45 protein-coding genes (2 of these 45 only partly in view) are annotated in these 57,671 nt (G+C 72.5%); 22 read left to right on the top strand and 23 right to left on the bottom strand.

Annotated elements, in window-relative coordinates; translation table 11 throughout:
• Window positions 1-833, bottom strand: the 5' portion of a protein-coding gene (locus ACWEPL_RS00500) for a cytochrome P450 (RefSeq protein WP_363965428.1). Its footprint begins 370 nt before the window's first position; 833 of the gene's 1,203 nt are visible here — the first part of the coding sequence; it begins with the start codon at window positions 831-833; the stop codon falls past the left edge of the window.
• Between the two features lie 86 nt (window positions 834-919).
• Here ACWEPL_RS00500 and ACWEPL_RS00505 point away from each other — a divergent pair, with 86 nt between their 5' ends.
• Window positions 920-1,477: a TetR/AcrR family transcriptional regulator gene (locus tag ACWEPL_RS00505; RefSeq protein ID WP_452434465.1), complete on the top strand. Its 558-nt coding sequence runs from the start codon at window positions 920-922 to the stop codon at window positions 1,475-1,477.
• Window positions 1,478-1,506: 29 nt separating this feature from the next.
• On the opposite strand, the gene ACWEPL_RS00510 is transcribed toward ACWEPL_RS00505, so the two are convergent.
• Window positions 1,507-3,015 carry a phytoene desaturase family protein gene (locus ACWEPL_RS00510; RefSeq protein ID WP_452434467.1) on the bottom strand — a complete coding sequence of 503 codons (1,509 nt, stop codon included), beginning with the start codon at window positions 3,013-3,015 and terminating at the stop codon, window positions 1,507-1,509.
• A 221-nt stretch (window positions 3,016-3,236) separates the two neighbouring features.
• Between ACWEPL_RS00510 and ACWEPL_RS00515 the strand changes: the two genes are divergently transcribed.
• From ACWEPL_RS00515 to ACWEPL_RS00525, 3 genes are all read left to right on the top strand, one after another.
• A complete protein-coding gene (locus tag ACWEPL_RS00515; protein ID WP_452434469.1) occupies window positions 3,237-4,163 on the top strand; it encodes a pseudouridine-5'-phosphate glycosidase in 927 nt (308 codons plus the stop codon).
• Window positions 4,148-5,137, top strand: a complete 990-nt coding sequence (locus ACWEPL_RS00520; RefSeq protein WP_452434471.1) for a carbohydrate kinase family protein — start codon at window positions 4,148-4,150, stop codon at window positions 5,135-5,137. Before ACWEPL_RS00515 ends, ACWEPL_RS00520 begins: the two co-directional genes overlap by 16 nt.
• An 83-nt stretch (window positions 5,138-5,220) precedes the next feature.
• A complete protein-coding gene (locus tag ACWEPL_RS00525; protein WP_452434473.1) occupies window positions 5,221-7,545 on the top strand; it encodes a hypothetical protein in 2,325 nt (774 codons plus the stop codon).
• 16 nt (window positions 7,546-7,561) lie between these two features.
• On the opposite strand, the gene ACWEPL_RS00530 is transcribed toward ACWEPL_RS00525, so the two are convergent.
• The 6 genes from ACWEPL_RS00530 to ACWEPL_RS00555 all read right to left on the bottom strand — a co-directional run bounded on the left by ACWEPL_RS00530 (window position 7,562) and on the right by ACWEPL_RS00555 (window position 16,654).
• Complete coding sequence (locus tag ACWEPL_RS00530) at window positions 7,562-10,507, bottom strand: helix-turn-helix transcriptional regulator (protein ID WP_452434475.1); 2,946 nt, start codon at window positions 10,505-10,507, stop codon at window positions 7,562-7,564.
• Between the two features lie 47 nt (window positions 10,508-10,554).
• Window positions 10,555-10,989: a GNAT family N-acetyltransferase gene (locus tag ACWEPL_RS00535; protein ID WP_452434476.1), complete on the bottom strand. Its 435-nt coding sequence runs from the start codon at window positions 10,987-10,989 to the stop codon at window positions 10,555-10,557.
• An 81-nt stretch (window positions 10,990-11,070) separates the two neighbouring features.
• Complete coding sequence (locus ACWEPL_RS00540) at window positions 11,071-12,207, bottom strand: acyl-CoA dehydrogenase family protein (protein WP_355194881.1); 1,137 nt, start codon at window positions 12,205-12,207, stop codon at window positions 11,071-11,073.
• Window positions 12,208-12,209: 2 nt separating this feature from the next.
• Entirely contained in the window at window positions 12,210-13,115 is a 906-nt protein-coding gene (locus ACWEPL_RS00545) for a hydroxymethylglutaryl-CoA lyase (RefSeq protein WP_357731565.1), read from the bottom strand.
• On the bottom strand, window positions 13,115-15,073 hold the full coding sequence (locus ACWEPL_RS00550; protein WP_452434479.1) for an acetyl/propionyl/methylcrotonyl-CoA carboxylase subunit alpha: 1,959 nt from the start codon (window positions 15,071-15,073) through the stop codon (window positions 13,115-13,117). Before ACWEPL_RS00550 ends, ACWEPL_RS00545 begins: the two co-directional genes overlap by 1 nt.
• A 3-nt stretch (window positions 15,074-15,076) precedes the next feature.
• Window positions 15,077-16,654: a carboxyl transferase domain-containing protein gene (locus tag ACWEPL_RS00555; protein WP_452434481.1), complete on the bottom strand. Its 1,578-nt coding sequence runs from the start codon at window positions 16,652-16,654 to the stop codon at window positions 15,077-15,079.
• Window positions 16,655-16,716: 62 nt separating this feature from the next.
• Here ACWEPL_RS00555 and ACWEPL_RS00560 point away from each other — a divergent pair, with 62 nt between their 5' ends.
• The 4 genes from ACWEPL_RS00560 to ACWEPL_RS00575 all read left to right on the top strand — a co-directional run bounded on the left by ACWEPL_RS00560 (window position 16,717) and on the right by ACWEPL_RS00575 (window position 19,868).
• Window positions 16,717-17,310, top strand: coding sequence for an SACE_7040 family transcriptional regulator (locus tag ACWEPL_RS00560; protein ID WP_452434482.1), 594 nt, complete (start codon window positions 16,717-16,719; stop codon window positions 17,308-17,310).
• A gap of 83 nt (window positions 17,311-17,393) precedes the next feature.
• Window positions 17,394-18,032 (top strand): PadR family transcriptional regulator, encoded by a 639-nt coding sequence (locus ACWEPL_RS00565; protein WP_452434483.1) that lies wholly within the window; start codon window positions 17,394-17,396, stop codon window positions 18,030-18,032.
• Between the two features lies 1 nt (window position 18,033).
• A complete protein-coding gene (locus ACWEPL_RS00570; RefSeq protein ID WP_363965454.1) occupies window positions 18,034-19,011 on the top strand; it encodes an ATP-binding cassette domain-containing protein in 978 nt (325 codons plus the stop codon).
• Between the two features lie 2 nt (window positions 19,012-19,013).
• Entirely contained in the window at window positions 19,014-19,868 is an 855-nt protein-coding gene (locus ACWEPL_RS00575; RefSeq protein ID WP_350722296.1) for an ABC transporter permease, read from the top strand.
• A gap of 98 nt (window positions 19,869-19,966) precedes the next feature.
• Here the strand turns inward: ACWEPL_RS00575 and ACWEPL_RS00580 are convergent, their stop codons facing one another.
• On the bottom strand, window positions 19,967-21,316 hold the full coding sequence (locus ACWEPL_RS00580) for a hypothetical protein (protein ID WP_363965456.1): 1,350 nt from the start codon (window positions 21,314-21,316) through the stop codon (window positions 19,967-19,969).
• 195 nt (window positions 21,317-21,511) lie between these two features.
• Between ACWEPL_RS00580 and ACWEPL_RS00585 the strand changes: the two genes are divergently transcribed.
• Window positions 21,512-23,734 (top strand): thiamine pyrophosphate-dependent enzyme, encoded by a 2,223-nt coding sequence (locus tag ACWEPL_RS00585; RefSeq protein WP_452434486.1) that lies wholly within the window; start codon window positions 21,512-21,514, stop codon window positions 23,732-23,734.
• A 10-nt stretch (window positions 23,735-23,744) separates the two neighbouring features.
• Here the strand turns inward: ACWEPL_RS00585 and ACWEPL_RS00590 are convergent, their stop codons facing one another.
• Together ACWEPL_RS00590 and ACWEPL_RS00595 are read right to left on the bottom strand one after the other, a co-directional pair.
• On the bottom strand, window positions 23,745-25,526 hold the full coding sequence (locus tag ACWEPL_RS00590) for a protein kinase domain-containing protein (RefSeq protein ID WP_452434488.1): 1,782 nt from the start codon (window positions 25,524-25,526) through the stop codon (window positions 23,745-23,747).
• 45 nt (window positions 25,527-25,571) lie between these two features.
• On the bottom strand, window positions 25,572-26,270 hold the full coding sequence (locus ACWEPL_RS00595; RefSeq protein WP_452434490.1) for a M50 family metallopeptidase: 699 nt from the start codon (window positions 26,268-26,270) through the stop codon (window positions 25,572-25,574).
• 34 nt (window positions 26,271-26,304) lie between these two features.
• On the opposite strand from ACWEPL_RS00595, the gene ACWEPL_RS00600 reads away from it, so the two are divergent.
• From ACWEPL_RS00600 to corA, 3 genes are read left to right on the top strand one after another with little or no spacing between them, the layout of a single operon-like run.
• Complete coding sequence (locus tag ACWEPL_RS00600; RefSeq protein ID WP_363965464.1) at window positions 26,305-27,189, top strand: amidohydrolase family protein; 885 nt, start codon at window positions 26,305-26,307, stop codon at window positions 27,187-27,189.
• Between the two features lie 7 nt (window positions 27,190-27,196).
• The gene (locus ACWEPL_RS00605; protein WP_350722306.1) at window positions 27,197-27,664 is read left to right on the top strand and encodes a nuclear transport factor 2 family protein; all 468 of its coding nucleotides are present in this window, start codon (window positions 27,197-27,199) and stop codon (window positions 27,662-27,664) included.
• 14 nt (window positions 27,665-27,678) lie between these two features.
• Window positions 27,679-28,797, top strand: coding sequence for a magnesium/cobalt transporter CorA (corA, locus tag ACWEPL_RS00610; RefSeq protein WP_363965466.1), 1,119 nt, complete (start codon window positions 27,679-27,681; stop codon window positions 28,795-28,797).
• Between the two features lie 85 nt (window positions 28,798-28,882).
• On the opposite strand, the gene ACWEPL_RS00615 is transcribed toward corA, so the two are convergent.
• Window positions 28,883-29,650, bottom strand: a complete 768-nt coding sequence (locus ACWEPL_RS00615) for a Clp protease N-terminal domain-containing protein (protein ID WP_449959355.1) — start codon at window positions 29,648-29,650, stop codon at window positions 28,883-28,885.
• A 33-nt stretch (window positions 29,651-29,683) separates the two neighbouring features.
• A complete protein-coding gene (locus ACWEPL_RS00620) occupies window positions 29,684-30,439 on the bottom strand; it encodes an IclR family transcriptional regulator (RefSeq protein WP_452434492.1) in 756 nt (251 codons plus the stop codon).
• A gap of 48 nt (window positions 30,440-30,487) precedes the next feature.
• Between ACWEPL_RS00620 and ACWEPL_RS00625 the strand changes: the two genes are divergently transcribed.
• From ACWEPL_RS00625 to ACWEPL_RS00640, 4 genes are all read left to right on the top strand, one after another.
• The gene (locus ACWEPL_RS00625) at window positions 30,488-31,528 is read left to right on the top strand and encodes a cupin domain-containing protein (RefSeq protein WP_452434493.1); all 1,041 of its coding nucleotides are present in this window, start codon (window positions 30,488-30,490) and stop codon (window positions 31,526-31,528) included.
• Window positions 31,525-32,349 (top strand): fumarylacetoacetate hydrolase family protein, encoded by an 825-nt coding sequence (locus ACWEPL_RS00630; RefSeq protein ID WP_452434494.1) that lies wholly within the window; start codon window positions 31,525-31,527, stop codon window positions 32,347-32,349. The genes ACWEPL_RS00625 and ACWEPL_RS00630 overlap by 4 nt, the downstream gene beginning before the upstream one ends.
• Window positions 32,342-33,013, top strand: coding sequence for a maleylpyruvate isomerase family mycothiol-dependent enzyme (locus ACWEPL_RS00635; RefSeq protein WP_452434496.1), 672 nt, complete (start codon window positions 32,342-32,344; stop codon window positions 33,011-33,013). The genes ACWEPL_RS00630 and ACWEPL_RS00635 overlap by 8 nt, the downstream gene beginning before the upstream one ends.
• Window positions 33,014-33,131: 118 nt before the next feature.
• Window positions 33,132-34,250 (top strand): FAD-dependent monooxygenase, encoded by a 1,119-nt coding sequence (locus ACWEPL_RS00640; RefSeq protein ID WP_452434497.1) that lies wholly within the window; start codon window positions 33,132-33,134, stop codon window positions 34,248-34,250.
• A 12-nt stretch (window positions 34,251-34,262) separates the two neighbouring features.
• Here ACWEPL_RS00640 and ACWEPL_RS00645 read toward each other — a convergent pair whose 3' ends face one another.
• From ACWEPL_RS00645 to ACWEPL_RS00680, 8 genes are all read right to left on the bottom strand, one after another.
• A complete protein-coding gene (locus ACWEPL_RS00645; RefSeq protein ID WP_452434498.1) occupies window positions 34,263-35,801 on the bottom strand; it encodes a heparinase II/III domain-containing protein in 1,539 nt (512 codons plus the stop codon).
• Between the two features lie 54 nt (window positions 35,802-35,855).
• Complete coding sequence (locus tag ACWEPL_RS00650) at window positions 35,856-36,605, bottom strand: hypothetical protein (protein WP_363965480.1); 750 nt, start codon at window positions 36,603-36,605, stop codon at window positions 35,856-35,858.
• A complete protein-coding gene (locus ACWEPL_RS00655) occupies window positions 36,598-37,209 on the bottom strand; it encodes an RNA polymerase sigma factor (protein WP_363965482.1) in 612 nt (203 codons plus the stop codon). Before ACWEPL_RS00655 ends, ACWEPL_RS00650 begins: the two co-directional genes overlap by 8 nt.
• A gap of 66 nt (window positions 37,210-37,275) precedes the next feature.
• Window positions 37,276-38,217, bottom strand: a complete 942-nt coding sequence (locus ACWEPL_RS00660) for a winged helix DNA-binding domain-containing protein (protein ID WP_350722324.1) — start codon at window positions 38,215-38,217, stop codon at window positions 37,276-37,278.
• A gap of 17 nt (window positions 38,218-38,234) precedes the next feature.
• Window positions 38,235-40,391, bottom strand: a complete 2,157-nt coding sequence (locus tag ACWEPL_RS00665; RefSeq protein ID WP_452434499.1) for a DUF3488 and transglutaminase-like domain-containing protein — start codon at window positions 40,389-40,391, stop codon at window positions 38,235-38,237.
• Window positions 40,388-41,506, bottom strand: a complete 1,119-nt coding sequence (locus tag ACWEPL_RS00670; protein ID WP_350722328.1) for a DUF58 domain-containing protein — start codon at window positions 41,504-41,506, stop codon at window positions 40,388-40,390. The genes ACWEPL_RS00665 and ACWEPL_RS00670 overlap by 4 nt, the downstream gene beginning before the upstream one ends.
• Window positions 41,507-42,556, bottom strand: a complete 1,050-nt coding sequence (locus ACWEPL_RS00675; RefSeq protein ID WP_350722330.1) for an AAA family ATPase — start codon at window positions 42,554-42,556, stop codon at window positions 41,507-41,509.
• Window positions 42,557-42,570: 14 nt separating this feature from the next.
• Window positions 42,571-44,712 carry a hypothetical protein gene (locus ACWEPL_RS00680; protein WP_452434501.1) on the bottom strand — a complete coding sequence of 714 codons (2,142 nt, stop codon included), beginning with the start codon at window positions 44,710-44,712 and terminating at the stop codon, window positions 42,571-42,573.
• Window positions 44,713-44,875: 163 nt separating this feature from the next.
• Between ACWEPL_RS00680 and ACWEPL_RS00685 the strand changes: the two genes are divergently transcribed.
• From ACWEPL_RS00685 to ACWEPL_RS00695, 3 genes are read left to right on the top strand one after another with little or no spacing between them, the layout of a single operon-like run.
• Window positions 44,876-46,072: a hypothetical protein gene (locus ACWEPL_RS00685; protein ID WP_452434502.1), complete on the top strand. Its 1,197-nt coding sequence runs from the start codon at window positions 44,876-44,878 to the stop codon at window positions 46,070-46,072.
• A complete protein-coding gene (locus ACWEPL_RS00690) occupies window positions 46,072-47,982 on the top strand; it encodes a hypothetical protein (protein ID WP_452434503.1) in 1,911 nt (636 codons plus the stop codon). The genes ACWEPL_RS00685 and ACWEPL_RS00690 overlap by 1 nt, the downstream gene beginning before the upstream one ends.
• 57 nt (window positions 47,983-48,039) lie before the next feature.
• On the top strand, window positions 48,040-51,465 hold the full coding sequence (locus ACWEPL_RS00695; RefSeq protein WP_452434505.1) for a chromosome partitioning protein ParA: 3,426 nt from the start codon (window positions 48,040-48,042) through the stop codon (window positions 51,463-51,465).
• A 126-nt stretch (window positions 51,466-51,591) separates the two neighbouring features.
• On the opposite strand, the gene ACWEPL_RS00700 is transcribed toward ACWEPL_RS00695, so the two are convergent.
• Complete coding sequence (locus ACWEPL_RS00700; protein WP_452434506.1) at window positions 51,592-53,031, bottom strand: citrate synthase; 1,440 nt, start codon at window positions 53,029-53,031, stop codon at window positions 51,592-51,594.
• Between the two features lie 79 nt (window positions 53,032-53,110).
• Here ACWEPL_RS00700 and ACWEPL_RS00705 point away from each other — a divergent pair, with 79 nt between their 5' ends.
• Together ACWEPL_RS00705 and ACWEPL_RS00710 are read left to right on the top strand one after the other, a co-directional pair.
• The gene (locus ACWEPL_RS00705; protein ID WP_452434507.1) at window positions 53,111-54,331 is read left to right on the top strand and encodes a LeuA family protein; all 1,221 of its coding nucleotides are present in this window, start codon (window positions 53,111-53,113) and stop codon (window positions 54,329-54,331) included.
• Between the two features lie 162 nt (window positions 54,332-54,493).
• Window positions 54,494-55,780 carry a sialidase family protein gene (locus ACWEPL_RS00710; RefSeq protein ID WP_452434508.1) on the top strand — a complete coding sequence of 429 codons (1,287 nt, stop codon included), beginning with the start codon at window positions 54,494-54,496 and terminating at the stop codon, window positions 55,778-55,780.
• A 53-nt stretch (window positions 55,781-55,833) separates the two neighbouring features.
• Here the strand turns inward: ACWEPL_RS00710 and ACWEPL_RS00715 are convergent, their stop codons facing one another.
• Window positions 55,834-57,123: an MFS transporter gene (locus ACWEPL_RS00715; protein ID WP_452434509.1), complete on the bottom strand. Its 1,290-nt coding sequence runs from the start codon at window positions 57,121-57,123 to the stop codon at window positions 55,834-55,836.
• A gap of 87 nt (window positions 57,124-57,210) precedes the next feature.
• Between ACWEPL_RS00715 and ACWEPL_RS00720 the strand changes: the two genes are divergently transcribed.
• Window positions 57,211-57,671 carry the 5' portion of an HAD family hydrolase gene (locus ACWEPL_RS00720; protein ID WP_350722345.1) on the top strand. The gene runs 175 nt beyond the window's last position, so the window shows 461 of its 636 coding nt (coding positions 1-461); the start codon lies at window positions 57,211-57,213; its stop codon lies off the right edge, out of view.

Below are 57,671 nucleotides of genomic sequence, written 5' to 3' on the forward strand. Positions count from 1 at the left end.
AGCAGTTCGTCCACCGCCATGGGCCACTTGTCCGGGTTCTCGCGCAGCGCGGCGAGCTGGGCGGGGTGGCGCAGGAGGGTGAGGGCGGAGAGCGGGATCATGTTCGCGGTGGTCTCGTGGCCCGCGACGAGCAGCAGGAAGGTCACGCCCACGAGCTCGGCATGGGTGAGCTGACCGCTCTCGATCAGCCGCCCGAGCAGGTCGTCCTTGGGCTGCCGCTCCGCCTTGGCGACCAGGGTGTCGAGGTAGTCCCTGAGCGCCATGATCGCGGCGAAGCTCGCGTCGGGGCCGTCGGCGCTGGAGAGCATCTCGCGGGTGCGCGACTGGAAGAACTCGCGGTCGTCGACGGGGACGCCGAGCAGCTGGCAGATGACCAGCGACGGCAGCGCCAGCCCGAACGCCTCCACCAGCTCCGCCTCGTCGCCCTTGGCCAGCATGTCGTCGATGAGCTCGTCCACGGTGCGCTGGATGCCGGGCCGCAGCTCCTTGACACGCCTGACGGTGAACTCGGGGATGAGCAGCCGCCGGAACCGGCCGTGCTCGGGCGGGTCGAGGTCGATGAAGTGTCCGATCGCGAACTCCTTCGCCGCGGCCCGCTCCTCGGGGGTGGGCGGCTCCGGTCTGAACGCCCAGTTGGGGTGACCGGGGGTCGCCGGGTTGGTGCTGATGCCCGTGCCCGACAGGACCTGTTTGGCCGCGGCGTGCCGGGTGACGAGCCAGACGTCCCCGCCGGGGAGCGAGGCCCGTACGAGGGGGGCCTGCTCGCGCATCCGCTCGTACTCGGGCGGGGGCGCGAACGGGCAGGTGCGCTGGACAGGGAAGGTTTCGGCCATAGTCTGCTCCCGTACAAGCCGGATCGCATTGCTTACTTACGCGAAAGTAAGCAATCGCGGGCCGGTCGTCAAGTGATGGGAGCGGGATGGCAGGGCGGCGGACGGACACCAGGGACCGGATCCGGCAGGTGGCGCTGGAGCTGTTCGCCGAGCAGGGGTACGAGCAGACCACGCTGCAGGAGGTGGCCGAGCGGCTGCAGATCACCCGGCCGGCGCTCTACTACCACTTCAGCACCAAAGAGGCGATCCTGGAGAGCGTCGGAGAGCGGCTGGCCGAGTCGATCGACGAGCTGGTGGAGTGGGGGCACGCGCAGCCCAGGACCCCCGAATCGAGGCGGGAGATCCTGCGGCGGATCGGCGAGCTGCTGGAGGGGCAGTGGCGTCCTCTGTTCAAGTTCGCGCAGGTCAACCAGGGTGTGATGCAGGGCCTGCCGGCCGGTGAGCGGATGCAGACCGGGATCGTCAAGATGGTGTCCCTGCTGGAGGATCCGGAGTCCGGCCCGGTGCGGAAGTTCGAGGCCCGGCTGGCGGTGTTCGCGGTGATCCTGGGCAGCGTGCCGTTCCTCTTCGACCTGGACGTGCCGGAGGCGGAGCGGTCGGCCGTGGCCATGGAGGTGGCCACGAGGCTGATCTCGGAGGATTAGCCCAGGAGGCCGGCCCAAGCGGCAGGGGGTCAGCGCTTCAGTACCGACATGGCCGCGTTGTGGCCGGCGATGCCGCTCACGCCGCCGCCCCTGCGGGCGCCGGCGCCGCACATCAGGATGCGCTCGTGCTCGGTCTCCACGCCCCACCGCTCGCCTTCTTCCGCGTACGGCCAGCTCAGGTCGGTGTGGAAGATGTGGCCGCCGGGCAGCCCGGCCTCGTTCTCGAGGTCGACCGGGGTCTTGGCCTCGGCACACAGGGTGCCGTCGGGGGCCCTGAGCAGGCATTCCTCGATGGGCTCGGCGAGGACGGAGTTGATGGAGGCGAAGGTGGCGTCCAGGGCGGCCTTTCTCGCTTTATCCGGATTTTTCCGGAAAAGGCGGGCGGGCATGTGGAGGCCGAACAGCGTCATCGTCTCGGCCCTGCCCCTCAGCCCCGGCCCGAGGATGGACGGGTCGGTCAGCGAATGGCAGTAGACCTCGGCCGGCGGCAGCTCCGGGATCTCCCCGCGCGCCGCCTGCCCGTAGGCCGCGGCGAGCTGGTCGCGGCTCTCGTTGATGTGGAACGTGCCGCTGAAGGCCGCCCGCGGATCCACGGACGCGTCCTTCAGCCGGGGCAGCCTCGTCAGCACCATGTTGACCTTCAGCTGCGCGCCCTCCGGCACCTCCCCGGGCCTGCCCAGCACCCGGTCGAGGACGGCCGGCGGGAGGTTGACCAGCACGTGGCCGCCGTTCACCGTGTGCTCGCCACCCTCGTCCGCGAACGTGACCTCGCCGGACGGCGAGATCCCGACGATCTCGGCCCCGGTCCTGATCTCGGCGCCCGCCCGCCTGGCGGCCGCCTCGAGCGCCCCCGAGACGGCGCCCATGCCGCCGACGGGGACGTTCCACTCGCCGGTGCCGTCGCCGATCACGTGGTAGAGGAAGCACCGGTTGGCGAGCAGGTCGGTGGCGGGGTCGGCGAACGTGCCGATGAGCGCGTCGGTCAGCACCACGCCGCGCACGGTGTCGTCCTCGAACCGCTCCTCCACGGTCCGCCCGATCGGCCGCCGGAACAGGTCCCGCCACGCCTCGGGGCCGACGAGCCGTTCGACCTCGGCGGCGGACGGGAGGGGTTCGAGCAGCGTGGGCGCCAGCGCCTGCGCCACGCGCGCGGTCATGGCGTAGAAGTCCCGCCACGCCTCGTGGTCGGCCTCGCCACCGGTGACGCCCCTGAACGACGCCGCCGTGGCCGCCGCGTCCTCGTTGTCGACGAGCAGGCCGGTGTCGCCCTTGGGCGTGTACGAGGCGTAGCGGCGGCGGCGCAGCTCCAGGTCCAGCCCCAGGTCACGGACGATCGCGGAGGGCAGGAGGCTGACGAGGTAGGAGTAGCGCGACAGCCGTACGTCGACGCCGGGGAAGGCCCGCGTGGAGATCGCCAGGCCGCCCACGTGGTCGTGGCGTTCCAGGACGAGCACGCTGCGTCCCGCTCCGGCCAGGTAGGCGGCCGCCACCAGCCCGTTGTGCCCGCCTCCGGCCACGATCACGTCATACGACCCCATCACCGCACCATACGACCCCACCCACACCATCCGTCAACGCTCACTCTCGGACATTTCTCCCGATCCGCGGGGTCACTGGCGGGCGCCGCACCCCCTGTGTGATCCTCAGGTGGACCGCCACCTGATCAGCCCTGCAAGCTGCTGAGCTCCACGCAAAATCCCGTAAAATACGCTTTTCGCCCTAGTAGGCCAGGACCCACCCAAGGAGCACGAAACTCACCATGCGCAGCACCCCCGACTCCGTTCTGCAGCCGTCCGACGAGGTCGCCGAGGCCCTGGCGAGTGGCGCGCCCGTCGTCGCCCTGGAGTCCACGATCATCTCCCACGGGCTGCCGCAGCCGCGCAACCTGGAGGTGGCGCGCGAGCTGGAGGGGATCGTACGGGCGGCCGGCGCCGTCCCGGCCACGATCGCCGTGCTGGACGGCGTGCCCCGCATCGGCCTCAACGAGGTGGAGCTGGAGCGGATCGCGACCGAGTCCGGCCTGCGCAAGCTGGGACAGCGGGACCTGCCCGTGGCGGCGGCACTGAAGGCCAGCGGCGCCACCACCGTGTCGGCCACGTCGTTCCTCGCCGCCCGCGCCGGCATCCGCGTCTTCGCCACCGGCGGACTCGGCGGCGTGCACCGCGGCTGGACCGAGGACCAGGACGAGTCCGCCGACCTCGACACGCTGGCCCGCACCCGCATCACCGTCGTCTGCGCCGGCGTCAAGTCGATCCTCGACGTGCCGGCGACGCTGCAGCGCCTGGAGACGCGCGGCGTGACCGTGGCGGGCTACCGTACGGACACCTTCCCCGGCTTCTACCTGCACTCCTCCGGCCAGCCGATCGAATGGCGGATCGAGTCGCCCGCCGACGCGGCGGAGATCATGCGGGGCCAGGACGCGCTCGGCGGCCAGGAGACGGCGCTGATCGTCGCCAACCCCGTCCCCGTGGACCAGCAGCTCGACCCCGAGCTCCATGACCGCGTGCTGGCCGAGGCGCTGGCCGCCGCCGAGCGGCACGGCGTCAAGGGGCAGGCGATCACGCCGTTCCTGCTCGGCTACCTGGTGGACGGCACCGGCGGGGCCTCCCTGGAGGCCAACCTGGCCGCCGTGCGCGGCAACGTCGCCCTGGCCTCGCAGATCGCCCGGTCATGGGCGCGCCCGTGACGGACGGGGTGACGGACAGGGTGACGGACGGAGTGACGGACGGAGTGACGGGCAGGGCCCTGCTCGTCATCGGCGACGTGGTCACCGATGTGGTGGCGTTGCATGGTTCGCCGGTCATGTCGGGCACCGACACGGCGGCCGACATCGTCCTGCGCCCCGGCGGCTCCGGCGCGAACACCGCCGCCTGGGCCGCCCGCCTCGGCGCGGACGTGCGCCTGCTGGCCAGGCTCGGCTACGACAGCAGCGAGTGGCACACCACCGAGCTGGCCAAGACGGGGGTCCGGCCGCACGTCTCGGTCGATCCCGACCGCCCCACCGCCGTCGTGATCGCGATGGTGGACCGGAGCGGCGAGCGTACGATGCTCACCAACCGCGGCGCGGGCGGCCTGATCTCCGAGGCCGACTGGGACCCGGCCCTGCTCGACGGCGTCGCCCGGCTCCACCTGTCGGGCTACCTGCTGTTCGCGGAGGGCGGGCTGCGGCTGGCCAGGCTGGCGATGGCCGAGGCCGCCGCCGCCGGGATCGCGATCAGCGTCGACCCGGCCTCCACCGGCCCGCTGCGCGACTTCGGGGTCGAACGTTTCATCCGCGAATCCGCCCCCGCCGGCCTGATCCTCCCGAATCTTGATGAGGCCCTCTTGCTGAGTGGAGCCACGACGGCGGAGCGCGCCGCCGTACTCTTGAGTGAGACATACGGCACAGCGATCGTGAAGCTGGGAGCACGGGGCGCGCTGGCCGCCGTGGACGGCGAGGTCGTCGCGGCGGCGGCAGGTGTGTCCACCGAGGTCGTGGACTCGACGGGAGCGGGTGACGCGTTCGCCGCCGGGTACCTCACCGGGGTTCTGCAGGGTGTCGGCGAGGAGGCGGCTTTGGAGGCGGGTTGCCGTGCTGGTGCCGCATGTGTGGCCCAGGTGGGCGGTCGGCCACGGTACGGTTTGGATCTGAACCGTCTTTACCCTATTCACACTGATTGATAGCTTGCCGCGTAAGCTACACCATTAGCCACACGCGTTTCGGTCAGCACCACGCGGCTCACTGGGGAGGATAAGGTCCGCCGATGGAAGTCGAGTCATCGATCTGCCTGAGCGACCTAGTCCCTGCTCTGCGCTGGAGCCGCCCGCAGCAGGTGGCCGAAGCACTGGCCGATCCGCGGCTGCCGGCGGGATGGTGGCACTCCCTCGCGCTGTCGAGGGCGCTCGGCACGGCGGGGCTCGACTGGATCTGCGAGCGGCTGGCGCGCCTGGCCTCCTCTCGCTGGGACCATCTGCCGCTGGCCGACCTGCTGCCCGCGCTGACCGTCCACCACATCGATCCGGCGCTGCCGGGCTGGCCCGAGGACACCCGTACGGCGATCACCGGGCTCGGCGGCTGGCAGCGGCTGCGCCGCCTGTCCCCCAGCGACCTGGGCACGCCGTCGGCCACGCCCGAAGTGGTGATCGGCTCCGTCTTCCGCGAGATCCTCGGCCGCATCCCGGCCCAGCGTGCGGCCCCCGCGGCCGATCACCCCGAGGTCACCCGGCCGCTCGTCCGGGGCACGGGCTCCTTCCCCGTCCAGGCCGATCCGGTGCCCCAGACCGGCATGTTCGCCGCCCAGAGCGGCGCCGCCGCCGAGCAGCGCCCCGACGCCGCGCCGCAGCGCCCGGCCGCCGCCGCGGACCGGCGCCAGACGGGCTCGTTCCCGGCCCAGCAGCCCTCGGGCACCGGCCCCCAGGCCGCCCAGGGGCCGGACAGCGGCCGCCAGACCGGCTCCTTCCCCTCGATATCCGACCGCCCGGGCGGTCCCTCCCAGGACCGCCAGGTCGCCCCCTCGCAAGACCGCCAGACCGGCCCGTCCCAGGACCGCCAGACCGGCTCCTTCCCGGCTCAGCCGGCGCCGGACGCCGGTGGTCCGGCGCGGCAGACGGGGTCGTTCCCCGCGCAGACCGGCTCGTTCTCCGCGCAGCCGCAGAGCGGCTCGTTCCCGGCGCAGGGGTTCGCCGGCGAGGGCCGCCCGGCCCCCGGCCAGCCTGGCCAGGCCGACCGCGCCCCGCAGCGCCCCGCGAGCCCCCAGGCCGATGCCCAGCCCGGCGCCCGCCAGGACAACAGCTCCGCCCCCGGCGGTCCCAGCACTGGCTCGATGCCCGCAGTCCCGGGCGGTCCCAGCACCGGGTCCATGCCCGCGATCCCGGGCGGTCCCAGCACTGGCTCGATGCCCGCGGTCCCCGGCGGTCCCAGCACGGGATCCATGCCCGCCGTCCCCGGCGCGCCGGGCGCCTCCAAGAGCAACGGCACCCCGAGCTACGCCGCGCCCGTTCCCACCGCTCCGCCGGCCCCCAGCAGCCCCGTGCCGACCGACGCCGACCACGCGATGGTGCGGGTCGTGGACAACCTGTTCCGCAGCCTGGACAAACTGGAGCTGGCGGTGGCCGTGCACCGGCTGTTCGCCGAGGACCCGGTCAGCCTGCGGACGCTCGCCCACAAGATGCTGGTCGACCGGGACGCCCTCTCCCAGGCCCAGCGCACGGCCGAGGAGCGCGTCCTGCACTGGCTGCGCTCCTCGGAGTCCGCGCCGGTCACGGGCCACATGTTCCGCCTGACCGAATGGCTCGGCGCGGCGGCCACCGAGGACCAGCTGATCGGCGCCGACCCGGCCCACCCCGTGACGGTCCCCTCGCTGCGCACCCCGCTCTGGCGCGTGCTGGTGACGCTCATGCCCGACCGCCGCTTCCAGGACGGCTGGCTGGTCGTGGGCGACCTGCACCGCCTGCAGGACCGTACGAGGCAGCTGCTGGCCTCGAGCCCGCCCGACGCGGACGTCGTGGAGCTGATGGGCGAGCTGGGCATCCGCGCCCACTCCGCCAAGGCCTGGTACGACGCCCTGCCCCAGGAGACGAGCGGCGACCCGGTGGCCGAGGCCCCGTCGCCCGCCCAGCCCCTGCCCCGCCGCACTCCGGGCGCCAACGGCCACCACCACCGGGGCGGCCAGCCCATCCCGCCGACCCCGGCGAACTCGATCGACCCGTCCGCGGCCCTGGCGACGCTCTCGGCGCTGTCGGGCGGCCGTTCGCCGATGCTGGCAGGCTCTCCCCCGACGCCGCCTCCGCCGCTGCCGGGCCCGTCCTCGGACCCGCGCCGCTGGCAGCGCATCGAGGTGACCCCGGAGCACCTCAGGGGCGGCCCCGTGCCGGTGCCGGAGGGCTACGCGGCCCAGCTCGGCATGCGCCCCGGCACCCTGCTGTCGGTGACCGGGCCCGGGGACAACGCCATCGTCCTGGTCTGGCAGGGCCACCAGCCGGTCTTCGACTCCCTCCAGCCGGTGCTGATGCGCCTGAACGCGCGCCCCGGCGACCAGGTCTACGTCACGGTGGACGGCTACCGTCTGGAAGCCCAGCTGACGGGCTGAGCACTCGCCCTGCCGTTCAAAGGGGCGCGTCGAACAGCCGCAGCCGGTAGGCGGTGGCGGCGGCCTCGCCCCGGGTGGCGACGCCCAGCTTGGCCAGGATGTTGGAGACGTGCACGCTCACGGTCTTCGCCGAGATGAACAGCGCCTCGGCGATCTCCCGGTTGCTCCGCCCGTTAGCCACCTCCCGCAGCACCTCCAGCTCGCGAGCCGTCAGCCCCAGCGGAAGCCCGTCGGCCGCCTCCTCGGCGCCCCCGATCCTGGCCCGCCGCCCGAAGGCGTCGAGCTGCTCCAGCAGCGGCGTCGCGCCCAGCCGGGCGGCCAGCTCCCGCGCGCGGCCCAGCCGCTCCGCGGCCTCCTGCCGGTCGCCGTCCGCCAGCGCCGCCTGCGCCGCGCCCACCAGGCACCGCGCCTCGGCGTACGGCTGCCGCAGCGCCGCCCACGCCCCCGCCGCCCGGTCCCAGGCCTCGAACCGCCACGCGGGCGGCTCGGCGCCGCCGTCGTCCGGCTCGGGACCCGTCAGCGCCGTGAAGGTGAGGTGCTGCGCCCGCTGGAGGTCGCCGTCGGCCTCGAGCTCCCGCCCCAGCGCCCGCAGCCGCGTCAGGAGGGCCGCGCCGAGCTGCGCCACCGGCGTGCCCACCCCGGACCCTTGCTGCGGCACCACGGAGCCGAGCAGGTCGGCGATGGTCACCAGCACCGGCCAGGCGTAGCGCGGGGTCTCCACGAGATCGCGCTCCTCCAGGGCCTTCGCGGCCACCTCCACCGCGGCCTCGAGCTCCCCGCGCGCGTGCAGCAGCCGCACCTCCCTGCACAGGTGCGGCAGGACCGTCTGGTCGCGGTAGGTCCCGCGCGACAGCACGCTCCGCGACGACCCCAGCAGCCGCTCGGCCCGGTCGAACTCCCCGCGCGCCAGCGCGATGTCCGTGGCGAACCCCTGCAGGCTGGCCTGGTAGGGAGCCGGCGGCGCGAGGTCGAGCGCGTGCTCGACCACCTCCAGCGCCTCGTCCCACTGCCCCAGTGACACCAGCGGCTCGGCCAGGTTGATCGACAGGAACGCGCCGGACGTGCGGGCCAGCCCGTACTGGCGGGCCTCCTCGATGCCGTCGCGGGCCACCTGCGCGGCCCGCTCGTGGCGGCCCGCCCCCTCCAGCGCGTCGGACTCGGAGATCGCGCAGCGCATCAGCGCGTTGTACGCCTCGTCGCCGCCGGCGAGCCTGCGCGCCTCCGCGAACGCCTCCAGCTGCGCCTCGATCTCGGAGAAGCCGAATCGCGCCCAGGTGAGGTCGATCAGCGCGTGCGCCTCCACCTTGCGGTCGCCCAGCTCGTGGCCGATCTTCATGGCCAGCCGGCTCGTGGCGAGCCGCTCCGCCCAGACCTCCCGCCCGTGAAGCATGCGGGACAGGGTCTCCAGGACCTGGGCGTGGAGCTTGGTCGGCCGGTCGGAGGCGACCAGCGCGGCCGCCTCGCGCAGGTCGTCGACGAAGCCGGAGCGGCCCAGGTCGTAGCGGGTCAGGCCGCGCTGGCGCAGCAGCTTGGCCGCCCTGATCGGGTCGGCTTCGTGGTCGATCTCGGCGAGGGCGGCGCCGGCCAGGGCGATGGAGCGTTCGTACTCCCCGGCGAGGTGCGCGACCGTGGCCGTGTTCCTGAGCACGTCGATGCGGTCGCAGCCGATGCGCTCGGACGCGTCGGGCACCTGGTCCCACAGCTCCAGCACCCTGGACAGCATCCTGAGCTGCTCGTCATAGGCGGTGGACCTGCGGGCGACGCCCGCCGCCTGCCAGGCGCTGACCAGCGCCCAGGTGGCGTCGTGGGCGGAGTGCCAGTGGTGGGCCAGCTCGATCGCGCCGCGCGGGGCGGGCAGGATCGACAGGTCGCGCTCCAGCGCCTCGGCGAAGCGGGTGTGCAGGCGGGTGTGCTCGCCGGGCAGCAGGTCGTCGTGGAGCGCCTCGCGGATCAGCGCGTGCCGGAAGCAGTAGCCCTCGCCGTCGACGGTCAGCACGTTTCCCGCCACGGCGGGCCGCAGCGCGCTGGAGAGCGCGTTCTCGTCGAGCCCGGCGACGGCGGAGAGCAGGTCGTGCTCGATGCGCTGCCCGCCGGCGCTGGCCACGCGCAGCAGCTCCTGCGTCTCCGCGGGCAGCCGCTCGACGCTGGCCAGCAGCAGGTCGCGCAGCGACTCCGGCAGCGCGACGCCGCCTCCGTCGCTGAGCAGCGCCTCCACGAACAGCGGGTTTCCCTCGCTGCGCGCGTAGATCAGGTCCATGTCGGCGGGGGACGGCTCCCGCTCCAGGATGCCGGCCGCCTGCGCGACGGCCTCCTTGCGGGTGAGCCTGCGCAGCTCGACCCTGCGCACCCGCTCGACCCGGCCCAGCTCGGCGAGGAGCGGGCGCAGGGGGTGGGTGCGGTGCAGCTCGTCGGTGCGGTACGTGACCACGATCAGCAGGCCCGCCGCGGTCGGCTGGTAGCGGACCAGGAACGACAGCAGGTCGCGGGTGGACCGGTCGGCCCAGTGGGCGTCCTCGACGATCAGCAGCACGGGACGCTCTTCGGCCAGCCGCTCCAGCAGCCCCAGCACCTGCTCGAACAGCCGCGCCCTGGCCTCGGGCCCGTCTCCGTCCGGCTCCCCGAACTCGGGCAGCAGCCGCGCCAGCCCGCGCGTGGTGCCGCCGGGCACGAGCGCCGCCACCCCGTCGCGGCCCAGCTCGCGCACGAGCCCGCGCAGCACGGCGGTGAACGGCGCGAACGGCAGGCCCTCGGTGCCCAGCTCCAGGCACCCGCCGACGAGCACCAGCGCGTCGTCGGCCCGATCGGTGAACTCCTTGATCAGCCGGGTCTTGCCGACCCCGGCCTCGCCGCCGACGAGCACGGCGGACGACGCCCCGGCACGCGCCCCGACCAGCGCGTCGCCGAGAGCGGCGAGCTCACGGGCGCGCCCGACGAAGCGGGGACTGACGGCATGGATACTCACGCCCTAAGAATGCCATCAGATCACGACAGAATTCCCGGCCGGCCGGGCTAGCGCAGGACCTTGCGGAAGAACGTGGCAGAGGCCTCGTAGCCCAGCGCGTGGTAGAACTCGGGCGCGCGCCGCGTGGCCATCGCCACGTAGCCCGCCTCCCGCGTGCGCGCCCACCGCTCGAACTCCTCCAGCAGGGCCCGGCCGATCCCCTGCCGGCGCGCCCCGGAGCCGACCATGGCCTCCTCGACCCAGGCCACCGGCCCGTTGGCGAACAGGGTCAGATGCACGTACCCCAGCAGGTAGCCCTGCACGCGCCCGCCCACGACGGCCGCGAGCAGCAGGGCGTCCTCGTTCGCCAGCAGCTCGGGCAGGGCGGCGTCGAAGGCCCCGCGCTCCGGTCTGAACGTCAGACCGAACTCGCGCGCCAGCGCGAACACCTCGTCCGCGTCCGCCTTCTCCGCCCTCCTGATGAGAAGATCGTCAGCCGTCATGACTGACGACACTAGATCGTCCGAGGTCGCGGACGCAAACTCCCTCGATTCGCCCCGCCGAAAACGTTCGGCCGGAAACGGTCAGAGGTCGCCCAGGCCGAGCTGCCGGGCGATGAGCATGCGCTGGACCTCGCTCGTGCCCTCACCGATCTCCAGCACCTTGGCGTCGCGGTAGAAGCGCCCCACGGGGAACTCGTTCATGAACCCGTACCCGCCGAACACCTGCGTGGCGTCCCGCGCGTTGTCCATGGCCGCGTTCGACGAGACCAGCTTGGCGATCGCGGCCTCCTTCTTGAACGGCGCCCCGGCCAGCATCTTCTCGGCCGCGTGGTAGTAGGCCAGGCGGGCGGTGTGGGCGCGGGCCTCCATGTCGGCGATCTTGAACTGGATGGCCTGGTAGTGGCCGATCGGGTGGCCGAACGCCTTCCGGTCCCTGACGTACTTGAGGCTTTCGTCCACGCACCCCTGGGCCAGCCCCACGCTGAGCGCGGCGATCGCGATGCGGCCCTCGTCGAGGGTCTGCAGGAACTGGGCGTAGCCGCGGCCGCGCTCGCCCAGCAGGTTCGCGGCGGGGACGCGGCAGTCGCTGAAGGACAGCTCGCGGGTGTCGGAGGCGTTCCAGCCGACCTTGGAGTACTTCTTCGACACCGTGAATCCGGGCGTGCCGCTCGGCACGAGGATCGTGGAGATCTCCCGCTCGCCGGTGATCGCGGCCACGCCGACGACGGCCGTGATGTCGGTGCCGGAGTTCGTGATGAAGGCCTTCGTCCCGTTGATCACCCATTCGGGCCCGTCCAGCACGGCGGTGGTGCGCATCCCGCCCGGCACGTCGGACCCGCCGCCCGGCTCCGTCAGGCCGAACGCGCCCAGGGCCGAGCCCGAGGTCAGCTTGGGCAGCCAGTGCTCGCGCTGCTCGGCGTCGCCGAACCGGTAGATCGGCATCGCGCCCAGCGACACCGCGGCCTCCAGGGTGATCGCCACGCTGGAGTCGACGCGGGCCAGCTCCTCCAGCGCCACGCACAGGGCGAAGTAGTCGCCGCCCATGCCGCCGTACTCCTCCGGGAACGGCAGCCCGAACAGCCCCATGGCGCCCATCTGCCGCACGATGTCGTACGGGAACTCCTCCCGTTCGTAGTAGTCGCCGATCACCGGCGCGACCACCTCGCGGGCGAACGACTCGACGGTCTTGCGCAGCTCTTCGTACTCGTCCTTGAGCATGGTCAGCCTTTCGACAGCGCCTGTACGACGCGGGAGGGGCTGGGCCGGCCGAGCAGCTCCGCCAGCCAGGTGCTGGTGGACACGAGCTTGCCCAGGTCGAGCCCGGTCTCGATGCCGAGCCCCCGCAACATCCAGACCAGGTCTTCGGTCGCGAGGTTGCCGGTGGCGGACTCGGCGTAGGGGCAGCCGCCGATGCCGCCCGTGGAGGCGTCGATCGTGGTCACGCCCGCTCTCAACGCGGCCAGGGTGTTGCCGAGGGCCTGGCCGTAGGTGTCATGGAAGTGCACGGCGAGCCGCTCGGGGCGGCGGAACGCCTTGATCAGCGCGGTCACGTGGCCGGGCGTGCCGACCCCGATGGTGTCGCCGAGCGACAGCTCGTAGCAGCCGAGCCCGAGCAGCCGCTCCCCGACCGAGACGACCTGGGCGATCGGCGTCGGCCCCTCCCAGGGGTCGCCGAAGCACATCGACACATACGCGCGCACCCGCACGCCGTTGTCCAGCGCCCTGGCCACGACCGGCTCGAACATCTCGAACTGGCTCTCCAGGCTGCGGTTGAGGTTCTTGGCGGCGAACGTCTCGGTGGCGCTGGCGAAGATGGCGATCTCGTCCACGCCGCGTTCCAGGGCCCGGTCGAGGCCGCGCAGGTTGGGGACGAGGACCGGGTAGCGCACGCCCGGCTTCCTGCGCAGCCGGGCCAGCAGCTCGTCGGCGTCGGCGAGCTGCGGCACCCACTTCGGGTGCACGAAGCTGGTGGCCTCGATCACCTTGTGCCCGGCGTCCGCGAGGCGGTCGATGAACTCGGCCTTCACCTCGACGGGCACGATCGAGGACTCGTTCTGCAGGCCGTCGCGCGGGCCGACCTCGTAGATCGTGACCTGCTGCGGCAGCCCTTCCATGGGGTACGGCATCAGCCCTCCTCCCTCACCACGGCGAGAACCGCGTCCATGTCGACCGGCTGGCCCGCCTGGACCGCCAGCTCGGAGACCACGCCGTCGCGCGGGGCGGTGACGGTGTGCTCCATCTTCATGGCCTCGACGATCACCAGCGGCTGGCCTTCGGTGACCCGGTCGCCGGCCTGGGCCTTGACCACCAGGACGGTGCCGGGCATGGGGCTCCTGACGACGCCGTCGCCCGTGGCCGCCGCGCCGGGCCGGTCGCCGGGGTCGCCGATGAGGTGCCGGGTGAGCGCCCACGCCGCGCCGTCCGTGCCGAGCCAGAGCGTGTCGGAATGGCGTACGCGCAGGTAGTGCTCGGTACGGGCGCCGATCGTGACGGTCAGCTCCCCGTCGCCGAGCCGGATGCGCGCAGGCACGATCTCATCGTTTATCCGGACTTCGGCGGATTCTTCGGGCAGGCCGCGGACCTGGACCGCGTGCACCCCGTCCCTCGACTCCAGCCGCCACGTCGTCCAGGCCCGCTCGCCCACCCGCCAGCCGTCCGTGACCTCCCACGGGTCGTCGCCCCCGGGCAGAGCGTGGAAGGCGAGCGCCGCCGCCACGAGCACCTCGGCGGGCACGTCCGCGGACGGGAGCAGCTCGGGGAGCACGCGCTCGACCAGCCCGGTGTCCAGCTCGCCCGCCTTGACGGCCGGATGTCCGGCGAGGGCCCGCAGGAACGGGATGTTGGTGACCACGCCGAGGACGGCCGTGCGGGCCAGGGCTCGGTCGAGCGTCCTGAGCGCCGAGGCCCGGTCCGGCGCCCAGGCGACGACCTTGGAGAGCATCGGGTCGAACTCGCTGCCGACGACGCCGCCCTCGACCAGCCCGGAGTCCACCCGTACGACGGGCGCGGGGCCGCCCGGGACGCCGCCGTCCGGCTCGCGCAACGCCAGCACGCGGCCGCCCGTCGGCAGGAAGCCGCGGGCCGGGTCCTCGGCGTAGACGCGGGCCTCGACGGCGTGCCCGTCGATCCGCACGTCGCCCTGCCCGAACGGCAGCGGCTCCCCCGCCGCGACCCGCAGCTGCAGCTCGACCAGGTCGAGCCCGGTCACCAGCTCGGTGACGGGGTGCTCCACCTGCAGACGGGTGTTCATCTCCATGAAGTGGTAGGAGCCGGTGGTCCCGTCCACGATGAACTCGACCGTGCCCGCCCCCACATAGCCCACCGAGCGCGCGGCCTCCACCGCGGCCGAGCCCATGCGGGCACGGGTCTCGGGGCCGACGAAGGGCGAGGGCGCCTCCTCGATGATCTTCTGGTGCCTGCGCTGCAGGCTGCACTCGCGCTCGCCCAGGTGCACGACGTTGCCGTGGGTGTCGGCCAGGACCTGCAGCTCGATGTGGCGCGGGCTCTCGACGTACCGCTCGATGAGCAGGGTCGCGTCGCCGAATGCCGCCCGCGCCGTGCGCCGGGCCGACTCCAGGGCGTCGGGCAGCTCGGCGGCCGACCGTACGAGCACCATGCCCTTGCCGCCGCCGCCCGCGGAGGGCTTGATCAGCGCGGGGAAGTCGCGCCAGGTCTCCAGCGAGTCGCCGGGCTCGGCCCCGCCGGGCACGACGGGCACCCCGGCCGCCGACACCGTGGCCTTGGCGCGGATCTTGTCGCCCATGGCGTCGATGGCCTCGGGCGGCGGGCCGACGAACACCAGCCCGGCCTGCGCGCACCGCCGCGCGAACGCGGCGTTCTCGGCGAGGAACCCGTATCCGGGGTGGACGGCCTGTGCCCCGGACGCCAGCGCCGCCCCGACAATTGCCTCAATATCCAGATATTTCGGCACTTGGTGGGAGAGGTCGGCCTCCAGCACGTGCCGGGCTCCGGCGTCCGACGCCGTGTGCACGGCCACCGACGTGATGCCGAGCCGGCGCAGCGTGCGGATGACCCGTACGGCGATCTCGCCCCTGTTGGCGATCAGAACACGGTCGAACAACATGCGTCACATCCGGAAGACGCCGTAACCGGCGGGCTCGAGCGGGGCGTTGGCCGCCGCGGACAGCGCCAGGCCGAGGACGGTGCGGGTGTCGAGCGGGTCGATCACGCCGTCGTCCCACAGCCTGGCCGTGGAGTAGTACGGGTTGCCCTGGTGCTCGTACTGGGCCCTGATCGCGTCGGCGTCGGCCGTGCCGACCGTGGTGAGCACGTTCGCGGCCTGCTCGCCGCCCATGACCGAGATGCGGGCGTTCGGCCACATCCACAGGAACCTGGGCGAGTACGCCCGCCCGGCCATCGCGTAGTTCCCCGCCCCGAAGGACCCGCCGATCACGACGGTGAACTTGGGCACCCGCGCGCACGACACGGCGGTGACCATCTTGGCGCCGTGCTTGGCGATGCCGCCCGCCTCGTAGGCCTTGCCGACCATGAAGCCGCTGATGTTCTGCAGGAAGACGAGCGGGATCCGGCGCTGGTCGCACAGCTCGATGAAGTGGGCGCCCTTCATGGCGGACTCGCTGAACAGGATGCCGTTGTTGGCCACGATCCCCACCGGATGGCCGTGGAGGTGGGCGAACCCGGTCACGAGGGTCGAGCCGTACTCGGCCTTGAACTCCAGGAAGCGCGACCCGTCCACGATCCTGGCGATCACCTCGTGCACGTCGTACGGCTGGCGCGTGTCGGCGGGCACGATCCCGTACAGGTCGCGCGGGTCGTGCCGGGGCGGCTCGGGCGCGATCGTGTCCCAGGGCCGCGCGGCCGAGCTCCGGCGCGGGGCCAGGGTGGAGACGATGTCGCGGACGATGGCCAGCGCGTGCGCGTCGTCCTCGGCCAGGTGGTCGGTGACGCCGCTGACCCGCGCGTGCAGGTCGCCGCCGCCCAGTTCCTCGGCCGTGACCTCCTCGCCGGTGGCCGCCTTCACCAGCGGCGGGCCGCCCAGGAAGATCGTGCCCTGGCCGCGCACGATGACGGCCTCGTCGCTCATCGCGGGCACGTACGCGCCGCCCGCCGTGCACGAGCCGAGCACGGCGGCGATCTGCGGGATGCCGCGGGCGGACATGGTGGCCTGGTTGTAGAAGATGCGGCCGAAGTGCTCGCGGTCGGGGAACACCTCGTCCTGCTTGGGCAGGAACGCGCCGCCCGAGTCGACGAGGTAGACGCACGGCAGGTGGTTGTGCAGGGCCACCTCCTGCGCGCGCAGGTGCTTCTTGACCGTGATCGGGTAGTACGTGCCGCCCTTCACGGTCGCGTCGTTGGCGACGATCACGCACTCGCGGCCGGAGACCCGGCCGACCCCGGTGATGATCCCCGCGGCGGGCGCCTGGTCGTCGTAGAGGCCGTTCGCGGCCAGCGGCGACAGCTCCAGGAAGCGGGAGCCGGGGTCGAGCAGGCCGTCGACGCGGTCGCGCGGCAGCAGCTTGCCGCGCTCGACGTGGCGCAGGCGCGAGCGCTCGGGGCCGCCCCGGGCGGCGACCTCCAGCCGCTCCAGCAGCTCGGCGGCGAGCCGCTCGTTGAGCTCGACGTTGCGCTTGAACGCCTCGCCGCCGGGATCGGCGGACGACTTCAGCACCGGCCACTCGCTCATGACGCCCCTCTCATAGCACGAGATGTTAGTCATCATTAACGTAGTCGTCTAGCATGTGAGACGTGACCACTACCGCCCCTACCCGGAATCGCCGCAACAGGCGCGGGGAGATCCTGGAGGCGGCGGCCCGGCTGTTCGCCGCGCGCGGTTTCCACGGCGTCTCGATCGAGGACATCGGCGCCGCGGTCGGCGTCTCGGGCCCCGCGCTCTACCGGCACTTCAGCGGCAAGGACGCGCTGCTGTCGGAGATGCTGCTCGACGTCAGCTCGCGGCTGCGCGAGTCGGCCGCCGCGGTGGTCACCTCGTGCCCCGATCCCCAGGAGACGCTGGACGCGCTGCTCAACGTGCAGATCACGTTCGCTCTCGAGCAGCCGGCGCTGATCACCGTGCACGACCGGGAGCTGGGCAACGTGCCCGAGCCCGAGCGGCGCCAGATCAGGCGGCTGCAGCGGCTCTACGTCGAGGAGTGGGTCACCGTGCTGGCCGAGCTGCACCCGGAGTGCCCGGCGGCGCGGCTGCGGGCCGCGACGCACGCCGTGTTCGGGCTGCTCAACTCCACGCCGCACAGCGCGGGTGAGCTGGGCGCGGGGGACATGCGGCCGCTGCTGCACGCCATGGCGCGCGCGGCCGTCACCGCCGCTGTTAGCGCTCGCTAACTTCCAGGGATCTGCCCGAAATGCCCTTCCCGTGCCAACTATCTAGATATATCGTCAAGATATCTCGATAGTTGGAGGTAATCATGGAAGAGCCTGACTTCTGGGATGCCCCGCACCCCCACCACCCGTTCCCCCCGCACCCACCCGGCCCACCGCCGGGCCCACCGCCCGGTCCACCGCCCGGTCCGCCGCCGGGGCCGGGTGGCTTCGGCCCGCCGTTCGCGCCGCCCCCGCCCGGGCCGCACTTCGGCACCGTGGTCCACTGGGAGACGCCGCCTCCGCGGGTGCGCCGCGGCGACGTCCGGGCCGCCCTGCTGGCGCTGCTCCTCGAAGGGCCGCAGAACGGCTACCAGATGATCCAGGGCATCGAGGAGCGCAGCCACGGCGTCTGGCGGCCCAGCCCCGGCTCCGTCTATCCGGCGCTGCAGCAGCTCGAGGACGAGGGCCTGGTGTCCGGCGACGAGTCCGGCGGGAGCCGTACGTACCGGCTGACGGAGAAGGGCCGCGGCCAGGCGGCCAGGTACGCCGACGACGCGCCGTGGGACGAGGTCGCCCGCACGGCCGTGCCACCCGACCACCACGAGCTGCGCCTGCTCTGGGCCCAGCTCAACGAGGCGTTCTCCCACCTGGTCCACACGGCCGACGAGCGTCAGATCGCGGCGGCCAAGGAGCTGATCAAGAAGACGCGCAAGTCGATGTTCCAGATCCTGGCGGAGGGCTGAGATGGCGGCGGACGCGGCGGTCGCCGTGCGCGGCCTGCGGAAGACGTACGGGAAGGTCGAGGCCGTCAAGGGCGTCGACTTCGAGGTGCGCCCGGGCGAGGTGTTCGGCTTCCTCGGCCCCAACGGCGCCGGCAAGACCACCACCATCAGCATGCTCTGCACGCTGGTGAACCCCACCGGCGGCAGCGCCACCGTGGCGGGCCACGACGTGGTCAGGGACCGTGACGAGGTCCGCAGGAACATCGGCCTGGTCTTCCAGGACCCCACCCTCGACGGCTACCTGAGCGCCGAGCAGAACCTGCGCTTCCACGCCGAGCTGTACGGCGTGCCCAAGAGCATGGTCGGCGACCGGATCCGGCAGGTCATGGAGATGGTCGCGCTGTGGGACCGCAAGGACGCCAAGGTGATGACGTTCTCGGGCGGCATGAAGCGGCGGCTGGAGATCGCCCGCGGCCTGCTGCACTCCCCGCGCGTGCTCTTCCTCGACGAGCCCACCGTGGGGCTCGACCCGCAGACCCGCTCGGCCATCTGGGGCTACATCAACCAGCTGCGGCTCCTGGAGGACATCACCATCTTCATGACCACGCACTACATGGACGAGGCCGAGTACTGCGACCGGATCGCGATCATCGACCACGGCGAGGTCGTCGTCATCGACTCGCCAGAGGCGCTGAAGGCCAGCGTCGGCAAGGACCGGGTGCAGATCCAGACCCCCGACGACACGGAGGCGATCAAGGCGCTGCGGGAGCGGTTCGGGCTGGAGGCGGCCGTGCGCGAGGGCGCGGTGACGTTCGCGGTGGCCTCGGGCGAGGAGTTCGTGCCGAGGCTGTTCGCCGAGCTCGGCATGCCGATCAAATCGGTGAGCGTGTCACGGCCGTCCCTGGACGACGTGTTCATGTCCTACACCGGCTCCACGATCCGCGACGCCGAGGCCGGCGACGGCAACATGGCGTTCATGAGAGCGATGGCGAGGCGATAGTCATGGCGACAGAGGCCATCAGCGTCCGCGTGCCGGTCCGCAGCGCCGGTCACGACCTGCGGGCGATCAAGGTCGTGCTCCACCGGGAGATGCTGCGCTTCGTCAACGACCGCACCCGCATGGCGTCCATGCTGGTGCAGCCCGTGCTCTGGCTGTTCGTCATGGGCACGGGGCTCGGGTCGCTGGTGCGGGGGGCGATCCCCGGGATCGACTACCGCACGTTCATGTATCCCGGCATGATCTCCATGACCGTGATCATGACCGGGATGTTCTCGGCCGGTTCCATCGTGTGGGACCGCGAGTTCGGCTTCCTCAGGGAGATGCTGGTCGCGCCCGTCTCGCGCGGGGCGATCGTGGTCGGCAAGTGCCTGGGCGGCGCCATCGTGGCCACCGGGCAGGGCATCCTCATCCTGGCCATGGCGGGGCTGGTGGGGGTCCCCTACTCGCCCGCGCTCTTCGTGACGCTGCTGGCGGAGATGTTCCTCGCGGCGTTCACGATCACGGCCTTCGGGGTGATGCTGGCCGCCCGGATGAAGAACATGCAGACGTTCTTCGGTCTGATGCAGATGGCGATCATGCCCATGATGTTCCTGTCGGGGGCGATGTTCCCGCTGGCCAACCTGCCGTCGTGGCTGCACGTGCTGACCGTGGTCAACCCGATGACGTACGCGGTGGACCCGCTGCGCCAGGCGGTCTTCTCACACCTGGACGTGCCGGCGCAGGTCGACGCGGTGCTGAACCCCGGGGTCCGGTGGTTCGACTTCCAGGTGCCGGTGATGCTCGAACTCGGCCTCGTGGCGGCCCTGGGGCTGGCGCTGCTGGGGGTGGGGATCGCGGAGTTCAGGCGGGCGGAGTAGACGGAACGAGGCCCGGGGCGGCGTGCCCCGGGCCTCGGCCTCGCATCAGATCAACGCCGCGTCAGATCAGCGCCGCGTCAGATCAGCGCCGCGTCAGATCAGCGCTTGACCCGGACGTAGTCCGAGCCGCTGGTGGCGCCGTAGGTGTCGTCGTCACCGCCGAACACGAACCGCCAGCGGCCCGAGTTCCAGCCCTTGACCTTGGTGTAGAGCCCGCCGCCGTCGTTCGACCAGGTCGTCTTCACGTACTGCCACTTCTTCGAGCCCGCGGGCTTGAAGAACAGCGCGACCTTGCCCGAGTAGCCCTCCCAGGAGCCCTCGTCGAAGACCTGCAGGCGGCCCTTGAACTTCAGGTACTTGCCGCGCTTGACCGGCTCGGGGTACGCGTTGAACTTGATCAGCCGCGTGTCCGCCTTGGACGCCGTAGGAGGCGGCGCCGGCTCGTTGACCTTGACCCAGTCGGCGTCGCTGACCGAGCCGCGGATGCCGCGGGTGCCGCCGTACTCGGCCCGCCACCAGCCCGAGGTCTGCGCGGGAGCGGAGGCCCAGAAGCGGCCGTCGCGGCCGGTCACGTCACTGGTGACGTACTCCCACCTGGACGAGCCGTCGGCCTTGAAGAAGATCGAGACCCGCTCGCCGGCCACGCCGCCGCGGTCCTCGACCAGCAGGGCGCCGCTGAACGTGAGCCGGTCACCCTTGTCCACGGGCTCCGGGCGGGCATCGAAGCCGGCGATCCTGCTGCTCAGGACGCCGCGGCTGACGTCGACCCGGTCGGTGTCGCTGACCGAGCCCTTGGCCGCGGAGGTGGCCGCGAACTCGGCCCGCCACCAGCCCGTCTCGTCGGCCCGCACGGTGGCGCTGAACCAGCCGTTGCCACCGGTCGTCACCTTGGTGACCTGGCGGTAGGCGTCGGTGCCGCGCTCGCGGAAGGTGATGGCGACGCTCTGGCCGCCGTACCCCTTGCCGTCGGCGAGGAGCTGGCCGGAGACCTTGATCAGGTCACCCTTGTCCACGGAGTCGGGGCTGGCGTCGAAGTCGACGATCTTGGTGTCGAGGACCTTCTTGACCGAGACCTCGAACGTGCCGCCACGGGAGGCGCCGCCGGCGACGGCGAGCCAGCTCCACGTGCCGACGTTCGTGGAGTCGAAGGACCTGGTGCCGGACCACTTCGTCCAGTCGCCGTCCTTGGTGGACGTCAGGTCGACGGGCTTGCCGACGCTGATGTCGCCCGGGGGCTTGAGCTGGAGCTCGGCCTTGTCGGCCCCCTTGGTGGCGAAGCTGAACGTGGCCGTGACCGCGCCATTGGTGACGTCGATCGGAGAATTGGGACTGATCCCGACTCGGGTGATGACGGGATCCGCGGCCGCCGTCGCAGCGGAGGGAGCCATGACCAGGGCTCCGGCTCCGAGCGCTATGGCAAGGGCGGCCACACGAATGCGTTGTAACATGCGGGTTCCTTCCAGAGACCCAACGGTTCAACGCGGCATTGAGGGTGCCACGTGTGTCAATTAAGTAGACGTACGCGCCGACCGGAAGGTTTAGGAATCTGACAAACCGTTATATGCCGGGGTCAAACGGACCGGTCCACAACATGTCAGCCACGTCCGGCAGACGTCGGCGCCGATGAAAGACATAATCGAGGTGTGGCGCGCGACACAGTTGAGACTCATTTCACCCAGGCGGTTGCGACGCTGAAGGCGGGCCCCGCGCGAGATCCGGGGCTGCCGGTCCGCGAGGGCAGCTCGCTGACCGGCGAGCAGTGCATGAAGCTGTTCCAGCGTCAGCTCGACAGCCGCCTGCTGGACATCGCGGCCCGCTGGCTGCGCGAGCGGGACGAGGGCTACTACACGATCGGCTCCGCCGGCCACGAGGGCAACGCGGCCGTCGCCGCCGCCCTGCGGCCCACCGACCCCGCCCTGCTCCACTACCGCTCCGGCGCGTTCTACCTGACCAGGTCCGAGCAGGCGGGCAGGCTGCCCGAGCAGGGCATCCGCGACGTGCTGATGGGCCTGGCCGCGGCGGCCGACGAGCCGATCGCGGGCGGCCGGCACAAGGTGTTCGGCCATCCCGACCTGGCCGTCATCCCCCAGACCTCCACGATCGCCAGCCACCTGCCCAGGTCCGTCGGCGTGGCGTTCGCCATCGAGCGGGCCGCGGCGGCGATCGGCGAGCAGGCCCGCTGGCCCGCCGACGCGGTCGCGGTGTGCAGCTTCGGCGACGCCTCGATCAACCACGCGAGTGCCCTGAGCGGCTTCAACACCGCCTCCTACGCCACCTACCAGGGCCAGGCGATGCCGCTGCTGCTCGTGTGCGAGGACAACGGCATCGGCATCAGCGTCCGCACGCCCAAGGGCTGGGTGGAGTCGGCCCTGCGCCGGCCCGGGATCGAATACTTCGCCGCCGACGGCTGCGACCTCGCCGCGGCGTACGACGCCGCCGTCCGCGCGGCCCGGCACGTCCGCGAGCGCCGCTCCCCCGCCTTCCTCCACCTGACCACCGTGCGGCTCATGGGGCACGCCGGCTCCGACGTCGAGCAGGCGTACCGCACGCAGCGCGAGATCAGGGCCGACCTGGAGCGCGACCCGCTGGTGCGCACGGCGCAGCTGCTCGTGGAGGCCGGGCAGAGCACGCCGGAAGAGCTGCTCAGGACGTACGAGTCCCAGCGCGAGCACGTGCTGCGGATCGCGCTGGAGACGACGCGCAGCCCGCGGCTCGGCTCCGCCAAGGAGGTCATGGAGCCGATCGCGCCGCGCAAGCCGGAGCTGATCGCCAAGATCAGCCCGATGGCGGCCCCGGCCCCGGACCGGGAGAAGGCGTTCGCCGGAGCGCTGCCCGAGCACGACAAGCCGATGACGCTCTCGCAGGCCATCAACCGCACGCTCGCCGACACGCTGGCCGTCTACCCCGAGATGACCGTGTTCGGCGAGGACGTCGCCAAGAAGGGCGGCGTCTACGGCGTGACCAGGGGGCTGCAGAAGCGGTTCGGCGCCGCCCGGGTGTTCGACACGTTGCTGGACGAGCAGGCCATCCTGGGGCTGGCGCTAGGCGCCGGCGTGTCGGGGCTGCTGCCCGTGCCCGAGATCCAGTACCTCGCCTACCTGCACAACGCGCTCGACCAGATCCGGGGGGAGGCGGCCACGCTGTCGTTCTTCTCGCGCGGCTCCTACACCAACCCGATGGTGGTCCGGGTGGCCGGGTACGCCTACCAGAAGGGGTTCGGGGGCCACTTCCACAACGACAACGCGGTGGGCGCGCTGCGCGACATCCCCGGCCTGGTCATCGCCTCGCCCGCGCGCCCCGACGACGCGGCCGCCATGCTGCGCACGTGCCTGGCGGCGGCCCGCACGTCCGGGTCGGTGTGCGTGTTCCTGGAGCCGATCGCGCTCTACCACACGCGCGACCTGTTCGAGGAGGGCGACGGGGGCTGGCTGGCGCCGTACGCGGCGCCCGGGCGCTGGCCGGAGACGCACGTGCCGATCGGGCAGGCGCGCTCCTACGGCGACGGGCGCGACCTGACGATCGTGACGTTCGGCAACGGCGTGCGGATGAGCCTGCGGGCCGCGGTGCGGCTGACCCAGGAGGGGTACGGCTGCCGCGTGCTCGACCTGCGCTGGCTGGCGCCGCTCCCGATGGACGACCTGCTGCGGGCGGCCGAGCTGACCGGCAACGTGCTGATCGCCGACGAGACCCGGCACACCGGCGGCGTGTCGGAGGGGATCATGGCGGAGCTGGCCGACGCCGGGTTCACCGGGAAGCTCGCGCGGGTGACCTCGTCCGACAGCTTCATCCCCCTGGGCGGGGCGGCCGAGCACGTGCTGCTGTCGGAGGCGGAGATCGAGCAGGCGGCGCGCAAGCTCCTGGGGTGACCGCCGCGGGCTACGGGTTCGAGCGGGCGACGGCGCCCCTGATGCACGTGGGCTTCGACCAGGCGACCGTCGAGCTCTCCGAGACGCGCAGCAGGACGCCCACCAGGAAGCAGTAGCCGGTGCCCGGGTCCAGTCCCGCGACGCGGGTCGTGGTGGCGCCCTGGCCCAGGGCGGTGACGGCCTGCTCGCCCCTCTTGAGCGGGGAGCGCTGGAGGACCACCGGGTAGCGGCGGGCGGCCGCGGGGAGCGTCCACTTCAGCTCGACGAGGGCGCCCTGGTCGGCGGTCACCTTCAGGCCGCGCGGGGTCAGCGCGGCGACGGACTGCTTGTCGATGGCCTCGGTGTCCCGGGTGCCCGGCTCGGACGCCGAGGGCTGGGTGGTCTGTGATGGCTCGTTCTGCTGGAGCGACAGGTAGACGGCCGCGCTCGTGCCGCCCACGACGACGGCCGCCACGGCGGCGCCGATCACGAGGCCCCGTGGCAGGCGCCCTCCTCCGCCCGGCGCGGTCGTCCCGTCCTGCCCCGGCGGAGTGGTGGCCGAGGCGATCGCGGGCGGTGTGGGCGCGCCCGGATGCCCGCCCCCGGGGATGCCGGCGATTCCCGGCCCGTGCCGGCCGGTGGCGTGCATGCCGCCGGTGCCCGCCGCCCGCGCTTCCGGCGCGAACGGTGACGGCTGCGCCTCCGGCGCGAAGAGCGACGGCCGCGCCTCGGGGGCGAACGGCGACGGCCGGCCGGGGCCGCCGGGCAGGTGGTTGCCGGTGGTCGGGAGATGGTTACCCGTGGATGGCAGGTGGTTGCCCGTGGTCGGGAGCTGGGGGCTCCCCGTGTGCTGGGGGCTCCCCGTGTGCTGAGGGCTCCCCGGGGGCTGGGGTTCGCCGGTGGGCGGGTCGTCGAGGCGGGGGCGGGGCACCGTGGCCATCGCCGGTCCCGGGCCGGGGTCCTGGCCCACCAGGTCGGTCACCGGCAGGCCCAGCTCGGCCTGCACCTCCTGCAGCCGCCGGGCGAGCTCCCGCGCCGACCCGTACCGCACCTCGGGCTGCTTGGACATCGCCCGCATGACCGTCTCGAGGACCGGCGGCGGCACGTCGGAGCGGTTGATCGGGGGCGGCTCGACACTGAGCACCCGGTACATCAGGGGCGCGATCGAGGGGTCCGTCGGGTTGTGGAAGGCGGGCTGGCCGGCCAGCAGGTGGTAGAGGGTCGAGCCGAGCGAGTAGATGTCGGTCGAGGCCGAGTGCGGCTGGCCGGTGAGCACCTCCGGGGCGGCGTGCAGCGGGGTGAACGCCTGCGACGTGGCCGAGATCTCCGAGGAGTCCACGACCCGGGCCACGCCGAAGTCGGCGATGGCGGGCTCGCCGTACCGGGAGATGAGGATGTTCTGCGGCTTGATGTCGCCGTGCAGGACCCCGGCCTCGTGTACGGCGGCCAGCGCCCCGGCCAGCTTCACCCCGGCCCGCAGCACGTCGGGCACCGGCAGCGGCCCCTCCTTGCGGACCCTGTCGCGCAGCGAGCCGTTCTCGAAGTAGTCCATCGCGATGTACGGCTTGCCGGAGCGGGTGACGCCGGTGTCGAAGACGGTGACGACGTTGGGGTGGCCGGTCAGGCGGCCGGTGAGCTGCAGCTCGCGCTGGAACCTGCGCATCGTGCGCTGGTCGACCCGGTCGACGGACAGCACCTTGAGCGCCACGACCCGGTCGAGGCGCTCCTGGTAGGCGCGGTACACGACGGCGAAGCCGCCCTGGCCCGCCTGATCGAGTACCCGGTAGCCGGGCGCGTCCTCGACTGGCAGCACGGCACTCCCCCCTGTTGCAGGCGAGTTTAGTGCGAATTTTGGGGGTTAGAGCGGATTCATGAGGTACGCGCCGAAGGCCGCGGACGCGACCGACACCAGCAGGAAGAGGAGCACGTAGAACCCACCGGGCAGGAACGTCAGCCTGGCCAGCTGGTCCGCGTCGGAGTCTCGCGCCTGCCGCCTGCTCCGCTTGCGCTGCAGCTCGATGATCGGCCTGATCCCGCCGAACAGCAGGAACCAGACCGCGACCAGGGCGACGACCTGCTGGACCTCGGCGGGCGCGTACATGATCAGGGCGAACACCGCGCCGCCGGTGGCGAGCAGGATCAGCGCGCCGTACAGGTTGCGGATCAGCAGCAGCATGCAGACCAGGAACAGCAGCACGCTCCAGATCAGCAGCGTGATGTGCCCCATCTCGGTCAGCCAGGCGGCGCCCAGCCCCAGCAGCGGAGGCGCCACATAACCGGCGAGCGCGGTCAGCACCATGCCGGGCCCGGTGGGCCTGCCCCTGGTCAGCGTCACGCCGGAGGTGTCGGAGTGGAGGCGGATGCCTTCGAGTTTGCGCCGGGTGACCAGCGCCATCAGCGCGTGGCCGCCCTCATGGGCGATCGTGATCAGGCCTCTGGTCACCTGCCAGGGCATGCGGAAGCCGACGAGCACGAACGCGGCGAGAGCCGAGACCCCCACGACCCAGGGGTCGGGGTCAGGCTGAACCTTGATCAGGTGGGCCCAGAGCTGTTCCATCGAGGAGAAACCCTATCCAGGTAGAGTCTCCTGCGTGGCCACAGAACAAGATTCTGACGCCCGGATTCCGGACTGGTGGCGCGGGCTCGGGTTGCCCGGCCTCATCGACCTGCACGTCCACTTCCTGCCGGAGCGGATGGAGCGGCGGGTGTGGCACCACTTCAGGCACGGCGGCCCGCTGATGGGGAACGGCTGGAAGATCGAGTACGAGTGGCCGGCGGAGGAGCGGGTCGCGCTGCTGCGGGCCATGGGCGTGCGCACGTTCCCCGCCCTCGCCTACGCGCACAAGCCGGACATGGCGCTCGATCTCAACGCCTGGACGCTGGATTTCGCCCGCCGTACACCTGGATGCCTCCCTTCGGCGACCTTCTACCCCGAGCCTGGCGTCGTGGAATACGTGCGCCGGGCACTGGAGGACGGGGCCAGGATCTTCAAGGTGCACCTGCAGGTCGGCGGGTTCGACCCGCGGGCCGCCGAGCTGGACGAGGTCTGGGGGCTGCTGGCGGAGGCCGGGGTGCCGGTGGTGACGCACGCCAGTTCGGTGCCCGTGCCGGGCGGGCACATCGGCCCCGGGCCGATCGGCGAGGTGCTGCGCAGGCATCCGCGGCTGCGGGTGGTGATCGCGCATCTGGGGATGCCGGAGTACGACCCGTTCTTCGAGCTGGCCGCCCGCTACGAGCGGGTCGCGCTGGACACCACGATGGCGTTCACCGACTTCGCCGAGCTGGGCATGCCGTTCCCCGCGCGGCTGCGGCCGGCATTGCTTGATCTGGGCATTTCAGGCAAGGTGGTGCTCGGTAGTGACTTCCCGACGATTCCATATCCTTACGTCCATCAGCTCGACGCGCTCGCCCGGCTCGACCTGGGCGATGCCTGGTTGCGGGCGGTGTGCTGGGGCAACGCAGCGGCCATGATCTGATAGAGGAGTGAACGATCGGCACGTCGCGCTCATCGGCGCTTTCTACGACGCTCTGGGGCGCGCGGACTTCGCGGCCATGGAGCGCTGCTACCACCCCGAGGTCAGCTTCGGCGATCCGATCTTCCAGGAGGTCGAGGGGCGTGACCGCGTGATGACGATGTGGCGGCTGCAGCTCGGCGTGCGCGACGGCCTCAGATCCACCTACGGCGACGTGACGGCCGACGACTTCACCGGCACCGCGCACTGGACGTCCCGCTACACCTTCTCCAGGACCGGGCGCCAGGTCGTCAACGAGATCGACGCGCTGTTCAGGTTCGAGGGCGACCTGATCGTCCGCCACCACGACGAATTCGACTTCAGGCGCTGGTCGAAGATGGCGCTGGGCAGGCCGCACGGGCTGCTGTTCGGCTGGACGCCGATGTGGCGCAAGACCATCAGAGACCGCGCCACGCAACGGCTCGACGAGCTCTCTTAGGTCCAGGGAGGGCCATGGCCAGGGTGAAGGGGTTCAGGCGCAGCGGCGACGTCCACGAGGAAGCGCCCGAGCACTCGATGGACCCGCGTGCCACGGAGGAGCGGCCCTACCGGCCGACCGTCATCGACAACGCCATCTACCGCGACGGCAGGCGCGTCGACACCCCCGGCTCTCTGGCCGACGCCTTCGAGCGGCTCAAGGAGATGCCGGGCAGCATGGCCTGGATCGGCCTCTACCGGCCGAAGGAGTGGGAGCTGGTCAAGCTCGGCGAGGAGTTCGAGCTGCACGAGCTGGCGCTGGAGGACGCGATCGTCGGCTCCCAGCGGCCCAAGGCCGACCGCTACGGCGACACGCTGTTCGTGGTGCTGCGGGCCGCGCGCTACCTGGACGACGTGGAGGAGGTCGCGTTCGGCGAGGTGCACGTCTTCGTCGGCCCCAACTTCGTGATCACCGTACGCCATGCCGAGGCCCCCGACCTCCAGGCCGTCCGCAAGCGCATGGAGTCCGAGCCCGAGCTGCTGCGGCAGGGCCCGCAGGCCGTCCTGTACGCCATCCTCGACGCCGTGGTCGACGGCTATGCCCCGGTGGTGGCCGGGCTGCAGAAGGACATCGAGGAGATCGAGGTCCAGGTCTTCGGCGGCGACCCGTCGGTGTCGCGGCGGGTCTACGAGCTGTCCGGCGAGGTGATCGAGTTCCAGCGGGCGACGGCGCCGCTGGTGGGCATGCTCCACGCGTTCATCGCGGGGGCCTCCAAGCACGGGATGAACGACGAGCTGCAGAGCTACCTGCGCGACGTGGCCGACCACGCGATCACGGTGTCGGAGCGGATCTCCGCGTTCCGGCAGATGCTGCAGGACATCCTGGTCGTCAACTCGACGCTGGTGACGCAGGCGCAGAACGCGGAGATGGCCCGGATGACGGAGGCGAGCATCCAGCAGGGCGAGGAGGTCAAGAAGATCTCCGCCTGGGCCGCCATCCTGTTCGCTCCGACGCTGGTCGGAACCATTTACGGGATGAATTTCGATTTCATGCCCGAAACGCACTGGGCATTCGGGTACCCATTCGCGATCGTGCTGATGGCGGCCGTCTGTCTGACCCTCTATCTCGTCTTCAAACGCCGCGACTGGCTCTGAGCGTCACCACGTGGCCCCGATCACGATCCCGACCACGATCAGGGCCACCAGGGTGACGCGGATGGCGGCGGACACCTCGCGATCCTCAGGTGTCCAGTCCCACGTGCGCTTCCAGCCGCTCGAGCCGCTGGACGAGGGGCTGCAGCTCCTGGCGGACGGCGGCGGACAGCATCGCCTGGACGGCGGCGGGCCGGCCCTGGTCGCCCTGGGCCTCGGCGTCCTGCTGCGTCTGCGCCCGCAGGTGGACGTACCCGGCCAGGGCCGCCACCACGGCGCGCCTGGTGAGCCTGGGCTCGGCGCCCAGCCCGCGCAGGACCTGGCCGGCGGTCCCGTCGGGCTCGGCGACGAGGCCGAGCAGGAGGTGCTCGCAGCCCACGTAGTTGTGGCCGAGTGAGGTCGCCTCCGTGACGGCGAACTCCAGCGCGTTGGCCGCCGCCCCGCTGAAGTTGCGCGGCTCCGAGCCGCCGGCCGCGCCGGGGGCGGGCTGGTGGCGGGCGAGGTCGCGTCCGACCTGCTCCGGGTCGATCTCCACGGCCCGCAGGACGTGCAGCGCCAGGTTGGTCCCCTCGCTCAGCATGGCGCCCAGCAGGTGCTCGGTGCCGACGGCTGCGGCTCCTTCCGCCCTGGCCTGGTCGGCGGCCAGTTTGAGGACGGTGCGCGTCCTGGGCGTCAGGTGCCTCAGCGCCCCGGTCGGCTCTTCGAGGTCGAGGTCGCTCAGGACGGTCTCCCTGATGGCGGTCACCCGGCGGACCGCCTGCTCCAGCGCGCGCTGGCACACCGCCGACACCGGCACCCCGGCCTGCTTGACCGCTTCCGCGAGTTCGTCCGGCAGGTAGACGTTAATCTTTGGCATACCCCTACGATAACCCCTATGGGGTTACACACGTCAAGCGTCGGGGAAATCGGTCAGCGCCTGTTCGGCCTCCCCCACCGCGGCCTTCAGCTGAGCCGCGAAGAACCCCACCCGGTCCGGGCCGAAGCGGGCCGAGGGGGCCGAGATCGACAGGGCGGCCAGGGCGACGCCGTTCCCGTTGCGGAGGGTCGCGCCGATGGCGGAGACGCCGCGTTCCGTGCCGTCGATGTTGAGCGCGTAGCCGCGGGCCCTGACGTCGTCGAGCTCGCGGGTCAGGGTCGCGCGCTCGTGGTCGGAAAGGTCGGGATAGAGGTCGCGGAGCTGGTCGGGGGGCAGGGTGGCGAGCAGGACCTTGCCGCCGGAGGCCCGGCGGGCGGGCAGGATCGTGCCGCGGCGGTCGCCGACGTGCAGGATCTGCGACGACTCCACGCTGTCCAGGAAGCGCACCTCCGTACCGACCCGGAGCATGAGGTTCACGGTCTCCGCGGCCCGCGCGCACAGCGCCTCCATCGCCGGCCTGACCCGGGCGCGCAGCTCGCGCAGGACCGCCCCGCCCGCGCCGGCCTGCGTCGAGGTGAGGAACGGCCCCGGCAGGTACGTGTGCCGCTCGTCCTGCACGGCGAAGTCGCGGTAGACGAGCATGGCCAGCAGGCGGTGGGCGGTCGAGCGGGCGATGCCCAGCTCCCTGGCGACGTCGGCGACCTTGAGGTGGCCCTGGTCGCGCAGCATGTGCAGGAGCAGCAGCACGTTGTCGACGGAGCCCAGGGCGTAGGCGGGCCTGTTCTTCATAGCAGAATGCTAGTGCCGTATGCAGAATCACCTCCTAGCGTGGGCTCCATGAACCCAGAGGAGAGGCTCTACGCCGACTTCGCGGCGGAGGACCTGATTCCGTTGTGGACGCAGGTCGGCGACCTGATGCCGGAGCACCCGAAGCCGAAGGCGCGCCCGCACGTGTGGGAGTGGAAGACGCTCTACCCGCTGGCCGAGCGGGCCGGCGAGCTGGTGCCCGTCGGGCGCGGCGGGGAGCGGCGGGCCATCGCGCTGGCCAACCCCGGCCTGGGCGGGATGCCGTACGCGACGCCGACCCTCTGGGCGGCCATCCAGTACCTGGGGCCGCGCGAGGTCGCCCCCGAGCACCGCCACACCCAGAACGCCTTCCGCTTCGTCGTCGAGGGCGAGGGCGTCTGGACCGTCGTGAACGGCGACCCGGTCGCCATGCGGCGCGGCGACTTCCTGCTGACTCCCGGCTGGCACTTCCACGGGCACCACAACACCACCGACGCGCCCATGGCCTGGATCGACGGGCTGGACATCCCGCTCGTGCACTACACCGACACCTCGTTCTTCGAGTTCGGCCCCGACCAGGTCACCGACGTGACGACGCCGAGCGTGTCGCGTTCGGAACGGCTGTGGGCGCACCCGGGGCTGCGTCCCGTCTCGGCGCTCCAGGCCACACCCAGCTCGCCGATCGCCGCGTACCGCTGGGAGCACACCGACCGGGCGCTGGACGAGCAGCTGGCGCTGGAGGACGAGGGCCACCCCGGGACCGTCGAGCCCGGCCACGCCGCCGTCCGCTACACCAACCCCACCACCGGCGGCGACGTCATGCCGACGATCAGGGCCGAGTTCCACCGGCTGCGGGCGGGGACCGCGACGGCCGCGCGGAGAGAAGTGGGGTCGTCGGTGTACCAGGTGTTCGACGGCGAGGGGTTCGTGACCCTCGACGGCGCGGAGCGGCGGCTGTCGCGCGGCGACCTCGTCGTGGTGCCGTCGTGGTGCGCGTGGTCGTTCCGCGCCGAGACCCGTTTCGACCTGTTCCGTTTCGCTGACACGCCCGTTTTCGAGGGCCTGCGTCAATATCGAGAGGAGTTCGTGTGAGGCTCGCGACGCTGCGGCTGCCGCACCGTACGACCGCCGCCAGGATCGACGGCGACCTTGCCGTGGAGGTCGGCGCGCCCGACATCGGGGCGCTGCTGACCGATCCGCGCTGGCGGGAGGTGGCGGCCGCCGCCGACGGGCCCCGGCATCCCCTGTCCACGGCCGACCTCGCCCCCGTCGTGCCGAGGCCGGGGAAGATCGTCTGCGTGGGGCTCAACTACCGCAACCACATCCTGGAGATGGGGCGGGAGCTGCCGGAGCATCCGACGCTGTTCGCCAAGTTCGCCGAGGCGCTGGTCGGGCCGTACGACGACATCGCGCTGCCCGCCGTCTCCGACGCCGTCGACTGGGAGGCCGAGCTGGCGGTGATCATCGGCACGGCGGCCCGGAACGTGTCGCCCGAGCAGGCGGCGGCCTCCATCGCCGGCTACTCCGTGATCAACGACGTGACCGCCCGCGACTACCAGTACCGCACGCTGCAGTGGCTCCAGGGCAAGACCTTCGAGTCGAGCACTCCGTTCGGCCCGTACCTCGTCACCCCGGACGAGCTGGAGGGCGTGACGATGACCATGCAGTGCGAGGTGGACGGCGAGGTGGTGCAGGAGACGGACACGTCCGACCTGGTGTTCGGCCCGGCCGAGCTGATCTCGTACGTGTCGCGGATCATCACGCTCCAGCCCGGGGACGTCATCGCCACCGGCACGCCCGGAGGCGTCGGCCACGCCCGCAAGCCTCCGCGCTACCTCGCAGACGGGAACAAGGTCGTGACCCGGATCGCGGGCCTCGGCGAGCTGGTCAACGTGGCACGCCGAGATGCCTGACCTGGGCTGGACGGACGCCGGCACCGCGTACTTCGAGGCACAGGTACGCGGTGCCGACCTCGGACGGCCGAGCCGGCTGCCCGGGTGGTCGGGACGGCACGTGGTGGCGCACGTCGCCGCGAACGCCCGCGCTCTCGGCAGGCTGGTGCACTGGGCGCGTACGGGCGAGGAACGCCCGATGTACGCCTCGGCCGAGGCCCGTGACGCCGAGATCGAGGACCTGGCCGCCCGGCTGGACGCCGCCGCGCTGGAGAGCCTGGCCAGGGAGACGTCCGAGGAGCTGCGCGACGCCCTGGGCGAGTTGTCCGGGGCCCAGTGGGAGGCCCGGGTGCGGACCGCTCAGGGGCGGCTCGTGCCCGCGTCCGAGGTGGTGTGGCTGCGGACCCGCGAGGTGTGGGTGCACGGCGTGGACCTGGGCGGGCGGTTCGAGGATCTGCCGGGCGAGCTGGTGGACGCGCTGCTCACGGATGTGACGGGGCTGTGGGCGCGGCGCGGCGAGGAACCCGCGATGGTCCTGCGCCCCACCGACCGCCTCACCACCTGGCCGTCCGATGGGGAGGGCCTGCCGGAGGTGCGGGGGACGGCCGCCGAGCTGGCCGCCTGGGTCACCGGGCGCGGCCCCGCCCCCGGCCCCGGCGCCCCCGCCATCGGCCGCTGGCTCTGAAGGCGCGGGCTCTAAGGCTCGGGCTCTGAAGGCTCGGGCTCTGAAGGCTCGGGCTCTGAAGGCTCGGGCTCTGAAGGCTCGGGCCGGGCGCGGGCGTCGTCGGTGGAGAGGAGTGCTCGTGGTCGAGGTGGTCGTCGTCGGAGGCGGCATCGGCGGGCTGGCGGCCGCCTTCGCGCAGGCGAGGGCCGGGCGCACGGTCCGGGTGCTGGAGCGGTCGGCCGAGTTCGGCGAGGTGGGCGCCGGGTTGCAGCTCGGCCCCAACGCCACCCGCGTGCTCCACCGCTGGGGCCTGCTGGACCAGGTGATCGAGAGGGGCGTGCTCCCCCGGCGGCTGGTCTTCAGGGACGCCCTGACCGGCGAGGAGCTCACCCACCTCGACCTGGGCGAGGGGTTCCGGCACCGCTACGGCGGCCCCTACGTGGTGGCGCACCGCGGTGACCTGCACGCCGTCCTCCTGCGGGCCTGCGCGGCCGCGGGCGTGGAGCTGCTGAACGGCCGGCACGTCGAGCGGGTGGACGCCGGACGCGCCAGGGCCCACTGCGCGGACGGCGAGGTGCACGAGGGTGACGTGGTGGTCGCGGCGGACGGCCTGCAGTCGGTCCTGCGGGCGCAGCTCGTCGCCGACCAACCCCACGATTCCGGATTTGTCGCTTATAGGGGCACCCGTCCGCTCCCGGAGGACTTCGACGTCTCCGACGTGGTCGCGTACCTGGGCCCCGGCTGCCACTTCGTCCAGTACGCCCTGCGCGGCGGCGAGCTGCTCAACCAGGTGGCCGTCTTCCGCGGCCCCGGCGACCTGGAGGCGGCCTTCGACGGCTGCTGCGACGCGATCGGCAAGGGCCTGCCGTACCTGTGGCGAGAGCGCCACTGGCCCATGCTCGACCGCCCGCCCACCGGCACCTGGGTGCGGGGCAGGCTCGCCCTCCTGGGGGACGCCGCCCACCCCATGCTCCAGTACCTGGCCCAGGGCGCCTGCCAGGCCATCGAGGACGCCCACGAACTGGCCGAGCAGTCGGCGGCCGGCGACTGGGACCGGGCGCTGGCCGCGTACCAGGAGATCCGCGTGCCGAGGACGGCGCGCGTGCAGACGACGGCGCGGCTGTGGGGCGACATCTGGCACGTGGACGGCGTGGCCCGGGTGCTGCGCAACGAGCTGTTCCGGACCAGGGACCCGGCCGGCCACGACTACGTCGACTGGCTGTACGGTGGGCCGCGTCCAGCGGTCCGCCACAGATAGCGGGGTCTGCGTCTACGGCAGGTGAAGCGTGACGGGGCCGTCCGGGGTGTGGACGGTCAGCGCGTCGCCGGAGACCGACACGCGCGGATCGGCCGCGCCCGGCACGATCACGGTCAGCACACTCGGGGCGGCGGGGGACACCACGGTCGCCACCTCGGCGGTCCGCAGGTAACCGGTCGAGACCAGCCCGGGCCGCACCCCCTGCTCCTCCCCCGGGAACTGCAGCAGCGTCACCCGCCAGTCCCCGTCCCCGAGCACCACCCGGCCGTCGCCCCGGGAGACCACCTGCAGCGACGGGTCGAAGTGCCACAGGCTGCGCAGGGTCCCGCCCTCGACGGAGTCGTGCACGGCCATCAGGTCGGGCCCGTGGTTGACGAGGACGCGCCGGGTCCTGGTCACCCCGTAGGCGTCGTCGGCCAGCTCGAAGGACTGGCGCGACGGCTCGACGGACGATCCGGCGAGCCGCGTGGCCGTCCCCGGACGGAAGGTCCCGGCCACGACGGGCACGTTGTGCGCCTCGGGCGAGCGCGTCCACTCCACGTACCCGGTGCGCTCGTAGGAGTGGAACCCGGCCTCGACGAGGATCCGGCGGCCCTGGGCGCTGTAGGTGACGCCGAGGTGGTCCTCGTGCCCGTGCAGCCGCCGCCCGGGCCCGAACCTGATCGAGTAGAAGGCGGATCGCGGGTCGTCCCAGGCGGTCCTGCCGAAGACGTACCCGCCGTCGAACACCCGCACCACCGGCCCCTCGTGCGGGAAGCCGTCGGCGCGGGTGTCGGCCGGGCTGTCGCCGATCGGGGCGAGGCGGCCGTCGGGCTGGGTGGCGTGCGCGACGTACGCCTCCAGCGCGGCCCGCCGGGCGATGAGCCGCTGGGGCGGTGCGGCGCCGCTCTCCCCGATCGCCCGCAGCGCCGTGCCGAGCCGCCGGTGCACGTACAGGCCGTAGCGGGGGGCCTGCTCCTGGAGCACCCCCTGAGCGTCGATGGCCAGCTCGGCGGAGGCGGTCATCCTACGGATGGCCAGATCGCGCCAGCGCGCCCGGCCGAGCCGGCAGCCGACGACGAGCAGCCCGATGTCCTGGTCCAGGCCGTGGTTGTGGCCCGCGCGGTAGAGCGACGAGTCGGCCAGGACCTCCCCGTGCTCGGCGAGGCTGTTCCACAGTGCCCGGCTCCGCACGTGCTCGCTGAGGCACACGAGCGCGGGGGCGCGTAACGCGACCGCGTGCTCGGCCCACGCCCACGGGCTGACCCCGCGGCCGCCGTGCGGGTTCTCGCGGATCCAGTGCTCGGCCAGGCTGCTCGCGCGGTCGAGGTACGCGGGCTCGCCCGTGCGCTCGTACTCGGCGACCAGCCGGCCCATCCAGCGCAGCGTGTGCAGGTTGAGCGCCCAGGAGCGGTTGCCGTGCGGGTTCGCGGTCCAGTCGACCTCCGTGCCCAGCTCGACCGGCGGCAGGCCGACGAACGTGACCTGCCCGCGCATCACCTCCTCCACCTTGATCAAGGGAAACTGGTCGCTCAGGCAGATGGCTTTGCCCGAGATCGCACGCCAGAACACGTCGGGACTCCTGTTTCAGGGCGCGCGAAACCCACGCGCCGGCGTCGGAATGCTCTAGCGGGGACCCCGGTCGGTCCAGCCCGCCTCGATCACGCGCTCTGTGCCCGGGGACGGCCCGTTGTCGGTGCGGGAGAGCACCTGCGAGGTCGCCGGGTCGATGACGAGCGTCCGCTGGGTGCCGTCGGGCAGCGTGTACGAGAACGCCTCACCGCGGTCGCGCTCGCCCAGGTAACGGACCTCGGGCAGGTCGGCGAGCGCGCGGTAGGCGGCGGCGCGCACGGCGGGCGGGGACGGCTTGGTCCACAGCAGGCCGCTGAGCGCGTCGGCGAGCAGGCCCTTGGACGGCAGCATGCCCGCCACCCGCTCCCGGAGCGCGTCCGGGTCCGTGGGAAGGCTCTCGATCTGCTGGAACGTCAGGTCACGCCCCGCCATGCTGAACGCCGACCGTCCCTTGACCTGCGTGATCCGGCCCTGTTCCAGGGTCCACGCCCGGCCGTCCCTGGCCGCCCAGAGCCCGACCACCTGGGACCCGTCCCGGACCTTCTTGATGTGCCAGTACGTCCCGTCCGGAACGTGGCCCGAGGCGGCGGTGCCGGCCGCCGCCAGCAGCACGGATCGTCCGGAGGGTGCCGGTTGATGGATCACGAACGCCGCCGCCAGGGCCATCGCCACGGCGGGGAGCACCAGCCACGACAGCCGCCTGCGCCTGCGTGCCGCCGCCACCCGCCGCCACACCCTGGCCTGGGCGTCCGGATCGGACCGCGGCCGGCCGTACAGGTCCTTGATGTGCTCCATCTCATCCACGGACGAACACCTCGATCTCGCCGAGCAGGGCGCGCAGCTTCTTCCTGGCCCGATTCAGGCGGGACCCGACGGTGCCGTACGGGATGCCGAGCGCGGTGGCGATCTCGTCGTGGCTCAGCCCGGCGAGCGCGACGAGCAGCAGGACGTCGCGGTCGCGGCGGTCGAGCTCGGCCAGGGCGGCGGCCAGCTCGGGCCGCAGGCTCTGGGCGCTGACGCGGCGGGCGACCGAGTCCTCGTGCCCGGGGGACTCGGGGTCGGGGGCGCAGCGGCCGAGCGCGCGCAGGGTGCGGGCCTCCAGGCGGCGGTGCTTGCCGATGAGGTTCGTGGCGATGCCGTACAGCCAGGCGCGCACGTTCGCGCGGGCCGGGTCGTACTGCGCCCGCTTGCGGAACGCGGTGAGGAACGTCTCGGCCACGACGTCCTCGGCGTGGTCGGGGCCGAGCCGCTGGGCGACGTAGGTGTGGATCTCGCCGAAGTGGGCGCCGAACACCGCGGCGAAACCGTCGGCGTCGTCGAGAACGTTCGGCGGCGAGCTGCGCGTCCCCCCGTGGACGTGCGCGCGAGCCGCCCATGCCGCCGGCGTCGCGATGGTCTCCCCCGTCATGCGCTGCCTTCCGGTGAATCAGTGGTCATCTCTTATCACCCGATGCACCGGTTTGCTTTCACGCTCTCATTCCAGAAAACGGCGGACGTCCGCGATCTCGGCGTCGAGCAGGCCGTCCGGCAGCTCGTCGAACGGCTCGACGCTCGCCCGCGCGCCCTTGCGCCCCCACACGCCCCTGATCACCCCGCCCACCAGCACGACCGGCCGCAGGATGCCTCCCCCCGGGAACACCTTCCTGGCGTGCTCGGCGGCCAGGATCGGGTCGCGGCTGCGCCAGCCCATCAGGTACTCGTCGAAGGCGGGCGCGAGGCGGGCCACCGGCTCCTCCTCTGTGCGGGCGGGCGGCGGAGGGGCGGCGCTCAGGCGCCAGGCCGTGCGGGCCTCGCCGAGCGGCAGGCCCGACCAGGCGGCCAGGTCCTCGGGCTCGGCGGGCCGGTGAGCTCGGCGGTAGCGGGTGCCCAGCTCCTTGAGCGCGCGGTCCCGGTCGGGTTCGGGGGTGATGGGGGCGCCCAGCCAGTCGGCCGCGTGCACGTACGTGGGCTTGCCCGCGCGGAGCGGGCCCAGCACGGCCAGGCCGTGGTGCGCGGCCAGCCCCACCAGGTGCACGACCCCCTGGCCGGTGGCCCGGCCCGCCAGGCGCTCCTCCAGGTCGGCCTTGGTGAGCGGGCCCTGGCCTTCGAGGGCGCCGGCGATGAGCCCGAGCAGGTCGTCGCCGGTGACGCCTTCCTCGTGGAGGCGGCGCAGGGTGTTGGTGGCGCGGGCGGTGAGGGCGTGCAGCCAGGGCAGGTCGTCGGCGTGCGCGAAGTGGAGGGTGCCGCGCGGGCCCCAGGTTCTGACGATCTCGCGGGAGGTCACCGCGGCCTCGACGTCCTGCCTGGTGAGGGTGGCGGAGCGGGCGCGGAAGGCGAGCAGGGCGGAGGGGACGTCCTGGGCCTGCATCGCCGCCAGATGTCTGACGATCTCACCGGCCGCCAGGCCCGGGGGGCGGTGCAGGAGCTGGGACTCCACGCTTCTCATGTTCACCGTCATCTCAGCAGGAGGCGCTTGCGCAGGCGGGCGGTCAGGGGGGTTCTGGCGCGTACGGCTCTGCGGATGGCGTCGCTGCGCTGCCAGGCCGCGGTGGCGGCGTCCTCGGTGACGGCGTCGGGGGCGTACCTGACGAAGTTCGAAATTTCAGCCAATGGCTGGATGTGCGCGGATATATCCCCCGAGCCTGCCTGCCCGGCGACGACGTCCGCCGCCGTCAGAGCGTACCGGCCCCTCAGCCCCAGGTCGTCGCAGGTCTGCCGCCACGCGCCGAGCACCCGCTGCTCCGGCCCCTCGGCCCGGCGGCGCTTGCGCCTGCGCCACCACGGCAGGGCCACCACCACCCCGGCGTACGCCACCAGCAGCGCCCCGCCCGCCACCGACGCGATCAGCCAGATCGCCGGGCCGTTCGAAGGCTCCTCGCCGTTCCCCGTGGCCTGCGGCCGGGAGGTCTTCGGCCGGTCGCTCCCGCCCTGGGTGAACTCGCCCTCCAGCTCCTCGCTCTCCTCGATCGCCGAGGACACGACGTCATGGTCGTCCTTGGCGCCGCTGCGGCCCGGCGTGGGGTAGAACGGCCGCCAGCCCAGCCGGTCGAACTTGATCTCCGCCCACACCATCACATGGCCAGATTTAACGTGATAAATCCCGCCGGACGTCTGGCCCGGCCTGAACCCCACCACCACCCGCGACGGCAGCCCGAGCGTCCTGGCCATGAGCGCGAACGTGGTCGCGAACTGCTCCGACGTCCCCCGGTGCGTGGTCTGCAGGAAGAACTCCAGCCCCTTGAGCGAGTGCCCCGGCGGCGCGGTGACGTCGTAACTGGCGTTGGTGCGCAGGTACTTCTGCAGCCGGTACGCCCGCGTGATCGGCGCGGTCGCGCCCTTGGTGGCCTCCTGGGCGAGCTTGCGGAACAGCCGCTGCTGCGGCCCGGCCGGGAACGCGGTCAGCCCTGGGTCGTCGGCGGGCGTGGCGTCGAGCAGCTCCTGTTTGGACGGCCGGGGCACCTTCGAGGTCACCTCGTAGCTGAACCCCTTGGCGGGCTTGGCATCGGCCAGCAGCGCGCCGCTCTCGGGATCCACCACCAGCCCCCGCACGCCCTCGACCCGCTCCGGCCGTTCGGCCGCGGGCAGCCAGGTGCCCGGGAGCCCGTCGAACGTCACCTTCTGATGGACGACGTCCGCCTTGCCCGTCCAGTCCGCTTCGGGCACCCGGCCGCCGGTGGGCTGGAACCGGGCTCCGGAGGTCCATCGGACGCCGTCGTACCGGTCGAGCACGGCCAGCCGCCAGTTGAGCGGCTTGTCGGCCTTGACGGTGAACAGCTCCCTGTCGGGGATCTGCAGCCAAGCCGAGACCCGGTCCAGCGGGCTGACGCTGTCGACGCGCCGCGGCGGAGGGAGGTCGGCGTCCTGCCGCGGGTTGTACGGCTGCGCGGCGATGGGCAGCAGCGGGCCCACGACCAGCGCCAGCGCGGCCAGCGCGGCGGCGGCCGGCAACCCGGCCAGGAGCCAGAGCGGGGAACGGTCGTCGCGCAGCAGGGCCAGCGCGGCGATCAGCACGAACAGCGCGCCCGCCACGGGGACGTTCGAGCCCTCGCCGTCCACGCCCAGCACGAGCGCCGTGCCGTAGACGACCAGCGCCGGGACGGCGGCGGCGATCCTGGTGCGGGTGCGGGCCAGCGTCTCGGCGCCGATGACGGTGGCCGCCCAGACGAGGGTGTGGACGAGGACGAGGAGGTGCGGCTCGGGCTGGGCGGGGAGGAGGGTGGTGAGCAGGGCGTGCCAGGAGTTCGCCACGTCGGCGAACACACCCGGGTTCGGGGCCTGGTAGAGGAGGACGGTGCCGGCGAGCCAGAGGACGACGTCCAGGAGCAGGGCCAGCCAGAGGGGACGCCGGCCGAGGGTCGCGGCGACGACGGCGGGGGCGATGGCCGCGGGGATCACGGCGGTCAGCAGCTCGGTGCCGGGGAACACCCGATGGAACCCCCACCCGGCCACCCCGGCGACGGCCGCGACCAGCGCCGCCCCCGCCATCCGCCGCCACAACGCCCCACCCCCGGACGGCGCACTGCCCGCCCGACCTGCACCCGCCTCGCCAGGCGTGGCCGCGTCCGGCGCGCGCCCGTGCCGGCGGCCGCGCCTGGGTGCCTGGGTGGTCATCGGGATCCCCACGCGAGCGGGAGCGCGTCCAGGGAGCCGATCGGCAGGACCGCCACCCCGGGGACCGCGACCGCCCCGGGGCCGACATAGACGCAGATGACGCGGTCGAAGCGGCGGCGCACCCCCGCGACCCGCCCCGCCTCCGCCGGGTCCGAGGTGACCAGGACCAGCGAGCCGCCGCCCCGGGCCAGGCGCGTCGGCTCCGTGACGCCGCCCGTGCCCGTCGACACCAGGGCCAGGCGGTCGAGCACCGTCTCGGGGTCCTTGGCGTCCGGCACGGGCCCGTCGCCGGTGACGAGGCGTACCGGGAAGCCCGCCGTGGCGGCGGCGAGCGCGACCGAGGCGGCGGCGTCCACGGCGAGCTCCGTGAGGTCGCGGGTGTCCAGGACGACGGTGGTGGTGGGGAGGCTGGCGTCGATGAGCTGGCGGACCATGAGCGTCCCGGTGCGGGCGCTCGACCGCCAGTGGACGTGGCGCAGGTCGTCGCCGACGACGTACTCGCGCAGGGTGTGGAAGGTGACCGTGCCGCTGGGGGCGTTGTCGCTGGTGGGGCCCTCCAGGTGGTGGGCCCGGCCGGACGGAGGGACGGGGAGGGCGACCGTGCGGGGCCGTACCAGGAGGGTGACGGGCGAGCCGTACGCTCTGACGCGGCGTGTGAGCCCGAACGGGTCGGCCCGGACGAGCAGCAGCGGCCCCACCGGGATCTCGCCGCGGGCGTCCGTCGGCAGCGGGTACGACACCGTGCGTACCGCCCCCTTCGGCAGCCTGGGCAGGTCGACGGTGTGCTCCGCCGCGCCGATCCGGTCCTGGGCGCGCAGGCCGGACAGGCCCCGGCGGCCGAGGTTGGTCACGTTCAGGACGGCGACGGCGGCGTCCCCGCGCGGCACCTTCAGGGGCGTGACCTCGCGCCGTACCTCCAGCCTGGGCCTGGGGGCGGTCCACGCGAGCGCGGCGGCCAGCGCGAGCAGGCCGCCGGTGGCGAGCACGACGGGCTCGGGGTAACCGAGCGCGAACCCCGCCGCGTACAGCGCGAGGGACCCGGCGAGGGTCCCCCAGCCCAGCGGGGTCAGCACCGCGGTGAGCCGCTGCCAGGGAGCCGGTGGCGGGGTGGGCACCTACGCCGCCTGCGGCACCGGCATCCCGGCGAGGATCTCGCCGAGCGCGGCCGCGGCGGTGACCTCGCGCAGCTCGGCCTCGGGCGTGAGGATCAGCCGGTGCGCCAGCACGGGCGCGGCCAGCGCCTTCACGTCCTCCGGCACGACGTAGTGCCGGCCGGCCGCGGCGGCCTTGACCCGGGACGCGCGCAGCAACGCCAGGCTGCCCCGGGGGCTGGCCCCGAGCCGCAGGTGAGGGCTGGTACGGGTGGCCGAGCACAGCGCGACGATGTAGTCGTACACGGCATCGGCCACGTGGATCCGGGAGGCGAAGTCGATCATCCCGGCCACGTCCGACGACCGCGCCACCACCGGCAGCCGCTCGACCTGCGGCCCCGTCGGCATGCCCTTGAGCACCTCCACCTCGGAGACGTGGTCGGGGTAGCCTACGGAGATCTTCATCAGGAAGCGGTCGAGCTGGGCCTCGGGCAGCGGGTACGTGCCGTCCATGTCGACCGGGTTCTGCGTGGCCACCACCATGAACGGCCTGGGCACCGGATGCGGCTCGGCGTCCACCGTGACCCGGCGCTCCTCCATGACCTCCAGCAACGCGGCCTGGGTCTTCGGCGAGGCGCGGTTGATCTCGTCGGCGAGCACGATGTTCGCGAAGACGGGCCCGTGGTGGAACTCGAACTTCTGGTGCGCCTGGTTGAAGATCGACACGCCGGTGATGTCGCTGGGCAGCAGGTCAGGCGTGAACTGGATGCGCCGCCACTCGGCGTCCACGCTGGCCGCGAGCGACCTGGCCAGCGTGGTCTTGCCGGTGCCGGGCACGTCCTCGACGAGCAGGTGCCCCTCCGAGAACAGGCTGATCAGCGCCAGCTCGATCGCCTCGTGCTTGCCCCGGATGATGCGCTCGATGTTGCCGGCGAGCAGCTGGAAGCGCTGCGCGAACTGCCCGGCCAGCTGCGCGCTCTGCTGCGGCTGCTGCTGGTAGGACTGCTCCAGCCCCTGCTGCTGGTACGGCTGCACGGTCTGCTCGAACTGGTCCTGATAGTTGTACTGGGTCAACTGAGCCCCCCTCCTCAGTCGGTGCACTCGAAGAGCGGCCCCTCGGGGAAGCCGCCGTCCGGAGTCGCCACCAGAGTGTCGCTGAGCCACCCGTTCCCGTACTGCGTTTCAACTTTGTTCCAAGTGTCGCTGGTGCTGCCGTCTTGCGACTCGGTGACAGACTGGCCCTTGACCTGGCAGATCACGGTCACCGTGATGTACTGCCCCTTCGGGATCCTGCCGACGTTGTCGGTGCCGTTCTTGGCGGGAGTGGGCCGGATCAGGGTGTCGGTCTGGTCGTTGTTCTTGTTCTTGTACTGCTGCCTCGGGTAGGCCAGGTCCACCTCGGCCGTGGCCACGTCCGGGCTCTCCCCCGCCGCGTTCCTGGCCTTGAGCTTGAACGCGTGCTTCTGGTTGTTCTTCAGCCCGTCCACCGTGAACGACGTGCCCTTGATGCCGTTGTTGGTCGCCGCGCCGGTCAGCTCGTAGGTGACGCCGTCGTCGGCGTTCTCGGGCGCGCTCCAGCTCAGCTCGGCGCCCCGGTTCTTGGCCTTGGCGGCGAAGCCGGTCGGCGAGCCGGGCGCCACGCAGGGCTTGGCCCCGGCGCTGGGCTGCGACTCGACCTCGCCGCCCGCCCAGTGCGCGACCACCACGAACGTGTACTCGTTCGCACAGTCCCCGCCCGTGAACTCGAACTGGAACGGCCCGTTCGCGTCCACCGACTGCGGCACGGACCGGCCGGCGCCGGACGAGGTCTTCAGGGTGTACCGCTCGACCTTGCCGCCGGTGGCCGGGCTGAAGGTCACCGTCACCTTGCCCGGCCCGGACCTGGCGCTGACCGCGCCGGGCGCGGACGGCGCGCTGGGCGACGAGGTCGGCGTGGGCGACCTGGTGGGCTCGCGGCTCGGGGTCGGCGTGGGCTCGGCCTCGCGGGTCGGCTCGGCCTCACGGGTCTCCGTGGGGCGCGGCTCCGTCCTCGTGGGTACGGGGTCGGGCCGGGCGTCCGTCTTGGACGGGTCCGGGCGCGGCGTCTGCTTGGGCTTGGGCGTGCTGGTCGGTCCCGGTACGTCGGAGTCGTCCTTGTCGACGTCGTGCTTGCGGCCTTCGGGGTCGATCACGACCGCCTTGTCGCCGTTCTCGTCGTTGGCCCAGAGCAGGCCGTCCTTGACGAACACGTCCACCGGGCCGGGCGCCTGGGCCACCTGGAGCGTGGTGGGCCGGCCGCCGGCCGCGCTGTCCCAGACGATGAGGGAGCCCTTGCCCTGGTCGGGCACGTACACCTTGCTGCCGAGCACCTGCGGCACCCCGAGCTTGGCGGGGTCCTGCGACTCGAACTTGGTGCTCAGCACCGAGTTGGACGAGGTGTCGATCACGACGAGCAGCCCCGAGTCGCCGGGTGTGAGGATCGGGACCAGCGGGCCTTCGGTCGTGGCCGGGGTGAGCGCGCCGCCCTTCGCGGCCTGGGCCACACCCTTGGGCAGGGTGATCTCGCCGACCCCGCCGTCCGCGCCGATGACCGTGGCGGTGGCGGCCCGGCTGTTGACCACGACGGGCAGGCCGCCGGCGATCGTGATCGCCAGCTCCTCGCCCGGCTCGCCGACCTTGAGCGGGTCCGCCGCGGCGCCGTTCGACACCGGTACGACCTGGCCCTTCGCGGTCACGGGGACCCACAGGCGGCCGCCGCCGTCGATGCGGGCCGCGCCGAGCGGTCCGGGGAGGGTGATCGGGGCGCCGACGGAGTTGAGCGTGGCCGGGTCGATCCGCTGGACCTTGCCGGAGGCCGGGTCCACCGCGTACGCGGTGTCGCCGGACACCGCGATCTGCAGGCCGGCCGCGCCGAGGTCGCGGGTCTGGGAGACCGTGAGCTGGCTGGGCTCGACGCGGCTGACGTAGCCGGTGGCGTCGTCGACGAGCAGCACGTTGCCGCCGTCCTGCACGACGCGCAGCTGCCGGCCGGCCTTGTCGCCGAGGTAGCCGTCGACCTCGCCGGACAGGCCGTTGACGTGCACGATCTTGCCCTTGGCCCGGGTCCAGAGCCAGGCGCCGACATCGGCCAGCTTCGGGTTGGCGCTGGACACGCCCACGCCGAACCACGCCGCCGCGGCCACCAGGACCACGGCGGCCACCCCGGCGATCACGGCCGTGCTTCGGTCACCTCGGAGCATGCGCAACTGCACGCGTAACTCACCCCGTATGTACGATTACAGAGCGTTTGCCCCCGTATTATCGGGCATCACACTAGCGCTCACCGGTCGCTTGTGCGTATGTACCGGCTGGTAGGGCTCGTGAGGTGGTTGTGGTGTGCCGAGACTGTCGGCGCGAAGCCGTACCTTAGTGCCCGTGTCCGAACAGCCCCTGACCCTCGACGCCGTCCTCACCGACGAGGCGGTCCTGTCGACCTACCGCCGGATGTTCGCCGCGCTGGCGCGCGACAGCGGCGCGGTCGTCGACGACCCTGCCCTGGTCGACATCGCCGAGACGCTGTTCTCGGCGTTCGCGGAGGCGGGCGAGGAGTGGATGACGCACGAGCAGATGCGCTTCGTGTGCCGGGCCTATCCGGGCGACCAGTTCGACAACCGGCTGCGGGTGCTCAAGGGGCTCGGGGCCATCCGCGAGGTGTTCCCCAAGCCCAACCAGCTGCGTTACCGGGCCTCGTTCACGAGCGTGGTCGGGCTGATGTTCATCCGGCGGATGATGTCCGACGGCGGGCAGTCGGAGATGCACCGGCTGCTGGCGCTCGAAGACCTCAACGTCGCCGACCCCCGCACGACGATGGAGGAGGCCAGGCAGAGCGCGGTCAACCTGGCACGGGCGTTCCGGCTGTGGGCGCTGGAGCTGATCACGCTCACCACGGGCACCATCGAGGAGCTGCGCGAGCAGGCGCCCAAGCTGTGGGGCACCGAGGAGATCGCCCGGCGCGCGCAGGGGCTGCACGGCACCATCCTGACCCGGTGGCCGGAGCTCGACCGGGTCTGCACCGACCTGCGGGCGGCCATCTACGCCTACAGCGACGCCTCCCGCCGCGCCGCCGGACGCCTGGCCGACTCGGCGGGCACCACCCGCAACCTGACGTTGCTGCCCACCGAGACGTGGCGCACCTTCTCGCAGACCGCGTCGCGGGAGCAGCTGGCGGCGGTGCTCGACGGGTTCGTGTTCGACGTGCCCGCGCCGTGGCACGATCCGGCCGCCATCGCCCGCGCCGTGGACGAGGCCCCGCGCCCCGCTCCCGCCCAGCCCACTCCCCCGCGTTCCAACCTCCCCGACCCCGGTCCCGGCGACTCGCTCGACACCTCGCTCAGCGCGGCCATGGAGCGGCTGCGGGAGGTCGCGGAGTCGCTGCTGGGCGGCGCCCCGCGGGTGGCGCTGGCCGACGTGCTGGGCTCCGACTGGCCCTCGGCGCGACGCGTGCTGGCCGACCTGACGACCGTGGACCTGCGGCCTGAGTTGCCTTACCGGCTGAGGTGGTCCGACGGGATCTCGATCGATCCGGACCGCGAGCCGGCCTGGCTCTCCCAGGGCTACTTGGAGCGCACCTGATGCCCACCCCGAACCCCACCCACCCGGAGGCCGGCCGTCCGGATGCGGCCGCGCCGGACGCTCCTGCGCTCTCGGCGGGCGACGCCCCGGCCGTACGGGACGAGCCCCGGCCCGCTGACCAACCGGCCCCGCAGACCCCGGAGACGCCGCACCCCTCGGAGGCGCCGCACGCTCTGGAGACGCCGCACACTCCGGAGGCGCCACCCACCACGAAGGCGGGCACGTCGGCGCGCGGGCATGACGGCGCCCGTGCGGGGGCTCGTTCGAAGGGCGTCGCGAGGACGCGGGCTCGGGCGGGTGCCCTTGACGGGCCCACCGCGCATGTGCGGGTGCGCTCGGGTGGGCCGCTGTGGCTGGCGGCCGGGGAGCCCGCGCCGCCGGGCATGGCGCGGCTGACGCGGCCCGACTCCACCGGGCAGGCTCTGCCGGTGTGGCCCGACGGGGTGACGCCGTCGCTGCTGGAGGAGTACCAGGTGTCGCCCGTTCCGGTGGAGCGGTCCGGCGAGACCAGGCGGGTGCTGGCGGCGGTGCTCAAGTGCTGCTGGACCGACCTGTCCGTGGACCCGTGGCCGGGCGAGCCCGCGCCCGTGGAGCTGGTGCTCGACACGTACCGGGCGCTGATCGGCCGCACCGACGACCTGATGCGCAACTGGGCGATCGGCGCGATGCGGCGCCTGCACGACTCGGCGTGGGTGGTCGTGGACGACGGCGTGGTCACCCTCGGCCCGCGCTGTGCGCTGTGGCCGGTCGAGTCGCACGCGCAGTTGCAGGAGCTGGTCCGCCGCCTGCCCGAGCCCGAACGCCCCGAGCTCACCGTGGTCGGCGACGCCGACATCGTGGCCGCCGCCCACCCGGCCGAACCCGTCCCCGACCCGGACGCGGGGCTCGGGGGGCGGGTCGAGGGCGGCTCCGCGGAGTTCGACGACCTGCTGGGGGCTTATGACGAGCGGCGGCGGGCGGAGCTGGTGGCGGCGTTCATGGTGGTGGAGCACGCCGCCGAGCCGGTGCAGGAGGTCCGCTTCGCCGCCCTGCGCGATCCTGCGCTGCGCCATACGGTGAGCGAGATGCTGGCCAGGCGCGGCCGTACGCTGATCCAGCACCGCGACCGCTGGACCTCCGGCTACGACGACATCCGAGCCGCCACCCTCACGACATCCGCAACCGAGGCCCCGCACAAGGACACGCACGAGCCGTCACGCACGACCACGGCCGACGGCGGGCGCGAAGCCACGCAGGAGGTCCCGCCCGAGGCGACGCACGCGACCCCACGTGGGGCCCGGCGCGAGGTCGCGCACGAGGTCCCGGGCGGAGCCGCGCACGGTGCTTCTGCCGGTGCCGGCTCGGCTCCGGCGGAGAGTCCCGCAGGCACGGCCATCCCCGGAGAAGCGGGCGCGGCCGTCGTCGGGGAGGCGGGCGCGGCCATCTCCGGAGAGGCGGCCGTGGCCGGGGAGGCGGGCGCGGGTGGCGTTCGGGCGGGCGGTGGCGATCCGGTGGCCGCGCGGGCGGTGACTCCCGGCGTTCGGTCCGCTGTCCCGGCGGGCCCGCGGCTGGGGGTGAGCGAGCGGGCCGTGCTGACGCTCGTCCTGGTGCACTCCGTCGCCATCCCGAGGGCCGAAGGGCTGTTGCCCGAGGACTCGTGGTTGTCGCCGCACCCCACACCGGTGGACGAGCTGCGCCGCCACACCCAGCTGCCGATCGGCGAGCTGGAGGCGGCGCTGCGGGTGTTGCGGCACGCGGGGCTGATAGGGCAGGTCAAGGCCGGTGAGGAGGCGGGCGGTTACGTGCCGGGGCCGCAGTTCCACCGGCTCACTCCGGCGGCCCGGCGGCGGTTGCAGGAGGAGCTGATCCTGGCGGCCGGGCCCAACACGCCGCTGGCGGCCGCCGTACGAGCCCGAAGATCGGCGAAGTGACCGCGACGGCACACGGATTCAGCGTCATGACTGATGGAAGGACTACGGGGGTAACAGGTGTCGCAGGTGGAGAACGTCGTCGGAGACCGGGTGCTGATCGCTGTGCAGGCGGTCAACATTTCGCGGCTCTCGACCCATCCGGTGCCCACCGTCCCCGGCACGCTCATCGTCGTGGCGGGCGCCGGGCCCAAGGACTCAAACGGCGCGGGCAAGTCATCGTTCATCGCCTCGATCACGGCGTTGCTCGGGGACGAGCAGTGGCGCTTCGCCTCGGGCGCCAAGGCGGTGTCGGAGCTGCTCTTCAACGCCGAGCTGGCCAGCGGCGCCGGATCCCGCCAGTGGTCGAGCGCCGACCACGGCTACATCGTGGGCGTCTTCGGCCCGCCCGGCATGGACGGCTTCGCCCCGTACGACGCGGCGGAGGCGGCGGGCGCCGTTCCGGCTGGTGCGGAGGACGGTGACTCGTCGGACCGCGCCCGAGCCGGCACCACGCTCCAGGGTGGCGCGACCCCGACCGGTGCGGCAGGCGACGGAGCGGCCACGGGTGACGCAGCCGTTTCAGGGGGTGGCGAGTTCGCGCTCGAGAGTCAGGTGGCCGGGGATGAGCTGAGCGGTGAGCTGTTCGAGGTGCCCGACACCTCGGGCGGGGCAATCACCGTGTGGCTCAAGGTCAACCAGGAGGCGCCGCACCTGGAGATCCGGTGGCGGGAAGGGGTGCATCTGGCGGCTTCCCCGTCCGAGGCCGAGCGGGTGGCACGCGCCGACGAGATCTGGGCGACGCTGCCGAAGTCGGCCGGGCGGCGCGACGTGGTGGCGCGCGACCTCACCAAGGTGCTCTACGGCGACCGGGTCAGGTGTGTGTCGTTCCTGTCCACCTCCGTACGCAGCAAGGTGGCCACGAACCTGCTCTCCCAGCCGCTCAACGAGATCTCGCCCGAACGCGTCTTCGAGGCCATCGCGGCCCTCACCGGCCTCGACGCCGAGTTGGAGCAGGAGCGGGAGGCCCGCCGCGACGAGCACGCCAAGCGGGTGCGCGCCGCGCAGGCGGCCGAACGGCTGGCGGAGTTCGAGACGGAGTCGAAGGCGCTGGTGACCACGTTCGACCGGCGTGATCAGGCGAGGATCCGGCTGGCGGACGCGCTGCGGTGCTGGCGCGGCAGGCAGGCGCGCAAGCTGGCCGATGCGGCGGGCAAGGACGAGGCGCTGGCCGCCGACCTGGAACGGCACCACGCGGCCGGTGAGGCGGCGGCCGAGGCGATCGCCATGGTCAAGGCGGAGATCGGCACGCTGCGGGAGGACACCCTCGACAGGCAGGTCTCGCAGGCCCGCAAGGAGCTGGCGGCGCAGCAGGCGCGGGCGGCCAAGCTGGACGCCGACCGCGCGGTGGCCGAGAACTCCGCCGACGAGCTGCGCGGTCTGATCCCGGCGTTGGAGGAGACGCGCAGGTTCGCGGACGGGCGTGACGTGCCCACGGCCGAGCGGGAGCTGCGGGAGGTCCGGCTGCGGCTGAACGAGGCGCTCAAGGCGCTCGGGGTGGCCGACCAGGAGGTGTCCTCGGCGCAGGCGGCGCTGGACGACGCCGAGGGCGGTCCGGCGGCGGCCCAGCTCAACACGCTGGCGGCGGCGGGCATCGGCGCGACCGGCCTGCTGGACGCGCTGGACGTGGCCGAACAGGCCCGCGACGCCGCTCACACGCCCCCGGCACAGTCCGCCGGCGGAGGCCGGGCACTACGCGGGACGACCGGAGCGACCTCGGCCGCCCCCGGAACGACCTCGGCCGCCCCCGGAACAACCTCGGCCGCCGCTGGGGCGACCGAGGCTGCTGCTGGGGCGACCGGGGCTGCTGCTGGGTCGGGCGATGGCGACGCGCTCGGCGCCGCCCTCAAGGCACGCTACGGGAAGGCGCCCGGCGACGGCGCGGTGAGTGGTACCGGTGGACGGTTGGCCGGGGTCCCGTTGGGGGATTTGCGGGGGTGGCCGAACGAGCATGCGGTGATCGTGGATGCCGCGCAGCTCGACGCCGCTGCTGCCGCCCTGGCCGAGTTGCCCGGGTCCGTGCTGGTCAGCTCGGCCGGGGTGAGCGTCGTGGGGGCGTTCGACGGGGTGGCGACCGGGCGTGAGGCTCGGATCAAGGCCGCCGAGCTGCGGCTCAACCGGGCCAAGGACGTCCAGGAGACGGCGGCGCAGGCCGTACGTGACGGAGAAGAGGACGTCGCGGAGGCGCAGCGTCGGCTGGAAGGGGCCAGGGCCGGGGTGCGCCTGGCCGAGCTGGAGGAGAAGCTGGGCGAGCGGCGGGCCAGGCTGACCGAGCTGAACGCGGCGATCGGGGAGCTGGCGCCGAAGGTGGCCGAGGCCGAGCGGCAGGCCGGTGCGCTGGACTTCCGGGCCCGGACCAGGGACATGGAGATCGAACGCCTGGAGGGGCGGCGGCACCGGCACGAGGCCGAGCGAACGCAGGCACGCGACCAGGAGACCAAGGTCGGCGCCGAACGTGAGGCGCTCAAGCTCGACGCGCTGGCCGCCGACTGGGGCGGCACGGTCGAGACGGCCCGCGAATGGCTGAACGCGCTGCCCGAGGAGGAGCGGCCACGTGCGGCCGAGGAGTGGTGGCGGGTCGCCGAACGCCACTTCGACCAGGCCTTGCGGGACACGTTCCCGGAGGAGGACGCGGAGATTCCCGAGGAGCTGCGGTTCCTGCTGAGCGAGCGGGGCGGGAGCACGGCGCGGGAGCAGGCGACGTTCGCGGCGGTGTGCGGGGCGCTGGCCTCCTACCTGCGGGGCCAGGAGGAGTACGAACGGCACCAGCGCCGCCAGATCGAGGCGCAGGTCGTCACCCGGCAGCGCGACCTGTCGGCGGCGGCCAGGGGAGCCGAGGAGGCGGCGCAGTCGACGGCCGTGCACCGGGCGGCGCTGACGGCGGCGATCAAGGCGCGGCTCACGCGGGTGGCCGAGGAGTTCGAGAAGCTCGACACGTCGTACGGGGGTTACGGGGCGACGCTGGAGTTCCCGGTGCCGCCCGCGCCGGCCGATCCCGAGCAGCGCTGGCAGTGGCGGGTGACGCCGAAGTGGCGGCGCGGCGAGGGACAGGGGTTCGTGCCGTACAACCGGCGGGCCAACACCGCGCTCATGGACGAGAAGGCCGTCAAGCTGGTGTGCGCGGCGGCCATCGCCTCGTCCGGGGGCGGTCACCTGTGCCTGGTGCTCGACGAACTGGGCCGCAACCTGGGCAAGGAGCACCGCAGGGAGGCGGTCGCGCTCTTCAGGCGGATCGGGGAGACGTACGGGATCACGGTGATCGGGGCGCTGCAGGACGACATGGAGCCGTACGCGATCGACGCCTGCGGACAGTACATCAAGCTACGGCGGTCGTCGGACGCGATGCCGTACAACGAGCCGCCGGTGATCGTCGGGCACGACCAGCACGCCGACCGGGTGCGCGCCCTGGCCGCCTACGTCGACAGGACGACGGCGGCGCTCACTTGACGGGCGGCCCTGAGGGTGGCTACTTGACGGGCGGCCCTGGGGCGCTCACCTGACGGGCGGGCCCGATGGATACCCACCTGACGGGCGGCCCTGTGAGGGCCCACCTGACGGGCGGGCCCGAGGCGGTCATTTGACGGGTGGGCCCGTGTAGGAGGCGCGCAGGCGGAGGAGGGTGCCTCGGTCGTACTCCTCCATCGCGTGTGCCAGCCACCCCGCCGCCCTGGCCACCGCGAAGATGGCCTCGCCCGCGCCGCTCACCATGCCGCTGACGGCCGTGAGGATGGCGAGGGCGAAGTCGACGTTGCGCTCCGGGAGGCGGCGCCTGCGCATCTCCTCCAGGACAGCCGTCCCGGCGGCGATCCGGTCATACCCCGGCGCCGCCTCCTTGACCAGGTCGAGCAGGAGGGCGCCGCGCGCGTCGCCGTTCTTGTAGACGCTGTGGCCGAAGCCGGGGATGCGCTCGCCTCGGCGTACCCGCTCGGCAATCGCCCGGGCGGCCTGGTGCGGCTCGGCGACCTCGGCGAGCAGGCGTTCGGCGCCGTACGACGCGCCGCCGTGCAGCGGGCCGCCCAGCACGCCGAGCCCGGTCAGCACGACGGCGTACGGGTCGGCCTTGGCGGAGGCGGCGACCCTGGCGGCCAGGGTGGAGGCGGCGAGCTCGTGGTCGGCGAGCAGGACCAGGGCGGCCTGGACGGCGTTCAGGAGGCCGGGGGTGGCGGGGTGGGGGCACAGGCGGGACCAGAGCCGCTCGGCGATCGAGTCGCCTTGGGGCTCGCTGAGCTGAGGGAGCGCGTCGACCAGGCCCGCGATCATGCGGCGGCCGGTCGCGGCTACGGAGGCGGGGTCGAGCTGGTAGCGCAGGGAGTCGGAGGCGCCCAGGACCGTGGTGATCACCTGCAGCCGGTCGAGGGGCAGGAGGTCGTCGGGGAGGCCGCGCTGGGCGGTCACGGCCGCCCGCAGCGCATCGTCCTCGCACCACCACGGCTCCGGCCATCGGATCCGCACCCCTTGGGCGCTCGGCCCTGTGGTGGGGTGGGGGGCCGCATGAGGGCCGGAGGCGGCAGGTTCCGCCACGCGACGCGGGTCCCCTTGGTGATCGGACGGACGCCGGTCCCCTTGGGCGGCGGAAGGGTGCGGGTCCCCTTTGCGGGCGGAGGGGTGCGGGTGCCTTTGGCGGGCGGGGGTGGCAGACGGCCGTGAGTCCGCCGGTGTGGTGGGCGGAGTGGGCGGGTGTGAGGGGTGCCAGAGGGAGGGGTCGGCGGTCCAGAGCCAGGCGGCGACCGTTTCGAAGTCGCTGGTGAGCGCCAGCCCCAGCGCGTCGAGGCCCCGGTAGTGGGGCCGGTCCACGCCCAGGGCCGTGATGGCCGACTCGATGACGAGCTCCGGCGGCTGGCTCCGGGGACGGCCGCGGCGGGCGAGGCGCTCGATCTCCTCCGCCGAGAAGAGGCTGCGCCGCCCGTCCTCGCTGTGCCGCCGCTGCAGCACCCCCCGGCTCACGTACGCGTACAAAGTGGCCGGTTTGACGCCGAGACGCTCGGACGCCGTGGCCGCGTCGATCCACTCCACGCCGACGAGCCTCCCTCAACAGGATGGTTGATGAAAATCAATATTGATACACGTTGAAAGAGCATGTCAACGTGAAGGCATGCCAAAAGTTCACTTCCTCGATGTGACCAACCGGGACGGCGTGCAGACCGCGCGCACCGGCCTGTCGAAGTTCGGCAAGACCGTGGTCAACTTCTATCTGGCCAAGCTCGGCGTGGCGCAGTCCGAGATCGGGTTCCCCTTCCTGTTCCACGAGGTCCCGTACGTCAAGGCGCAGGTGGCGCTGGCCGAGGCGGGGGCGTTCGGCGGGTTGCGGCTGTCGGGCTGGTGCCGGGGTGTGCCGCAGGACGTCGAGAAGGCGGCTCCGCTCGGGCTCAGGCACTACAACCTGTCCATCTCGACGTCCGACTACATGATCCAGAACAAGTTCCGGGGACGGCTGGACAGGGGCGCGATCGTCAGGGAGATGACGGCAGCGGTGCGCACGGCCAAGGCTGCGGGCGCCGAGACCGTGGGGGTCAACGCCGAGGACGGTTCGAGGACGGACGACGGGTTCCTGCTGGAGTTCGCGCTGGCGGCCAAGGAGGCGGGCGCCGACCGGGTGCGTTACTGCGACACGATCGGCGGCGACACGCCCGACAGGATCCGCGAGCGCCTCGCCAAGCTGGCCGCCGCCACCGCGATGCCGGTCGAGACCCACTGCCACAACGACCTGGGCATGGCCGTGGCCAACTCCGTCTCGGGCGCCCTCGGCGACCTCGACGCCGGCCAGGACGCGTGGATCAACACGTGCGTGAACGGCATCGGCGAGCGCTCCGGCAACGCCGACCTGCTCTCGACAGTCCTGGCCTTCCGGCACGGCTTCGGGCTCGACGCGGAGATCGGCGACGCCCTCGACCTGTCATGGGCGCGCAGGTTCGGTCTGTGGGCCGGTTACGCGTTCGGGCAGCCGCTGCCGTACAACCAGGTCGGGGTGGGACGCAACGCGTTCGCGCACGAGAGCGGCATCCACGCCGACGGCGCGCTCAAGGACCACGGCAACTACGAGCTGTACGACGAGGCCACGCTGGGCCCGTTCCCGCAGGACTGGCACGCGCGGGACGGCCGGGTGGTGCTGACCGGCGAGTACGGCGGCAAGGCCGGTTTCCGGCACGTCATGGACGGGCTGGGCGTGGAGGTCCGCGAGGAGGACCTGGCGTTCCGGCTGGTGCAGCTCTGCAACGCCATGACCGGCCGCCCGCTCACGGACGACGAGCTGCGCCTGATCGCCGCGTACCCGCGGGAGTTGTCCCTGCTGTTCCCCGGCTACGACAACCCCTAGCCGGGCACACGCGCAGGAAGACGAACGGCGAGCTCACACCCCGACCCGGCAGTTCGGCCATCTTTCCGAGCGTGCGGGAGTACTGCCGCGCCGCACACCTGGTTGTTGGCCTCTTCTGTCCCGGGTTTCCCACGGTCAACAGATAGTTGTACTTTTCGCACGGTGAGACCTTTATGTGTCCGATCGCTCGCGGCCATCGCGCTGGCCGCCGCGAGCCTCCTCGTAGCGACTCCGGCCGATGCGGCGTCCACGCCCTCCGCGGAAGTGCTCTTCGACGGAGGCAACGAGGCCTACGTCAACGGCGCCTACCGGGTCGACTACCACTCCTTCCGCGCGCCGGCCGTGATCCGTACCAAGGGGAACACGGTCATCGCCTTCGCCGAAGGCCGGGTCGGCGACAACGACGACTACGGCAACATCGACCTCATCTACAAGACCTCCAGGGACTCCGGCAAACCCGGCACCTGGTCCGGGATCAAGGCGGTGGCCACCGGGTGGCCGGACGCCGTCGGCAACCCCACCGCGGTCTTCGACGGGCAGACCGTCTACCTGTTCTTCAACCGGATGGCGGCCAGTTGGACGAGCGTCGGCGACTTCGACAGCTGGGACGACCGCGCGGTGTGGGTGGCCTCGTCAGCCACCGACGCCAACGGCCTGCCCACCGGCGGCTGGACCCTCACCGACAAGACCGACACGCTCAAACCGCACAAGGACCCGAGCGATCCGTTGAACAGGAGATGGTTCAACGACTCGATCGGCCCCGGCGCCGGCATCAAGATGACCGACGGAACGCTGGTCATCCCGGCCAAGTGGCGCAACATCTACAAGCGGCCAGGGGATACTGACTGGCACTACCAGGAGCTGACGAACACCGACGTCACCAAGACCGACGAGGCCACGATCCTGCAGCGGTTCAGCGGCGACCTGTATCGCAACGATCGTGCCAGGTTCGCCAACGCCGGCGATCCGCCGCTGCTCAAGCGGCTGGTCGCCACCGGCACCCTCGACGGCGGCTTCTCCGGCTACGCCGATCACCTCGAGCCGGACGGCCGTGTCCTGCCCGATCCCGACTGCCAGGCCTCGACGCTGCGCTTCGCCGGGTCGCCGAACCGGATCCTGTTCCTCGGCCCCCACCCGGGCAGCGGCTCCCGAAGCCGGACCCCCATGCGCGTCTGGATGAGCTACGACGACGGCGTCGGCTGGCCGTACACCCGCCTGCTCGGCGACTTTCCCGCGCCCCAGCCGAAGGGACGGGACGGCAGGCCGAACGTGAACGGGGTCGAAGGGGGCTACTCCAGCATGCTGCAGACCGCCGACAATCAGGTCGGCGCGGCCATCGAGTGGGGCGAGCAGAACAGTTCGGGCAGCGACAAGAACATGAGCATCATCTTCCGCCGCTTCCACCCCACCTGGGTCGCCAACGGCCGCCCGGAACCGCCGCCGGCATAGCGCCTTGGCTGCCGCAGCGCTCACTGCCCACGACGCGCCGACCTGACGAAGCACTACTGGAGGCTGTCCTCGCCCGTCTCGGGGAGGGCGAGGAGGCAGAGCAGGCTCAGCAGGGCCATCGCCGAGACGTACACGCCGACGCCCATCACGCCCACCCCGCCGGCCTGCAGGCTCGTGGCGACCAGCGGGGGCACCGCGCCGCCGAGCACGCCGCCCAGGCTGTAGGCCACCGAGGCGCCGCTGTAGCGGTACTGGGTCTTGAAGAGCTCCGGCAGGTACGCGCCCATCGGCCCGAAGACCAGCCCCATCAGGCCGAGCGCCCCCGCCAGCGCCACGCCCACCAGGAACACGGACCTGGTCTCCATCAGCGGGAACATCACCAGCCCCCACACGACGGCCACTCCCGTCCCGGTGAGCAGGGTGCGGCGGCGGCCCAGGCGGTCGGAGACCATCGCGGAGACCACCGTGCCCGCGGCCATGAACACGACCCCGACCATGGTCAGGCCGAGCATGGTGGTCTTCGGGATCTTGAGCGCGGTGGTGCCGTACGCCAGGCAGTAGGTGGTGGCGGTGTAGAAGAGCGTGTAGGCGACGGTCATGGCGCCGGCGCCGAGGAGCACGCGCCGCCACTGCTGCCGCAGGAGGGCCACGATCGGCACCTTGGCGATCCGGCGCTGGTCCATGGCCGCCTGGAAGACCGGCGTCTCGGAGATCTTGAGCCGTACGTACAGGCCGACGATCACCAGCAGCAGGCTCGCCACGAACGGCAGCCGCCACCCCCACGCCCCGAACTGCTCATCGCTGAGCGTCTCCCCCAGCACGAGGAACAGCCCGTTCGCGACGATGAACCCGGCCGACGGGCCGAGCTGCGGGAACATCGCGTACAGCCCGCGCCTGCCGGGCGGCGCGTGCTCGGTGGCCAGCAGCGCCGCGCCGCCCCATTCGCCCCCGAGCCCGATGCCCTGCGTGAACCTCAGCAGCACCAGCAGCACGGGCGCGATCACGCCGATGGCCGCGTAGCCGGGCAGCAGCCCGATGGCGACCGTGGAGAGCCCCATCACCAGCAGCGACACCACGAGCATGGACTTGCGGCCGACCCGGTCGCCCCAGTGCCCGAACAGGGCCGAGCCGAGCGGGCGCGACAGGAACGCCACCGCGAAGGTCGAGAACGCCGCCAGGTTGCCCGCCACCGGGTCCATGCCGGGGAAGAAGGCGGTGTTGAGCACCAGGGCCGCCGCGGTGCCATAAATGTAGAAATCATAGAATTCGATCGCCGTGCCGATGAGGCTGGCGGCCGCGATCCTTGACCGGCTGGGTGCGGCGATTTGGGGGGACGTTGTCACATTTGTCTCACTATGCGGAATAGCGTCTTGTGAAGCGATACGAAGAAGCTATCACCAGCGGAAAGACACCTCTGAAGGGAACGGGTTTTGGCTGTCGATCTTGTCATCTTCGACTGCGACGGAACGCTCGTGGACAGCGAGCCGATCTCCGTACGCGTGGGCACGGCGGCGCTGCGCCGCCTGGGCTGGTCGATTGACGAGACGGAGTACATCGAGCGGTTCGTGGGCTGCACGAACGACTACTGGGAAGAGCAGGTGGGCGAGACGCCGCCGGGCTGGCGCGATCAGCTCAGAGCCGAGTACACGGCGGCGGTCAAGGCCGAGCTGCGCACGGTCCGAGGCATCGAGGAGGCGCTCGACCGGCTCACCGTGCCGAGCTGCGTGGCCTCGAACGGCCGGCACAGCGTGATCCGCCACAGCCTCGAGCTCGTCGGGCTGGCCGGGCGGTTCGACGGGCGGGTGTTCAGCGCCGAGGACGTCGCCAGGGGCAAGCCGGAGCCGGACCTGTTCCTGCACGCGGCGGCCACGCTGGGGGCCGAGCCGGAGCG

The organism is Nonomuraea sp. NPDC004186, from assembly GCF_053603495.1.

Bases quoted from the DNA above. Each gene is read 5' to 3' on its own strand.
- ACWEPL_RS00555 (WP_452434481.1), bottom strand. From the start codon at position 16,654: ATGAGCGAGTGGCCGGTGCTGAAGTCGTCCGCCGATCCCGGCGGCGAG.
- ACWEPL_RS00580 (WP_363965456.1), bottom strand. From the start codon at position 21,316: ATGTTACAACGCATTCGTGTGGCCGCCCTTGCCATAGCGCTCGGAGCC.
- ACWEPL_RS00550 (WP_452434479.1), bottom strand. From the start codon at position 15,073: ATGTTGTTCGACCGTGTTCTGATCGCCAACAGGGGCGAGATCGCCGTA.
- ACWEPL_RS00595 (WP_452434490.1), bottom strand. From the start codon at position 26,270: ATGGAACAGCTCTGGGCCCACCTGATCAAGGTTCAGCCTGACCCCGAC.
- ACWEPL_RS00575 (WP_350722296.1), top strand. From the start codon at position 19,014: ATGGCGACAGAGGCCATCAGCGTCCGCGTGCCGGTCCGCAGCGCCGGT.
- ACWEPL_RS00635 (WP_452434496.1), top strand. From the start codon at position 32,342: ATGCCTGACCTGGGCTGGACGGACGCCGGCACCGCGTACTTCGAGGCA.
- ACWEPL_RS00665 (WP_452434499.1), bottom strand. From the start codon at position 40,391: ATGACCACCCAGGCACCCAGGCGCGGCCGCCGGCACGGGCGCGCGCCG.
- ACWEPL_RS00545 (WP_357731565.1), bottom strand. From the start codon at position 13,115: ATGCCGTACCCCATGGAAGGGCTGCCGCAGCAGGTCACGATCTACGAG.
- ACWEPL_RS00515 (WP_452434469.1), top strand. From the start codon at position 3,237: ATGCGCAGCACCCCCGACTCCGTTCTGCAGCCGTCCGACGAGGTCGCC.
- ACWEPL_RS00705 (WP_452434507.1), top strand. From the start codon at position 53,111: ATGCCAAAAGTTCACTTCCTCGATGTGACCAACCGGGACGGCGTGCAG.
- ACWEPL_RS00625 (WP_452434493.1), top strand. From the start codon at position 30,488: ATGAACCCAGAGGAGAGGCTCTACGCCGACTTCGCGGCGGAGGACCTG.
- ACWEPL_RS00520 (WP_452434471.1), top strand. From the start codon at position 4,148: ATGGGCGCGCCCGTGACGGACGGGGTGACGGACAGGGTGACGGACGGA.
- ACWEPL_RS00535 (WP_452434476.1), bottom strand. From the start codon at position 10,989: ATGACGGCTGACGATCTTCTCATCAGGAGGGCGGAGAAGGCGGACGCG.
- ACWEPL_RS00620 (WP_452434492.1), bottom strand. From the start codon at position 30,439: ATGAAGAACAGGCCCGCCTACGCCCTGGGCTCCGTCGACAACGTGCTG.
- ACWEPL_RS00615 (WP_449959355.1), bottom strand. From the start codon at position 29,650: ATGCCAAAGATTAACGTCTACCTGCCGGACGAACTCGCGGAAGCGGTC.
- ACWEPL_RS00565 (WP_452434483.1), top strand. From the start codon at position 17,394: ATGGAAGAGCCTGACTTCTGGGATGCCCCGCACCCCCACCACCCGTTC.
- corA (WP_363965466.1), top strand. From the start codon at position 27,679: ATGGCCAGGGTGAAGGGGTTCAGGCGCAGCGGCGACGTCCACGAGGAA.
- ACWEPL_RS00510 (WP_452434467.1), bottom strand. From the start codon at position 3,015: ATGGGGTCGTATGACGTGATCGTGGCCGGAGGCGGGCACAACGGGCTG.
- ACWEPL_RS00570 (WP_363965454.1), top strand. From the start codon at position 18,034: ATGGCGGCGGACGCGGCGGTCGCCGTGCGCGGCCTGCGGAAGACGTAC.
- ACWEPL_RS00540 (WP_355194881.1), bottom strand. From the start codon at position 12,207: ATGCTCAAGGACGAGTACGAAGAGCTGCGCAAGACCGTCGAGTCGTTC.
- ACWEPL_RS00505 (WP_452434465.1), top strand. From the start codon at position 920: ATGGCAGGGCGGCGGACGGACACCAGGGACCGGATCCGGCAGGTGGCG.
- ACWEPL_RS00655 (WP_363965482.1), bottom strand. From the start codon at position 37,209: ATGACGGGGGAGACCATCGCGACGCCGGCGGCATGGGCGGCTCGCGCG.
- ACWEPL_RS00690 (WP_452434503.1), top strand. From the start codon at position 46,072: ATGCCCACCCCGAACCCCACCCACCCGGAGGCCGGCCGTCCGGATGCG.
- ACWEPL_RS00525 (WP_452434473.1), top strand. From the start codon at position 5,221: ATGGAAGTCGAGTCATCGATCTGCCTGAGCGACCTAGTCCCTGCTCTG.